Raw genomic sequence first — 52,742 nt, 5'->3', positions numbered from 1 at the left:
ATCTCCCGCACCCTGTTCTACCGCTGGCGGAAACGGTACGTGGCCTACGGCCCCGATGGCTTGCATCCCCGCCGCCAGGGGCCCCGACGCGGTCGGCCCCCCACCCTGACCGCGCAGGAGGAGCGCGCCATCCTGGCGCTCGCCCTCGCCTGGCCGACATGGGGGCCGGCCCGAGTGGCCGCCCAGCTGGCGCGACCGGAGCAGGGCGGGCTGCGGGTGGCCCCGACGACGATCTACCGCCTGCTGCGCCGCCGCGGGCTGCAAACCCGCTGGGAACGCCTGGCCGTGCTGGAGATCCACAGTGCCCAGAGTGCGGGGTTGTTGACCGACCGGACACGTCGCTGGCTGGCGCAGCAGGCCCGGCACATCGCAGCGCGCCGTCCCGGCGAAGTGGTCTGTGTCGATACGTTCTACATCGGCAAGCTCAAGGGGGTCGGCAAAGTCTGGCAGTACACCGCCTGCGATGCGGCATGCTCGTATGCCATCGCCGAGGTGTCGACCGAGTTCTCGGCCCGGGCGGCAGCCCGCTTCCTGACCAGCCGAGTGGAGCCGACCTATCGGGGCGCGGGCTGGGTCATCCAGCGGGTCCTGACCGATCAGGGCAGCGAGTACCGGGGGGCGTTCGATCAGGCCTGTCGGGCGCTGGGGATCCAGCACACGCGGACCCAACCCCGCCATGCCTGGACCAACGGCTTCGTCGAGCGCCTGCAAGGCACCATTCTGGGCGAACTGTGGCGCCTGGAGTTTCGCCGACGCTTCTTCACCCGCGTGGCGGCCATGCAGGACGCTCTGGATCGCTACCTGACGTTCTACAACTACCACCGTCCCCACCTGGGGTATCGGACTCGAGGTCGTACCCCTGGCGAGCTCTTCATGCATCGCAAGGAGGTCTCCTCATGAGCAAGGTGTCAACACCCTTCCGGAACTTGACAACCTAGACTGGCATAAGGCCGTTGGCACGGTCACGCTCGATCAGGGCCGGGTCACGCTGTGCGGGGTCGCCGTAGCCGCCTCCCCCGGGGGTCCGGATCACGAGCGTATCTCCCTCTCGGAGGGTGAATGTCCCCTTTCCGGGAAGTCTCTCCCACCGGCCGTCCTTCCTGCGTATCCAGTGCTCGCCTAACCCCCCGGGTTCCCCGCCGGCGAGACCCCACGGCGGGATCTTCGTCCGCTCCGTGAGGATGGAGACCGTGGCGGACGGGCCCAGGAGCGTCCAGGAGCGCTCGATCCCGCACCCTCCCCTCCACCGCCCCCGCCCGCCTGTGCCGGGGCGGATTTCGTAGCGCTCGAACCGCACGGGATAATACTGCTCCATGGCCTCGATGGGTGTGTTGAGGGTATTGGTCATGTTGCAGTGGATCCCGTCCACGCCGTCCTGACCAGGCCTCCCGCCCGAACCCCCGCCGATGGTCTCGTAATAGACCCAGGACCGCTGTCGCACGGGATCACGGCCTCCGGCCATGACATTGTTCATGCTTCCGTTGCTGGCGGCGGGGATGCGGTCGGGAATGGCCTGGGCGAGGGCCCGGAAGAGGACATCGGCGATGCGCTGGGATGTCTCCAGATTGCCGCCCGCCACGGGTGCCGGGCGCTGGGGGTTCACCAGCGTGCCCTCGGGTGCGGTCACCGTCACGGCCCGCAGAACCCCCTCATTCATGGGGATGGAGGGATCGAGGATGCACTTGATGACAAAGTACACCGCCGAAAGGGTGACACCGAAGACAGCGTTGAGGGGGGCCTCCACCTGGGCGGAGGTCCCCGTGAAGTCCACATGAACCCGGCCTTTCTCCACCGTAATCGAGGCGCGAATCCACGCGGGCTCGTCCCTGACGCCGATGTCCTCCAGGCAGTCTTCCGCGCGATAGATCCCGTTGGGGAGGCGACCGAGATCCCCCCTGGCCAGCCTCTCGGTGTGGGCGATGATCTCCTCCCAGGTCGCCTGCAGAACCTCCAGTCCGTACCGCCCGACGAGATCGACCACCCGGCGCGCCCCCAGGTTGTTGGCGGCGATCTGCGCGCGGAGATCCCCGAGGGTGATGTCAGGGGCCCGGACGTTGCTGCAAAGGATCGCCAGCACGTCACGGGAGAGCTCTCCTGCGCGCAGAAGCTTGACGGGCGGGACCACAACGCCCTCCTGGAACAGTTCGGCGGCGTCCCCCGTGATGCTCCCCGGCGCGCGGCCTCCCACGTCCACATGATGGGCCTTGTTGGCGGCGTAGGCCACGATCCGCCCGCCCACGAAGACAGGGGTGAGGAGGGTGAGGTCGTTCAGGTGCGTCCCCGCAAGGTGAGGGTCGTTGAGCAGGATCGCATCGCCCTCCTCCAGGGCGATCCGTTCCCTCGCCAGGTACTCCAGGGTGTTCCTCACACCCCAGGGGAGGGAGCCCAGGTGCACGGGGATGTGCTCGGCCTGGGCGATGAGCCTTCCACCCGCATCGAATAGAGCGCAGGAGTGGTCCATGCGCTCCTTGATATTGTGGGAGTAGGAACTGTTGCGCAGTGCCACCCCCATCTCCTCGGCAGCGAAGGTGAGGGCATTTCGAACGACCTCGACGGTGACGGGATCCGTGTTCATCGGAATCCTCCGAAAGGCCTCATGCCCCGCATGTCCAAAGAGGTCCCGCTCCGCGTCCCCGGCCGAGCGCGCGCCCGTCGTGGGAGGGACCTCCCTTCCGCTCTTCCCCGTAGGGAGGCCCCGCCAGAGTCGCACGGCGCATCTCCCTACATCTGCCGGCGCAGGTGGAGGTTCGACGCCTCGTCGACCGTCGCCGTGTACCCTGGAGGGATGACGGTGGTGGCGTCGTACTGCTCAACGATCGCCGGGCCCTTGACCGACTCGTGAGGGGAGAGATGCGGACGCCAGTAGACGGGGGCGGAGTGCCAACCGGAGCCCTCGAAGTATACGGGCCGCTCCCCCACCCTGGCGTCGCCCGGCGCTTGAGACCCTCGCCCGCCTGGCCGTGCCAGGGCTGGTTTCTCGACGATCCCTGTGGCCGTGAGCCTGGCGTTTACGACCTCCACCGGTTCTCTCTCCGCCGCATAGCCATAGATCTCCGCATGCCGCCTGTGAAAGGCCTCGACCACGGAGTTCAGACTCGTCCTCTCCACGGGCCGCGGGGCGTTCACGGTAATCTCGTAGGACTGCCCGAGATAGCGAAGGTCGAGCTGCCGCTGCAGAAGGATCTGCGCCTCGGGAACGCCCTCATGGCGGAGCTGCCGCACGGCCTCCCGCTCCAGATCTCGGAACGCCTGCTCCAGGGCTTCCAGGTCCACCGCCGCGGCAAGGCGCATGATGCTGCGCACATAGTCGTGCTTGAAGTCGCTCGTCACGAGGCCGAGGGCAGAAAAGAGCCCAGGGGCGGGGGGGACGATGACCTCCGGGATGCCGAGCTCCTCCGCCAGGAACGCCGCGTGCATGGGGCCCGCCCCCCCGAACGCCATGAGGACCATCGACCTGGGGTCATACCCCCGCTCCAGGGATACCAGGCGAAGGGCGCGCACCATCTGGGTATTCACGATCTGGAGGATTCCTGAAGCGGCACGCACGAGGTCCAGTCCCAGGGGATCGGCGATCTTCTTCCTCAGCGCTTCCTCCGCCAGGGCCGGCGACACCGGCATCTCGCCGCCCACAAGACCCCGCGGATTGATCCGGCCCAGGAGGAGGTTGACATCGGTGACGGTGGGGTCCTCCCCTCCCAGGCCATAGCACGCCGGTCCGGGGCGTGCGCCCGCGCTCAGGGGACCGCAGCGAAGCCCGCCCGCCGGATCCAGCCATGCGATGGTCCCGCCCCCGGCACTGACCTCGGCCAGGTCAATGAAGGGAAACCGCACGGGATACCCGCTTCCCTTCACGATGCGGCCGCTGTGGATGCGCCCCCCGACCTCGTACTCCGTGACCACCTGGGGGACGCCGCCCACAATGGCACCTGCTTTCGCTGTGGTTCCCCCCATGTCGAAGCTCAGGATGGAAGGGATCCCGAGCATCTTCCCGAGGGTGGCAGACGCCACAACCCCGGCGGCAGGACCGGACTCGATGGTGGCGGCGGGGAGGCGGCATGCCGACTCGACGGTGGCGAGCCCCCCGTTGGACTGCATGACGTACACCGGACAGGCCATTCCCTCGGCGCGGATTCTCCCCTCGAGCTCCCGGAGGTAGCTGGACACCACCGGGATCAACAACGCGTTGACGACGGTGGTGCTGGTTCGCTCATATTCCCGGTACTCCGGGTTCACGTCGGAGGAGATGACGATGGGAACGTCCGGAAGGAGCGCGGACAGAAGGCGCCTGGCGGCGGTCTCGTGGGTCGGGTTTGCGTAGGAGTGCAGGAAACAGACGGCCACGGTCTCGATCCCTTCCTCCCGCATCCCCTCCGCGATGTGCCGGATCCCCTCTTCGTCCAGAGGCACCACGACCGTACCCTGCGCATCCATCCTCTCCCGTACCGTATACCGGTGCCGCCGCTCAACCAGAGGCCTCGGGCGCTGGAAGAACAGATCATAGAGGTCAGGCCGCCGCTGCCTTCCGATCTCCAGGACATCCCGGAACCCCTCGGTGGTGACCAGCGCGCCCGTGGGGATGCGGAGGCCCTTCTGTCCCAGGAGCAGGTTCGTGCCGATGGTGGAGGCATGGATCAAGGACACGGAGGCACCACGGATCTCCCAGCGACGGCCATGGTCCCGCAGGAATCGCCGGACGGCTTCGACCACGCCGTGGGCCGGGTCCGACGGGGTGGAGGGGACCTTGATGAGGGCCGTCTCGTCCGTCTCCTCGGCAAAGGCCACCAGGTCTGTGAACGTCCCGCCAACGTCTACGCCGACCCGCACCATGACCGGATGAGCTCTTTATACACACGGAGAGACCGTCCCTCTGGACGCCGTGCCCGCGGGGGTGGGGTACGTCGGATTCTACGTGCGGCGGCCGGTCGGCGTCGTGGCGGCGATCACCCCGTTCAACTTTCCGCTCAACCTGGTGGCCCATAAGGTGGCTCCGGCCATCGCGGCCGGGAACGCCGTTGTCCTGAAACCGGCCAGCGCGACGCCGCTGACTTCGGTGAGGCTCTGCCAGATTCTGGAGGCGTGCGGGGTGCCGCCGGGCGCCATCAACCTGGTCGTGGGGCCCGGCGGCACCGTGGGCGACTGGCTCGTGACCGACCCGCGGGTCGGGAAGGTGACTTTTACCGGCAGCACGGATGTGGGGCGCCACATCGTCAGCCGCGCCGGGATCAAGAAGGTCACCCTCGAGCTGGGAAACACCTCACCGGTGGTGATCGCCGCCGACGGCGATCTGGAGGTGGCGGCCAGGCGCTGCGCCGTGGGCGCGTACTACAACTCCGGGCAGGTCTGCCTCTCGGTCCAGCGCATCTACACCGACCGGCGGGTCTTCGAGCCTTTCCTGGACAAGTTTACCCGGGCAACCGAGGAGATGGTGATCGGCGATCCCCTGGACGAGAGGGTGGACGTCGGGCCGATGATCGATGTGCGGGAGGCCGAGCGCATCGAGGAGTGGGTCAGGGAAGCGCAAGCGGACGGGGCGGAGGTGGTGACCGGTGGCCGCCGGGAGGGTGCGGTGTACTGGCCCACGGTGCTGACCGGGACCCGGCCCCCGATGAAGGTGGTGGAGAAGGAGGCTTTCGCTCCGGTGGCGGCGGTCATGGAGGCCGACAGTTTCGAGGAAGCGCTGGAGCAGGCCAACGCCACGACCTACGGGCTGCAGGCCGCCGTGTTCACCCGGGACATTGACCGGATCTTTCGGGCCATCCGCACGCTCACTTTCGGCGGCGTGATCATCAACGACGCGCCCACCTTCCGCGCCGACCACATGCCGTACGGAGGCATGCGGCAGAGCGGGATCGGGCGGGAGGGGGTGCGCTACGCCATCGAGGAGATGACCCATATCCAGATGGTGGCGATCCGGACGTCGGGCTGAGCCCCGGCTCAGGCGATGGCGATATTCAGTAGTCCCGGGACAGCAGGTGGCGGTTGCCGACCCGCACGGTGGTCAGGCCGGCGGCCCGGGCCGCGGCGACGGCGTCGTCGGCGTGGCGGACCGATGTGGGGGGCAGGTCCGGCATGAAGAAGTTCGGCGCGAACCCCAGCAGGACCAGGGGGATGTCGCGGTTGAACCCCGCGATGAACCGGGCGATCTGATGGACTTCGTCGGCGTCCACATATCCCGGCACCAGGAGCGTGCTGGCCACCACCAGGGGCGGGTCCGGCCGCTCGGCGAACCGGGCGGCGGCGCGGGCGAAGGTGGCCAGGGTCTGCCGGTTGGAGCTGCCGGTGAGGGCGAGGTGGAGGCCCTCCGAGTACGCCTTGAGGTCGAACTTGACGGTGCCGCCGGTGTGCAGGGACAGCTCCACGGCCCGGTCCAGCAGGTGGGGGTGCGCCGTGCCGGCCGTTTCCCAGCAGACGACCACGCCCCGGGAGGCCAGCAGCGCGGCCGAGGCCAGGGCGTGGGGCATCTGGGAGGCGGGGTCGCCTCCGAAGTAGCACACGCAGAAGGTGTCGGCCGTGGCGACCGCCGCCAGGTCGGCGGCGCTGATGCCCCGCCGCGCCAGGGGCGACGCTGCCGGCGATGGCGCCACCCGCTCCGCCGCGATCTCGGCGGATGTGGGCAGGAAGTCCCGGTAGTGCCAGTTCTGGCAGTACCCGCAGTTCAGCGTGCAGCTGCCGTAAAACACGGCCAGGTTGTGGCCCCGCCGCCTGCCCCGCCCGGCGCACACCTCCATGGCCACGCAGTTGGTGGGCAGCGGATCCCGGTACCAGTGGAGCAGGCCCCGGGACGGCGTCCCGGCCAGGTGCACCAGCCGTCCGTCCCGGGCGACCCGCAGGCCGCAGTAGCCGACCTCGGACGGGCCGATCACGCACTGGTGGGCGCAGAGGGTGCACCGCACTCCGCCCGGCGTGCGGGGCGGGGACTCGGGCTGGCCGAACATCCGGCGGATGCGGCGGTGGGCCGCGCGGACCAGGGGCTCCGCCCGCTCCGGATGGCGGCGGACGCAGGGACCGCAGACCCCCAGCCACGAGGCGATCAGGGGAGAGTGGGTCCCGCACAGGGCGCAGCGCTGGGCGGGCGCCGCGGGGCGCGCATCCACGGTCAGGTCCACGGCCGGCCATTCCCATGATACCGCGCCCCGGGACGGGGACCGGGTCGCCAGGACCGGGGCGGGCGGTGTACGATAGCGCCACCGACCCGGCGGGCCGGGAGGAGGCCGGCATGGGCTGGAGACATCCACAGGTCCTGGCGGTGATCCCGGCGCTTCCTGCCCTGGCGGTGCTGTACGTCACCGCCCTGCGGCGGGCGCCGGCGCGCCTGGCGGTACGCTTTCCCTCGTCCCTGCTGCAGGCGACCGCCTCCCGCGGGCGACACGCGGGGGCGGTCGCCCTGGGCGCCGCGCTGCTGACGTCGGTGGTGGCGGCCGCGGGTCCGGTAGTGCCGTGGCGGGTTCCGAAGGGGCTGCCGGTGGCGCTGGTGGTGGACGTCAGCCGCAGCATGGAGGAGGCCGACATCCTTCCCAGCCGGATCGAGGCCGCCAAGGCCGCGGCCCTGGAGTTCCTGGCCGGGCTGCCGGCCGCCACGCCGGTGGCGCTGGTGACCTTCGGCAACTACGCGGCGACGGTCGTGCCCCTGACCACCGACCGGGACCGGCTGGCTCAGGCCATCCGCACCCTGTCCACCCAGTTGCGGACCCAGCTCGGCTCGGGCCTGGTGGAGGCGGTGCGGGCGGTGGCGGGTGAGGGGCGGGCGGGGGAGGCGGCTTTGCCGACCCTCCGGGCGGTGGCGGTGCTGCTGTCGGACGGCCGGGCCAGTGACGGCGTTCCTCCCCTGGAGGCGGCGGAGGTTGCCCGCGCCCGGGGAGTGCGGGTGTATACTGTGGGGGTGGCCACCGAGACCGACCCGGCGCGCTTGCGCAGCGGCATCTGGGGAGTGCTCGACGAGCCTACCTTGCAGGCCATCGCCGACCGCACCGGTGGGACCTACTACCGGGCCTCCGACGCCCGCCGGCTGCGGGAGGTCTACCGGGACCTGTCCCGGGTGGTCGGGTGGACGGTGCGGCCGGTGGACGCCTCGCCCGCCGCGGCCGCGGCGGCGGCGGCGTTCCTGGTCGCCTCCCTGGTGGCCGGGGCGCGGCTGTACCGGATCGGCTGATGCCTGGACCGTCGCGGGAGGTGAGAGCGGATGCGTGTGCGGGACCGCGAACTCCGCCAGCGGCGCCACCGCCGTGAGCGGGTCCGCAAGCTGCTGGCACGCCTGCAGCAGGCGCGAACCGCCGAGGAGAAGCAGAAGATCCTCGAGAAGCTGGTCAAGAGGGCCCCCTGGCGCGCCGCCGAGTTCCAGCGACTTGCCGGTGAACTGGGTTGAAGGTTGAATGGTGAAGGTAAGAATCCTCACTACTCCTTCATCCTCACCTTCACCCTCCAACCTTCAACGTCGTTCAGCATACGTCGCCCCAAGGTAGGCCTCCCGCACCCGTGGGTCGGCCTGGATCTGGGCGGGAGATCCCTCGGCGATCTTCTCCCCGTAGTGCATCACCACGATGCGGTCGCACAGCCGCATCGCCACCGGCATGTTGTGCTCTACCACCAGAAAGGTCCTGCCCTCCTCGCGCAGGGCGCGGATGAGGGCCACCACGCCTTCGATCTCGCCGGCGGTGAGCCCGCCCAGCGGCTCGTCCAGCAGCAGTACTGTGGGGTCCAGGGCCAGAGCGCGGGCGACCTCCAGCCGCCGCTGCATCCCCAGGGGCAGGGCACGCGCGGGTGTGTGGGCGTGATCGGCCAGCCCGGTCCGGTCCAGGATCTCCCACGCCCGCCCCAGGACCTCCGGTTCCTCCGCCCTCCGCAGGCGCCGGCGGGGATGCGGGTATGCGCCGTGCCCCAGGGCGACGACCACGTTGGTCAGCACCGACATCCCCCCAAATGGCCGCGTGATCTGGAAGGTGCGGCCCACTCCCCGGCGGGCGATCTCCGACGGCCGCAGCCCGGTCAGCGGCCGCCCGTCCAGCAGGACCTCTCCCCCGTCGGCCGGCAGCAGGCCGCAGATGACGTTGAACAGGGTGGTCTTGCCGGCGCCATTGGGGCCGACCAGCCCCACGATCTCCCCGCGGCGCACCTGGAGGGAGACGTCCCGGACGGCCCACAGGCCGGCAAACCTCTTGCTGACCTGGCGCACCTCGATGATCGGTCCGCCGTCGGAGGCGGGGACGGCCGCCGCCGCTGCGGGGCGGGCAGGCGCGGGGACCCGCCGGAGGGGCCGGGCCAGGCGCCGGTCCAGGACGCGGCCCAGCCACGAGCCCGGCCCCAGCAGCCCTGACGGTTGGTAGCGCATCACCAGGACCAGGGTGACGCCGTACAGGAGCATCCGGTAGTTGCTGACCACCCGGAACACTTCCGGCAGGACCGTAAGCAGCACAGCCCCCGCGACGGCGCCCCGCAGGGTCCCCAGGCCTCCCACCACCACCATGCTCAGGACGGCCACCGACGCCGGAAAGCCGAAATCCCGGTACTCCACGAACTGGATGAAGTGCGCGTACAGTCCTCCGGCGAGGCCCGCCAGGGCCGTCCCCAGGACGAAGGCGACCACCTTGAACCGCCGGGTGTCCACCCCGCACGTCTCGGCGGCAATTTCGTCCTCCCGCAGGGCCGCCCACCCCATGCCCAGCCACGTGCGCCGCAGCCAGACATCCAGCCCCGCCAGGGCCACCACCACCGCCCCCACCAGGGCCAGGTAGGCCGGCTTGGAGAGTGTCGTCCCGCCCAGCGTGGGAGGCAGGACACCGCCGATGCCGAGGCTGCCGCCGAAGAAGGGCGTGTACAGGAAGATGGAGACGACCACGAAGTTGATGCCGATGGTGGTGATGGCCAAAAAGTCCTCGCGCAGGCGGATGCTGACGGTGCCCACGCCCGCGCCGATGAGGGCCGTCACCGCCGCCGACAGCGGTAGCGCCTCCCAGAACGACAGCCCCGCCCGGGTGACGAGCAGGGCCTGGGTGTAGGCGCCGATGCCCCAAAACGCCGCGTGGCCCAGGGTGGGCTGACCGGCGTAGCCGGAGATGATGTTCAGCCCGATGGCCAGGATGGCGTAGATGGCCGCCACGATGGCGACGGTGACGTGGTAGAGGCCGATCTCCATGATCCTAGCGCCGCCCCCACAGGCCCTGCGGGCGGAGGAGCAGGATGGCGATGAGGGCGATGAACGCCAGGGCGTCCCGCGGCAGCAGGCCCACCGTCCCGATGGCCACCGCCTCCACCACGCCCAGCAGCAGCGCCGCCGCCACCGCACCCGGAAACGATCCCAGGCCGCCGAGCACGATGATGGCCAGCCCCTTGTAGGCGGGGACGCTGCCCATGGTGGGCTCCACGGCGTTGAAGAACACCCCCACCAGCACGCCGGCGGCCCCCGCCAGGGCCGAGCCCAGCAGGACGTTCAGGCCCACCGCCCGCCCCACGTCCACCCCGCTGGCGGCGGCCATCGGGGCGTCGTCGGCCAGCGCCCGCCACGCCAGCCCGACCCGGGTGCGGGTGAGCACCCACCACGCCGCCACGAGCAGGGGCGCGCCTACGGCGGCCACCAGGATCTGGGCCGGCGTGATGGTGAGCCCACCTGCGGCCAGCGGCCCCACGGGCAGCCGGGCGGAAAACGCCAGGGAGTACGGCCCCGCCGCCAGGCGGAACAGGTCTTCGAGGGCGATGTATAGGCCGATGCTGGCGATCAGGGGGACGATGCGGGGCTGGGACAGCAGCGGCAGGTAGATCCACCGCTGGACCGCCCACCCGGCCACCCCGCTGCCGGCCATGGCGGCGGCAAACGCGAGGGCCAGGCTGTGGGTGCGGGCGTAGGTCACCACTCCCAGGTAGGCGCCCAGGGTGTAGATGCCGGCGTGCGCCACGTGGAGGATGCGCAGCACCCCGTAGACCAGGGTGAGGCCGGAAGCGACCACGGCGTAGATGGCGCCGACGGTCAGGCCGTTGACGATCTGCTGGACAAGCATGCCATGCGCCTCGGGCGCGCGCCCCGCGAAAGCCGCTCCGGGCGCCGGTGCGCCGGCGCCCGGAGCCCGACGACCCGTCTCCCGGGGCCCGTCAGGGCGGCGTGATGATCTCCGGGTCGGTGATCACGCCGAAGTACCGGAACTGGCCGTTGCGGACCACCTGGACCTGGATGGGCTTGATGGTCTCCCGCTGGGGGGTGAAGGACAGAACCCCGGTCACCCCGTTGAAGTTGCGGGTGGCCGCAATCGCGTCCCGCAGCCGGGCCGACTCGGTGGTGCCGGCCCGGCGCAGCCCGTCCACGATGATGCGCAGGGCGTCGTAGCTGGACGCTCCCACCATGTCGGCCTCCATCTTGTAGGCCTGGCGGTACTCCCGCAGGAACGTCTGCACCACGGCCCGCGGGTCGTCCCGGTTGAGGTTGGTGACGATGACCACGCCCTCGGCGTCCGCTCCGGCCAGCTCCAGGTACTTGGGCGAGTCAAAGCCTTCCTCGCCCAGGATCTGGGCCCGCAGGCCCAGCTGGCGGACGGTGCGCGTGATCAGCGCCGCCTCGTTGAACAGGCCGCTGACGAAGATCAGGTCCGGGTTCATGGCCCGCACCCGGGTCACGTGGGGAGCCATGTCCTTTTCGCCCAGGGGGTAGATGACCTCCCCCACGATGTTCAGGCCGGTCTTGCTGGCCCGGTCCCGGAAACCCTGGGCCAGGGCGCGGCCGAAGTCGTTGTCCATGGTGAGCATGGCTACCCGCTGGGCGTTGAAGTACAGCCGGGCCACCTCCGCGGCCCCGGCCCCTTCCACCGGGCCCAGAAAGCCCACCCGGAACACGTAGGGACCGGCGCGGGTAATCTCGGGGTGCACCGCGTAGCCCACCACGAAGGGGACGCGGTTCTGCTGGAAGATGGGCGCCGCGCCCCGGGTGGCGCCGCTGTAGGATCCGCCCACAGCCGCCACGACCCTGTCGCGCTCGATCAGCCGCTGGGCCACCGCCACGCCCTGGGGCGGGGCGGCCTGGTCGTCGTAGACCACCAGCCGGATCTGCCGGCCCAGCACGCCGCCGGCGGCGTTGATCTGCCGCACGCCCAGCTCCACGGCCTGCCGCACGCTGAGACCGTCGGGCGCTCCGAACCCGGTCAGGGGTGCGCTGAGGCCGATGGGGACCGGCTCCGCCTGGGCGCCGGCGCCCGCGGCGGCCAGGGCCACACCCACCACCACAAGCAGCACGCTGCGTCGTGCCACCGTCCGTCACCTCCGCGTGGAATCCTTTCACAGGATCCTTTCGACCTCGGGCGGGGCGAACGCCTGCCCGGACCTTCCGGTTTGAGCCCTCCCGATCCCGGATCCCTGGGTCTTGTCAGACGCGCCGGCGCATGCGGGCGGCGCGGGCGTGGCGGGGCAGGCCTTCCAGCGCGGCCAGACGCTCCACCACCGGGGCCAGGGCGGAGGCGGCGTCGGGGGTCAGCCGCAGGGAGGCGACCGGGCGCAGGAAGGTGCCCACCCACAGGCCTCCCGCAAAGCGGGCCGCGCCCCCCGTGGGCAGCACGTGGGTGGGTCCGGCGCCGTAGTCGCCGAACACCGCCGACGAGGCCGGGCCGATGAACACCGCCCCGCAGGCGTCCAGGCGGCCCAGCGCCGCATCGGGGTCGGCCAGGTGGAGCTCCACGTGCTCGGGGGCCGCCGCGTTGACGTATGCGCAGGCTTCGTCCAGGTCGGCGGCCACCGCCACCTCCCCGCGGTCCTGCCACGCCGTGCGGGCCACATCGTCCGCAGGCGCCTGGGCCAGGGCTTCGTCGATCCACCGCAGCACCGCCCGGGCCACCCGCGCGTCGGTGCTGACCAGCGCCGCCCGCGCCCGGACGTCGTGCTCGGCCTGGGCCAGCAGGTCCGCCGCCACCAGCGCGGGGTCGGCGCTGGCGTCGGCCAGGACGCACACCTCGCTGGGGCCGGCCGGCAGGTCGATCCCCACGCGGCCGTAGACCTGCCGTTTGGCCTCCACCACGAAGGCGTTGCCGGGCCCGCAGATCAGGTCCACGGGGCGCACCGACTCCGTCCCGTAGGCCAGGGCGGCGATGGCCTGGGCCCCGCCCATGCAGTAGATCTCGTGGGCGCCGGCCAGCGCCACGGCCGCCAGGGTGGCCGGGTGCACGGAGCCGTCCGGGCCCGGCGGGGCGCAGGCGGCGATGCGGGGCACGCCCGCCACGCGCGCGGGGATGATGGTCATCAGGGCGGTGGACGGCAGCGGGCGCCGGCCGCCGGGGATGTAGCACCCGGCCGACCTCACCGCCACCAGGCGGTGTCCGGCGTGTGCGCCGGGGCTGACCTCGACCGCTGCGTCCTGCAGCGCCTGCCGCTGGGCGCGGGCAAACGCCTCGATCCTCCCCGCGGCCCCCTCCAGCGCCTCCCGGTCCGCCGGATCCAGGGACGCCAGCGCCCGCCGGGCTTCGTCCCCGGAGACGACCGGCTCCCGGTCCACGCCGTCGAACCTGCGGGTGTACTCCCGCACGGCCGCATCGCCCCGCGCGCGGACGTCGGCGATGATGCGGGCGACGGCGGCCCTGACTTCCTCGTCGTCGGGTTCGAGCGGCGTCCGCGGCGCCTTCAGGATCTGCACGGCGACCTCCCGGAACGGGTCACATTCTGCCGGCGCGTCGGCACCCGCGCCGGGCGCGCCACCCCGCGCATGCCCGTCACAAGCCTACAGGCCGTGTTCTCCTATTGTAGGCGGTCACGTAGATGGCCTGGTAGCCACGCACCCCGGTCCAGGGTGGAGCGCCACGCGGCCGGATTTTCCGCCGCCACGCCGTCGGCGCCCGGCACCGTGACGCCGCCGTCCGGTCGACATCCCGCCAATCACGGCTCGTGGGTCCACGTCCCACAGGATCACGCCGGCTGGGCCGCGGCCTGCGGGTGCGCGGGGAGGTGTGCGATAATACCGGTACGCTCCGGCTGCGAGAAGGTCCACCGGGTAGGTCTGCCCGGGCCCCGCAGATCGGAGTCCCCGGAGCGGTCGGAGGCGGGGGCGGTGGGCGTTGCGGCCGCTGTGGCGCCACGTCACGGGTGGTGCCGGGGCGGATCCGCAGGACGGCGGGGGTGAAGAGGGTGTCCCGCACCTCCACCACAGCCCGTCCGCCGGGCGGTGCGGACGCGGCGGCTGACCTGCCTCCGAGGGCGATCATGCCTGTCGCCGCAGCGTCGCGGGCAAGACAGCGGACGATGGCCCGCAGAGGGCCGGTGGCCCTTCCCGCCCTGGCCGTTCTGGCCCTGACGACCGCGGCGTCTCCCGCCCGCGCCGACGGTCCGGTGCTGACTGCGCCCGACCGGCGGGGCATTCCCATGCTGGTCACCCGCGAGGGAGACGTGGTGCGGTACGGCACCGGGGTCATCGTCGGCCCCGAGACCGTGCTGACCGCCAAGCACGCAGTGTCCGGGGCGGTGCAGATCGTCCTGCCCGCAGCGACGGTGACCGGACACGTGCAGTGCCGCGCTCCGGACCGGGACACGGCCGTGATCACGGCGCGCATGCCCCGGGGCACCCCGCGGTACCGCATCGCCTGGCGTATGGTGACCGTGGGCGAGCCCGTCCGCACCGGCGGCTATCCCGGCCGGCGATGGACGGTGGCCTCGGGCCGGGTCACCCAGGTGATCCGGGTGGCCGTGCTGTCCGGCCGGCGGGTCAACACCCCCATGGTGGTCTTCCGGCCGGCCCTGCACCAGGGCGCCAGCGGCTCGCCGGTCCTGGACGCCCGGGGGTTCGTGGTGGCCATCTTCATCGCCAGCAACCCTCAGGAGAACTACAGCATCGCCCTGCCCATCGCCACCGGCCTGGGCCCCTGCCGGGTCCTGGTGCGCTGACCCTCACCCGGAGGACCGTGGATCCCTAGCGCAGCGGGTGGATGACGATCCGGTTCTCGGTGAAGACCGGGATCAGCACCCGGTTCCGCCGGCCGTCGTACCCGATGTCCGCGGGGGAGGGCACGTTGCCGACGGCTGTGGAGACCGTTCCATCGGGCTCCACGCGAAAGACCGCCGACGCGCCCCACGACGACACCAGCAGCGCGCCGCCCGGCAGGACCTCCACCCCGTCCAGGTTGCCCGCCGGGAGGCGGCGCACGTTCCGGCGTGTCCCGTCCGAGCCCACCGTGTACATCTCGCCTGCGGGGCTGAAGGTGACCACCACCAGCGTGCCGTCGGGCAGGACGGCGATGCCGTTGGGGTGGTTGAGATCGGGCGACCGGGCCACCACGCCGATCTGGCCGCCGGACAGCCGGTAGATGGCGTCGGTGCCCGAGGGGCTGAAGTCCGGCCGCACGCCGGTGTCGGTGATGTAGACGGTGCCGTCGCGGCCGGCCGCCAGATCGTTGACGAAGGTGGATCCCAGGATCACCACCGCGCCCCGGGGCTCGCCGGTGCGGCGGTCGAACATCCGCACCGTGGTGATGTCGGACACGTACAGGGTGTCGCCGGACACCGCCATGCCCTTGGGAGCGTTCAGCCGGACCTTGGGCCGGGCGCCGTCAATCCACTTCAGGTCCAGAACGCGCCCGTCGGGCGCCACCCGGGAGATGAACCCGTTGTCGTCGGCTGCGGTGGGCGAGCCGTTGATGTTGGAGACGAGGTAGACATCGGCCCGGGAATCGTACAGGATCGACTCGGGGGTGGCGAAGCCACTCACCAGGATCGGCGCCTCCGCCGGCGCCGCCCCGCCGGCGACAGCCCACCCCACCGTCAGGGCGACCGCCAGCAGCCCGCCGACCGCGCCCGACCCTCTGTTCATGGCTACCACCTCCCACCCGGGATGGAGATCACTTGTCTGCGGCGCGGAAGGATCCCTGCCCGCCGGGGAGGAGGGCGGCGGGGCCGGGAGGGTTTCCCCGGCCCCGGGCGCGTTACACGAAGATGGACCGCGGCAGGTAGGCGGACACCACCCAGTTGGGCGCGTCCACCACCTCGCTGATCCGCAGGTCCACGGCCACGCTGCACAGGGCGTAGGCCAGTTCGGGAGTCAGGCGGTACTCGCGGCCCAGCAGGTCGATCATGTCCCGGACGGCGTCCTTGCTGGCCTGCATCAGGTCCGGGCCGATGCCGGTGGTCACGTGGTAGCCGCGCTCGTCCACGTGCCGGGTGGGCGGGCCGGGAACCGAAAACCGGGGCCGGCGCAGCCCCGCCTGGGGGCGCAGGCCGAAGCGCAGGGTCACCACCATGGGCGACTCCACCGCCGTCCCGCACACCTCGCCGTCCCCCTGGGCGGCGTGAGTGTCGCCCACCGAGAACAGCGCTCCGGGCACCCGGACCGGCAGCCACAGGGTGGTCCCCCGGACCAGATCGCGGATGTCCATGTTGCCGCCGACCTCCCGCGGGGGCACCACCGAGTGCACGCCCGGTTCGGCGGGGGCAACCCCGATGGTGCCCGGGAACGGCCTTACCGGCAGGCGGATGCCGGGGGCGAACTCCACCCCCCGGGCATCGTAGGTGCTGATGTGCAGGAAGGGGGCGGGAAAGTCCTCGGCCAGCAGCCCGAAGCCCGGGATGATGGCCGTCCACCCCCACCCGCTGCCCTCCAGGTCCAGGATCTCCACCTCGAGGGCGTCTCCGGGCCGGGCGCCCTCAACGTACACCGGGCCGGTGACCGGATTCACCCGCGCGAAGTCCAGAGAGGCGACGTCGGCGACGGTGGAGGAGCGGGTCAGCTGGCCCCCGCTCGCGTCCACCACCTCGAACGCCACCACCTCCCCCGGCGCCACCCGCAGGGCGGGCTCCAGGGCGTTGTTCCAGCCGAAGTGATGCCGCTGGCGGTGCAGGGTGTGGTGCGTCATCGGACCACCCGCACCTCGTCGTAGTGCACCGGGATGTGGATGGGGTCCACCCACAGAACCTCCGGCCCGCCCATGCGGGCCGAGTGCATCGTGTAGCGCTTCTCGTGGAAGATGGGAATCCACGGCGCGTCGCCCATGATGGTCCGGTAGATCTGCCGGAAGCGCTGCTCCCGGGCGGCCGCCTGGGCGGGCTGCACCATGGCGTCGGCCTGCTCCACCTGCTTTTCCACCTGCTGGTTGCAGTACCACGCCCAGTTCCAGGTGCCGGGGGCCAGGGCCGCGCAGGACAGGATGGGCCAGTAGAAGTTGTTGGGATCGGGGTAGTCGGCGATCCACGCCATGCCGCCCGACCAGATCATCGGCGCCTGACCCTTCTGGCCTCCGGCCTCGATGACGGTGCTCTGGGCCAGGGTCTTGAGCTCCACCCGCACGCCGATGGCCGCCAGGTCCTGCTGGATGGCCTGGGCGATGCGCGGGTTGGGGTCGGTGTTGTTGGCGTACAGGACGGTGGAGAACCCGTTGGGGTACCCGGCCTCCGCCAGCAGCTTCTTCGCCTGCGCGCGGTCAAAGGGGTAGCCCGTGTACGACCGGTCGTAGCCCGGCATCAGGGGCGGGAGGACCTGGGTGGCGGGCACGGCCCGGTTGTTGATGATGCGGACGATGCGCGCCTTGTCCACCGCCATGTTCAGGGCCCGGCGCACCCGCACATCGGTGAGAGGGCTGACCTGGGTGTTGAGGGTGACGTAGCCGGTGTGGAGCTGGTCGCCCACCGCCACCAGCCGGCGCAGGGTGGGGTTGTTCATCACCTTGACGAACTCGGCGGGCGGGATGCCGTCGCCCAGAACGTCCACCTCGCCCCGCTGCAGCTTCAGAAACGCCACGTTGGGCTCCACGCCCACCTGGAAGACGATCTCGTCCAGGTAGGGCCGCCCCCGCAGGAAGTAGTCCCGGTTGCGGACGAGGACCAGCCGCTGGCCCAGCACCCACTCTTTGACCCGGAACGCGCCGGTGCCCACCGGCTTGTGGCCGAAGTCGGCGCCGGCCTTCTCGACCTCTTCCCGGGGCACCACGTGGGAGAAGTTCAGGGCCATGGTGTGCAGGAAGGCGGCGTTGGGCTTGTCCAGGGTGATGGTCAGGGTGTAGCGGTCCACCACCCGGATGCCCGAGACCTCCGCGGCCTTGCCCTCGCTGAACGCCGCCGCCCCCGCGATCCCGCCGAAGAAGCCGGCCCCGGGGCTCTGGGTCTTGGGGTTGAGGACGCGCTCCAGCGAGTACTTGAAGTCCTGGGCCGTCACCTCGCGCCCGTTGTGGAACTTCACCCCCCGGCGCAGCCGGAAGGTGTAGGTCTTGCCGTCGGCGGAGATGGTGTAGGACTCGGCCAGGTGCGGGACCAGCTTGGTGGTCCCCGGCTCGTAGTCCATCAGGCCGTCGAAGATGGATTTGATGATGGACCAGTTCTGCCAGTCGTAGCCGATGGCCGGGTCCAGGGTGCTGACGTCGTCCTTGAAGGTGACGATCATCGTATTGCCCCGGGCCTGGCCGAACCCCGGGGGCGCCAGCGTGGCCGCCGCCAGCGCCACCGCCACCGCCGTGACCGCCGCCATCCAGGCTTTGCCCATGTGCGCTCACCTCCGTGTGTGGGATGTCACCCGTACCGGATCTTGGGATCCAGCAGCGGGTACACCAGGTCTGCCAGCAGGTTGCCTGTGGTGATGGCCAGGGCCGAGACCACCACCACGCCCATGATCACGGGAATGTCCACGATCTGGATGGCCTGCCAGGCCAGCTGGCCGATGCCCGGCCAGCTGAACACCGTCTCCACCACCACCACGCCGCCCATGAAGGTGCCGATGTCCAGCCCCACCATGGACACCACCGGCAGCAGAGCGTTGCGCACCGCATGCCGGACCACCACCCGGGGTTCCGACAGGCCCTTGGCCCGGGCGGTGCGCACGTAGTCCTGGTGGATGACGTCCAGCATGGACGAGCGCATCACCCGGGCGTACCATCCGCCCCCGGCGACGCCCAGGGCGAACGCCGGCAGGATCAGGTGGGCCGGCGTCCCGTAGCCGCCCAGGGGGAACAGCCCCCAGCGGTAGGCCAGCCAGTACAGCAGGAAGAGCCCGACCACGAACTGCGGCGCAGACACGCCCACAAAGGCCGCGACCATCACCAGCTGGTCCAGCCGGGAGCGCCGGCGCAGCGCCGCCAGCATCCCCGCCGGCAGCCCGATGAGCAGCTCAAAGGCGATGCCGCCCGCCATGAGCAGGGCGGTGGCCGGGAGCCGCGACCACAGCAGGTCGGCCACCGGGATCTTCTGGGCGTAGGAGCGGCCCAGATCTCCCCGCACCAGCCGGCTGACGTAGCGGGCGTACTGCACCGGCAGCGGCTGGTCCAGGCCCAGCTCGGCGCGGATGCGCTGCACCGTCTCCACGGTGGCGCTGCGGCCGGCGATCATCCGGGCCGGATCGGCGGGGAGGGCGTACAGGAGCGCGAAGGTGATCACCGTCACCCCCACGAGGATGACCACCGACTGGACCATGCGGCGCACCAGGTAGGCGGCCATCAGCGCCCCCGCATCTGCGGGTCCAGGGCGTCCCGCAGGGCGTCGCCCACCAGGTTGAACGACAGCGACGTGAGCAGGATGGCCGCGCCCGGGAAGCCGACCAGCCAGGGGGCTTCCAGGAAGTAGGACTGGCTCTCGTTGATGGTGCCGCCCCAGCTGGGGGTGGGCGGTTGCACACCCACACCCAGGAACGACAGGGCCGCCTCGAACATCACGGTGGTGGAAATGCCCAGGGTGCCCCACACCAGCAGCGTCGGCAGCAGGTGGGGGAAGAGGTGGCGGGCGAAGATGCGTCCGGTGGGTACCCCCAGGGCCCGCGCCGCCTCGATGAACTCCCGCTGGGCGATGGACAGGACCTGGCTGTAGATCACCCGGGCGATCCACACCCAGTTGACCATGGCGATCACCAGGGCCACGATCCACAGGCTGGGGCGCAGGATGGCCGCCAGGGCGATGGCCAGGATCAGGGCCGGAAAGGCCATCATCATGTCGGTCAGGCGCATGAACGCGGTCCCCACCCACCCGCGGAAATAGCCGGCGACTGTGCCCAGCACCGTCCCGATGGCCAGCGCGGCGCCGTTGGCGGCCACCCCGATCAGCAGCGTGACCCGGGCGCCGTAGATCAGCCGCGACAGCAGGTCGCGTCCCAGAAGGTCGGTGCCCAGCCAGAACCGGCCTCCCGGCGGCAGGGGGCGGCCCTCGGGGGACAGGCCCTCGGTGAACTGCTCGGCGGGATCGTGCGGGGCCACCCAGGGCGCCAGCACCGCCAGCGCGGTCACCACCGCAATCACCGCGATGCCGAACAGCGCCGCCCGGTTGCGCGCCACCCGGCTCCACGGCGACGGCGGCACCCGGGGCCGGGGAGCGGCGACGCGGAGGGCGCGGATCACATCCGCCGGTGATGATGCCGGCAGCGGCGCTCCGGGCCGCCCGGTGGCGCCGTCGGCTGGACGAGCGTTCACGCCTGCTGTACTCCGATCCCGAGACGACGTGGCGCGTCTGATGATTGACGTTTCTGATTAGACCCGGACGCGCCGCGCTCCTTCCCCGCGCCGGCGCAGGGGCCGACCCCGCCCGCGCCTAACTGTTCCCGTGCACGAACGGCGCGACACCTTTTCACGGGAGAGACAGCCATGGATGTCCGCACGCTGGTCAGCACCGACCACCAGGTCCTGATCCACCCGCTGCACCACCCCGCCGACCACGAGGCCCCGATCCTGTTCGTGGAAGGACGGGGCGCGGTGTTGCGCGACGCCGAAGGCCGGGAGTACCTGGACGGCCTGTCCTGCCTGTGGAACGTGACCCTGGGCCACGGGCGGACCGAGCTGGCCGATGCCGCGGCGGCCCAGATGCGGCGGCTGGCCTACGCCTCCGCCTACGCCGGCTTCACCAACGAGCCGGCGGTGGAGCTGGCCCGGCGCCTGCTGGCCCGGGCCTACCCGAACCTGTCGGGCGTGTACTTCACCACCGGCGGCGCCGAGTCCAACGAGACGGCGTTCAAGATCGCCCGGTACTACTGGCGGCGTCAGGGCCGGCCCGCCAAGACCACCATCATCTCCCGGGTCCACGCCTACCACGGGGTGACCCTGGCGGCCATGAGCGCCACCGGCATTCCCTCGTTCCACACCATGTTCCAGCCCCTGGTGCCCGGGTTCGTGCACGTGCTGCCGTCGTATCCGTACCGCTACCCGGGGTCAGGCGCTCAGGAGGTGGAAGACGCCATCCGCCGGCTGGGTCCCGAGTCGGTGGCGGCGGTCATCGCCGAACCGGTCATCGGTGCCGGCGGGGTCATCCCGCCCACCCCGGACTACTTCCCGGCGCTGCGGGAGATCTGCGACCGTTACGACGTGCTGCTGATTGCCGATGAGATCATCACCGGGTTCGGACGGACCGGCCGGTGGTTCGCCCTGGAGCACTGGGGCGTCCGGCCGGACCTGGTGACCTTTGCCAAGGGGGTGACCAGCGCCTACCTGCCCCTGGGGGGCGTGATGGTGTCCCGGCGGATCCACGAGGCCATCCTCTCGGCGCCGCCCCCGGAGCGGTTCATGCACGCCGCCACCTATTCGGCCCACCCCACCTGCTGCGCCGTGGGGGTGGCGACCATGGACATCTACGAGCGGGAGAACCTCGTGGAGCGCGCGGCCACCCTGGGGGCGCGGCTGCTGGAGCGGTTGCAGGCGCTGCGCGATCTGCCCCTGGTGGGCGACGTGCGGGGGCTGGGGCTGATGGCCGGGGTGGAGCTGGTCGCCGACAAGGCGGCCCGGACGCCGGCGGTGGGCGTGGGCGGCCGGGTGGTGGCCGAAGCGCGCCGGCGGGGGCTGATCACCCGCATCCGGGTCGGCCAGACGGCCCCCCATCCCATCGGAGACACCGTCCTGCTGGCGCCGCCGTACGTCATCACCGAGGCCCAGCTGGAGCGGATGGTGGAAATCCTGCGGGAGTCCGTCCTGGCCGCAGCGTCGGCGTGAGCGGCCGGGTCGTCCTCGTCACCGGGGCGAGTTCCGGGATCGGCGCCGCCACCGCCCGGGCCTTCGGCGCCCGCGGGGACCGGGTGGTGCTGGTGGCGCGGCGGGAGGACCGCCTCCGGGAGGTGGCGGCCGCGCTGCCGGACGCCCTGGTGGTGCCGGCAGACCTGACCGACCCCGAGGTTCCCGCCCGGGTGGTGGAGGCGTCCGCCTCCCGCTACGGCCGCCTCGACGTCCTGGTCAACAACGCCGGCATCGGCCGGTACAACTGGGTGGACGAGCTGGACCCCCGGGACGTGGGGGACGAGGTGGCCACCAACCTGGTCGCGCCGATCCTGATGATCCGCGCCGCCGTCCCGGTGATGCGGCGCACCGGCGGCGTGGTGATCAACGTCTCCTCGGTGGCCGGGCTGCTGGCCGTGCCGACCACGTCGGTGTACAACGCCACCAAGTTCGGCCTGCGGGGCCTCACCGAGGCGCTGCGCCGGGAGCTCGGGCCCCAGGGGATCGCCGTCTGCGGGATCTACCCGAGCACGGTGGAGGGGACCGAATTTCGCCGCGGACGCCGGCCCCGCACCGGCTACTTGATGCCGCGCCGGCTGCGCCTGTCCACCGAGCAGGTGGCGGCGCAGATCGTGGCGCTGGCCGACCGGCCGCGGCGGATGGTGGTGATGCCGCGGATCTTCTGGGTGGCGGTCGTCCTCAACGCCCTGGCGCCCGGTCTGCTGGACCGGCTGGCCTCCCGGGCGGTCCGCCGGCTGCGGCCCGACGTGTGCGCGCGGGGAACGTTGAAACGTTGAAGCGTTGAAACGTGAAGCACGTCCCGCGGCGGGATTCCGGCAGCGTCCCGCCGTTGAAGGTGAGGTGCCCCGGCAGTTAACGGCCGGACCCCGGATCCCCGACTCCGGACCTCGGGACGTCGGCCACCATGACCTCCCGCCACGTGGCCACCACCGCCTCCACCACCCGGTCCACATCCGCCTCGGTGTGGGCCGCGGTGACGGTGACCCGCAGGCGGCTGGTGCGGGGCGGGACGGCCGGGGTCACGATGGGCGGGACGAAGACACCCCGGTCGAACAGCCGGCGGGCCATCCGCAGCGCAGCGTCGTCGGAGCCGGTGATGACCGGCACGATGGGGGTGGGATCATCGCGGACGTCCAGGCCTCCCGCGCGCAGGCCCGCCCGCAGGCGGCGGAGGTTGGCGTGCAGACGGGCCACCCGCTGGGGCTCCGCCTCCATGATGTCCAGAGCCGCCAGGGACGCCGCCGCGCTGGGCGGGGGCAGCGCCGCCGAGAAGACGAACGCCCGGGAGGCGTGCTTGAGCAGGTCTACCAGGTCGGATCCCCCCGCGATGAACCCGCCCACGGACGGGATGCTCTTGGACAGCGAGCTCATGACGATGTCCACGGCGCCGGGCAGCCCGAAGTGGCTCTGGATGCCCCGGCCGTCCGGTCCCAGCACCCCCAGCGAGTGGGACTCGTCCACCATCAGCCACGCCCCCCGCCGCCGGCACACCTCCACCAGGGCCGGCAGATCGATGACGTCGCCGTCCATGCTGAACACCGCGTCCACCACTACCAGCGTCCCCGCTCCCGGCGGCGCCTCCTGAAGCGCCCGGTCCACGGCGGCGATGTTGTTGTGGGGGACCCGCACCAGGCGCGCGCCCGACAGCAGGCAGCCGTCGATGATGCTGGCGTGGTCCAGTTTGTCGGCGACGACCAGATCGCCCCGGCCCACCAGGGTGGAGATGCAGGCCACGTTGGCCACGTACCCGCTGCTGTAGGCCACCGCGGCCTCGGCGCCCACACAGGCCGCGAGGCGCCTCTCCAGGCGGTCGTGCAGGTCGGTGTTGCCCGCCAGCAGCCGCACGCCGTGGGTGCCGGAGCCGTAGCGCCGCGCCGCCTCCCGGACGGCCGCCTCGATGGCCGGGTGGCCCAGCAGTCCCAGGTAGGAGTACGACGACCCCAGCAGCACCTGCCGCCCGCCGATGGTCACGTAGGCCCCGCCCAGGGCCTCCACCGGCTGCAGGTACAGGTAGAGGTCGCGTTCCTGCACGCGCCGCACCCGCCCGGCGAATTCCCGGACGCGGCGGGTAATGGGGTTGGCTTCGGGGGGCTGCGCCATGGGCCTTGGCAAAGCCCGTTCGCCGGGGCGGGGCGGGAAGCCTGCCGTTCCCGTCTTCGGCCCCCGTGGGGGCGGGCATACAGAGAGGGAGACCGCTGCTGAGGGGTGCCGATTCTCCGCAAGCTGCTCCAGGCCCAGCGCGCCGCGTCGGCGGCCGACCTGAACGGGACGATCGAGGGCCGGATCGGCCTGGTGACCGGCTCCGGCACGATCCTCCCCTGCGCCAACGCGCCGGTGTACCTGCTGGTCAAGCCCCTCGATCTGGAGGACGTCAAGCAGAAGGCCGTCCGGGACGGCGTGTTCAACCCTCTGCTGGCCCACATGTTCGTGGAATACGTCGTCAGCAGCCCCGAGATCCAGAACCGGCTGGCCTACGCCCGCACCCGGACCGACACCCGAGGGCGCTTCACCTTTGCCAACCTCCCCGGCGACCGGTGGTACTATGTGGTCGCCCAGGCCCTCACCGGCCAGGCCCTGGCCAGCTGGCAGGTGGCGGTGTACCTGTACCCCCGGGAGCGGGTGCAGATCTTCCTCCACAACGCCAACGCGGCCCTGCCCGTCTGCGCTCCCTCGGCGGGCGCCTCGGGGTGATCTCGGAGACGGCTCCGGGCCGAAGCCGCCGACATGCCCGCGGGGCGGCCGGACGGCTATGATGGAAAAAGATGGGCGTCGCGGGCACGCGCTACGACGTCATCGTGGTGGGGGCCGGCCACAACGGTCTGGTGGCGGCGGCCTATCTGGCCCGGGCCGGCCTGCGGGTGCTGGTTCTGGAGAAGCGTCCGCGGGTGGGCGGGGCGTGCGTCACCGAGGAGGTGTGGCCGGGCTACCGGGTCAATACGGCGGCCTACCTGTGCGGCCTCCTGCAGCCGCGGATCGTCTCCGACCTGGACCTGCCCCGCTACGGGTACGAGATCCTGCCCAAGGATCCGGCGTTCTTCAGCCCCTTCCCCGACGGCAGCCACCTCTATGTGTGGCGCGACGAGCGCCGCACGGTCGAGGAGGTAGCGCGCTTTTCAACCCGCGACGCCCGGGCGTACCCCGAGTACGAAGCATTCCTGGCGCGTGTGGCGGACCGCATGGAGCGCTGGCTGCTGAGCACCCCGCCCGACATCGTGCGCCGCCGCTGGCGGGACTTCGTGGGGCTGGGCCGGCTGGCCGCGGATGTCCTGCGGTTGCCCCCCGCCGACCTGGCCCGGGCCGTGCAGATGCTGACCCAGAGCGCCCGGGACTTCCTGGACGGGTGGTTTGAGTCCCCCCACCTGAAGGCGTCCCTGGCCACCGACGGGGTGATCGGGGCCCGGGGCGGCCCGTCCACGCCGGGGACGGCCTACGTGCTGTTCCACCACTGCATGGGACGCGCCGCCGGCAAGCGCGGCCTGTGGGGGTTCGTCCGGGGCGGGATGGGGCGGATCAGCGAGGCGCTGGCGGCCTGCTGCCTCCGCCACGGCGTGGAGATCCGCACCGGATGCGAGGTGGCGCAGGTCCTGGTGGACGGCGGCCGGGCGGCGGGCGTGGTCCTGGCCGACGGGACCGAACTGCGCTCCCGGGCGGTGGCCAGCAACGCCGATCCCAAGCGGACCTTCCTGCGCCTGGTGCCCGCGCAGGCGCTGGATCCGGAGTTCCGCCGGGATGTGGAGAGAATCCGCACCGAGGGCGTGGCCATGAAGATCAACCTGGCCACCGACGGGCTGCCCGTCTTCCCGGCTGTGGGCGGCGCGCGGACCGGGCCGGGCCCGGAGCACCGGGCCACCATCCACATCGGTCCCACCATGGAGTACATCGACCGGGCGTGGGAGGACGCCCGGCAGGGCCGCCCCTCCCAGGAGCCCTTCGCGGAGATCACCATCCCGACGGTCTACGATCCGACGCTGGCGCCGCCGGGCCGCCACGTGGTGTCCATCTTCGTGCAGTATGCTCCCTACCGGCTGGCCGAGGGGTCCTGGGACGACCTGAAGGAGCGCTACGCCGACCGGGTGCTGGAGGTCATCTCCCGCTACGCCCCCGACATCAGGAACATCGTGATCCACCGGCAGGTCCTGAGCCCGGTGGACTTGGAGAGGGAGTTCGGGCTCACCGGTGGGGACATCTTCCATGGCGAGATGACCCCCGACCGGCTGTTCTTCTTCCGGCCCGTCGTGGGGTGGGCCCAGTACCGGACGCCGGTGCGGGGGCTGTACCTGTGCGGGTCGGGCGCGCACCCCGGCGGCGGGGTGATGGGGGCGCCGGGCTACAACGCGGCCCGGGAGATCCTGCGGGACTGGAGGGGCTATCGGTGACTGCCGGGATGCGGTGTCCGGTCGCTCCCGACGTCCGGACGTTTCAGCGTTTCACCGCTTCAGCGTTTCACCGTGTCGCCGTACAGATCACGCGCGCATGAAGCTCTACCTCGTCCATCACGCGGAGGCGGTCCCTGAAGAGCGGGATCCGGCGCGTCCGCTGACCGAGCGGGGGTGGGCGCAGGCCCGGTCCGTGGCGCGCCAGGCGGTCACCCGGGCCGGAGCGCGCCCCCTGCGCATCGTCCACAGCGAAAAACTCCGGGCGGCGCAGACGGCGCAGGCGTGGCGGGAAGTCCTCCCCGAGGTGGAGGTGACCGCCGACGCCCGCCTGAACCCGTCGGCGGATCCCGGGTCCCTGGTGCCCGCCCTGGCGGAGGAGGGCCGCGACCTGGCGCTGGTGGGCCACCAGCCGTTTCTCAACCGCCTGGCGGCTCTGCTCCTGTGCGGGGATGCCGGCAGGCCGGTGCTGGCGCTGCCCGCCGCCGGGGTGGCCTGCCTGGAGCGCGGCCCGCACGGGGAGTGGACCCTGCGCTGGGCCATCGGGCCGGATCTGTCCGGCTCTTAGGCTACTCCGGTCTGCACGTCTCAACGCTCCGGCGCGTCAACGCCCTACTGCTTCCTTGCCCCACCCCTTCATCATCGCCTCGGCGGCGCGGACGAAGTTGGAGGCGCCCATCCCGCCGAAGAGGTCCCGCGCCCGCCCGGTGACTGCGGCAGCCTCGGCCCGGCGGCCGAGAACGCGCAGGGCCTCCCCGTACTTGAGCAGGGTGAGGGCCAGGTCGAACCGGTACTCCTGGTCGGGCCGGTCCAGCACCTCCAGCGCCTGCGCGAACAGCGCCAGCGCCTCCTGTGCCCTTCCTTGGGCGGCCCGGATCCGCCCCAGGGTGGCCCGGTGGGTGGCGTGGGGGACCTCGTCTTCGGGGTCCAGGCCCTCCACTGACCGCTCGCCGTACTCGGATGCCCCCGCCAGGTCTCCCCGGGCCAGGTGCAGTTCCGCCAGGGTCCGCAGCAGGGACGGCGGGTCGGCCTGGCCCTCGGCCCGCGGCGTCGGCGGCCCCAGCGCCGCGTCTCCCCGGCGCTCGACGACCTGGCTGCGGTGCTCGCGCAAGAGGGTCCGCGCGGCTTCCACCTCCCGGCCGGCCTCGTCCACCCGCCCCTGGCGCAGCAGGTGCATGGCCAGGTGGCGGCGGGTGTAGGCCTCGGCGTCCCGGTTCCCCATCTTGTGCCAGGTGGCCACCGCTTCCTGGAAGTAGCGGACGCAGGAAGCCGACTCTCCGGCCAGGTGCTCGACGATCCCCAGCCCCACCAGGCTGCGGGCCTCGCTGGTCCGCTCCCGGTGCGCCCGCGCCACAGCCAGCGCCTCGTGCAGGATCGGCCGGGCGGCGGCGATCTCCCCTGCGTCCAGGGTGGCCCTCCCCAGAAACGCGGTGGCCCGCGCCTCACCCCGGGCGTCGCCCAGGGCCCGGAACATCTCCAGGGCCGTGCGATAGGCGACCCGAGCGGTGCCCAGGCGGCCCCGCAGGGAGTGGGTGATGATGCCCAGCAGTTCGTACGCCTCCGCCTCTCCCTGCCGGTCTCCCAGGCGGCGGAAGGCGTCCCGGGCCCGCGCCAGGGCGTCCTCAGCCGCCGTCAGGCTGGCCCGGTCATACTCGGCGAAGGCGCGGTGGAGCCAGGCCCGCGCCATCAGGTCCGGCCGCGCCAGTGGACCGGCCAGGTCCAGCACCCGCGACGTCGTCTCCAGCACGCGGTCCGGAAGGGACATCCAGCGGATGGCGTCCGAGTAGTCGGTGAGCACCTCCGCGTACAGCGCGGGGTCGGCATCCAGCCCCGATGCCCGCAGGATGTCCAGAGCGCGCTCGTACCCCTCGCGAGCCTCGGGCAGGGCCCCCAGGGTGATCGCCCGCCGTGCCGCACGGCGGAGGGCGTCCACTGCGTCGCGGGCGAGATCCTCGGACGGCGCCCCCGCGTCCGCCGCATACCTCCACGCCTGCTCCCGGTGGTGCGCCAGGTCCTCCAGGTCGGCGTCACCAGGGGTGGGCGTCCTCGGCTGCAGCCACGAGGCCAGGCGGCGGTGGCGCTCGCTGCGGGTGGCCTTGGGGATGGTCCCGTAGGCCACCTCCCGGATGAGGGCGTGGGTGAAGGCAAATCCACGCTCGCCCACCAGGGCGGAGCCCGGACGCTCCTCCACCAGTTCCCGCTCCACCAGCCGCTGCAGCGTCGCGGCCACCTCGTCCTCCCCCACGTCATCGACCGCGGCGATCGCCCCCGGCCAGAAGACCCGGCCCACCACCGACGCATCCTGGAGCACGCGCTTGTCCAGGGGCGCCAGCAGGTCGAGCCGAGACAGGACCAGGCCGTGCACGGTGTCGGGGATGCGGATGTCTGGAGAGGACGACGCCCACCGCCACCGGGATCCGTCTTCGACCAGCCGGCCTTCGTCCACCAGCATCAGGAGGATCTCTCCCAGAAAGAACGGATTGCCTTCGGCCCGTGCCAGGACCGCCTGTTGCACCTCCGGGGGCAGGGCCGGCTGCCCCAGCGCCGCCTCGATCAGCCGGGCCGCCTCGTCCGCCGTCAGCGGGGACAGGGAGACGGTGGTGTGGTCCCGCACACCCAGGCCCCAGGTGGGATAGCGGTCCCGCAGCTCCGGCCGGGCCAGGCAGATGACCATCAGGGCGACGTCCGCGCTGTGGGCCGCCATGCGCTCGAGGAACTCCAGCAGGCTGCGTTCTGCCCACTGGATGTCTTCCACCACCAGAACCACAGGCGCCGTGCGGGCCAGGGATGTGGCCAGCGTCCGGAAAGCGTGCACGACGGCCTCCACCCCGGGGCCCTCCGCCGCGGCGCCGGCGGCCCGGGCGCGCCTGTCGGCGGTGCGGGTATCGACGGCGGGAGCCGGCGGGTGCAGGCTTCCCGGCCTCCCGGCGGCGGGCCGCTCCGGACCGACCAGGGCCGCCAGCGCCTCCCCCACCGCCCGGGCCTCGTCGGGACCCGCGGCTGGCGCACACGCCTGCGCGATGGCTTCCGCCAGCCTGCGGCCCGCCTCCGCGCCGCTGGCGTGGGCATCGAAGTGGTCCCGGAGCATTTCCGCCAGCGGGCGATAGGTCAGCCCCTCCCCGTAGGCGGGACAGCGGCCGCGGAGGATGTGGGGCGGGTGAGGCAGCGATCGGGCATCCAGCAGGAACTCTTCCACTAGACGGGTCTTCCCGATGCCGGCGGGCCCCACGATGGTCACCAGGTGGCCGTGGGAGCCGTCGCGGACGCGGCGGAACAGCGCCCGCAGCACGTCCAGCTCCTCCCGGCGGCCCACCATGGCCGCCTGCAGCCTCCGGGCCGGTGGCCGATCCGACAGGCCCGTGACCCGCCACGCCCGGTGGTCGCCGAACTCCGCCGGGCCCTGGGGCAGGGCCTCGCAGATCACCCGGCCGCGCAGCGCCTCCCGGGTGCGGTCGTCGATGAGGATCCCTCCCGGAGGGGCGGCGGCCTGCAGGCGCGCGGCGAAGGTCACCACATCTCCGGTCACCATGAACTGGCCCTCCGCCGCCGCGCGGGCATCCGCGACCACCTCCCCGGTGGCGATGCCGCACCGCAGCCGCAGGTCGACGCCCAGGTCCGCCCGCAGGGCCTCCATCCGCGCCTGCATCCCCACCGCCGCCCGCACCGCCCTCTCCGGATCGTCCTCGTGGGCCGCGGGCAGGCCGAAGACCGCCATCACGGCGTCGCCGATGAACTTCTCCACGGTGCCTCCGCAGCGCTCGATCTCTTCCCGCATCGCCGCGAAGAACCGGCCCAGCAGGCCGCGCGCCGCCTCCGGGTCCATCCGCCGGATCAGGGTCGTGGAGCGGGCCAGGTCGGCGAACAGGGTGGTGACCACCCGGCGCTCTGTCAGCGAGATCTCCGCCAGGGCCGTCCCGCACCGCCGGCAGAAGCGCGCCCCCGGCGGGTTGCCCGCCCCGCACGCGGGGCAGGGGGTCTGCAGCGGCGCACCGCAGGCCATGCAGAAGCGGGCTTCCGGCGGGTTGGCGGTGCCGCAGCGCTGGCAGAAAGGGGTGGAGGAGGCGGCGGAGGCGGGCATAACATCTTCCAGTCTATAGGCCCCGGCAGGGCCCGACAAGAGCGGACAGGGCAGGCTCCCCCCGGTCCGGCCAGGGGCCCGCCGGGGCGCCGGCGAAGGGCACCGGAGATCCCCGGAGGGGGGACGACAGCCGTGGACACGGTGGCGCTGCTGCGGACACTGACCGACGCCGTCGGCGTGGCCGGATTTGAGGACGAGGTGCGCGAGGCGATCCGGAGGCTGGTGGAGCCCCTGGCCGACGAGGTGCGCACCGACGTGCTGGGCAACCTGCTGGTGACGCGCCGGGGCCGTTCGGACGTCACGGTGATGCTCGACGCCCACATGGACGAGATCGGGCTGATCACCAGCCACATCGACGACAAGGGGTTCGTGCGCTTTGCCACCCTGGGAGGGTGGGACACCCGCATCCTGCCCGCGCAGATGGCGACGATCCGGACGCGCGACGGCCGGAGGGTGCGCGGGGTGATCGGCAGCCTGCCCCCGCACGTGCTCAAGCCCGAGGAGCGCGACAAGCCGATCCCTCCGGACTCCCTGGTCATCGACGTGGGGGTGTTCTCAGCGGACCAGGCCCGCGCGCTGGGCCTGGGCGTGGGGGACCCGGTGGTGCTCGGACACCCCCTGGAGGTGCTGCGGGAGGGGTGGGTTGTGGGGAGGAACTTTGACGACCGGGCCGGGTGCGCGGTCCTGGTGAAGGTTCTGGAGTCCCTGGCGGAGCGGCCCCCCGACGCCACCGTGGTGTGCGCCTTCGCCGTGAGCGAGGAGACAGGCCTGCGGGGGGCGCGGACCGCCGCCTACCAGGTCAACCCCCAGGTGGCGCTGGCGGTGGAGGCCACCGCTGCCGCCGACCTGCCGGGGGTCGCTCCCCAGCGCCAGCCCACCGCCCTGGGCGGAGGGGCGGCCATCACCGTCGCCGACCAGTCCATCGTGGTCAGCCAGAGGATGGTGCGGGCCCTGGAGGAGCTGGCCCGGAGGCACGAGGTGCGCTACCAGATCAAGCTGCCGCTTTTTGGAGGGACAGACGCCGGCGCCATCCACACGACCCGGGCGGGGGTGCTGGCCGGGGTTGTCTCAGTGCCGGTGCGCTACATCCACTCCCCGGTGGGCCTGATGGCCCTGGACGACTTCGAGCAGGTCGTCCGCCTGGTCGGCGCGTTCGTCCAGGAGGCGCGGGCCCTCCTGGGCCTGTGAGGGCTTCGCCGGGGGCCGCGGTCCTGAAGGCGGGGCAGAAAGCCGGCGAGGGCCTGTCCGCGGGCCCTCGCCGGAAAGACAGCGGATGAAGGCCGGTGCCCGGAGACTACTGGGTGGGCATCCAGCTCTCGCCTGAGGGTGTCCAGGGCGCCGAGGGCTGGGACGGCCCCGGCATCTCCATGGGTTTGGCGGCCTTCTTCCGGGCGGCGGGCTTGCGCGCCACCTTCCGGACTGCCCGGCGCGCCGGCTTCTTCTTTGCCGCCCGGGCCTTCTTGGCTGCCTTCTTTCGCGCCACGCGTCCTCCCCCCTTACTCGGTGGTCTCCCCGCGCGACCTCACCGAAGGTCTTCGCGACCCCCGGGTATGATCCTCCGCAGCGCAATTCCTCGCGGTGCGTTCAGGGTCCTGCCGGCGCCGGAGAATTTCAGGAAGGCTGGGTGAGCAGCGGAGCGATGCGCCGGTTGACGGCGTTGAGGACCGCCTTGCCCGCGGCTTCGAAAACCATGTCGTCGATGGGCGCGATCCCCAGCAGCGACTCCTCACCGGCGGGGGTCAGGAACAGGACCACGGCCCACAGCGCCTTGCCTACCTCGGGAGGAGCCTGCTGGATGTCGTGGACCACCACCCCATAGCCGGGGGGCAGGAACTCCGTAATCGCCCGGGCGGCCGCCTCGGCGGCCAGGAACAGGCGCCGTTCCTGGGCGTTGCGCCCCACGGCCCGCCCCACCACCTCCCGGTCCCCCAGGGCCATCTTGACCGTGGCGGTCGCCACCAGGCCGGAGACGTCCAGGCTCGCCCCCTTGAGCCGGATGCGTCCCGTGCCGTCCGGGGCGGGGACGGGCATGGCTGGCGGCTGCTCCGGGGCCGCGGCGGCGGGGGGTGGGGGAGGGGGCGCGGGGGATGGGGGCGCAGGAGCAGGCGCTTCCGGGACCGGGATCTCATACACCCGCGGCGGGAGTTCCTCCACGGACGGCTCCTCAGCCTCTTCTATCGGGGCGGCAGGGGCCGGGGCCTCGAATGGGGGAAACCCCGCCGCTTCCACGGGTTCCTCGGCCGGAGCTTCGTCCGGCTGCGGCGGGGTCCAGGGCTCGTACCGGGACTCGGGAGCCTCCACGGCCGCCACCGGCTCGGGGGCCGGCGCGGCGGCGGGAGCCGCGGCCTCCGGCTCGGGCACCGCCTCCTCGTGAGGCGCCTCGGGGACAGCCTCGGGGCCAGGGGGTGCGGGCGCCTCGGCCTGTGCGACCTGGCCGGTGGCTTCGGCGGTGGAAGCCGCCACCTCGGCGGAGATGATGACGGCGTCAATGACCGCGGCCGCCGCCAGGGGGTCCACGTCGGCCAGGCGGTCCACGGTGGCGATGCCGATGCGGCTGCGGGGCAGGCGGGCCCCGTCAGTGTCCAGCCCGGCCACCTCCACCTGCTGGTGGATCATGTCCACCTGGGTGCGGACCTCGTCCAGGGACCGGGTGGTCAGGATCAGGAAGGTATCCCCGCCGTGCCGGGAGAGCCGGTCCCGGTCGTCCATCAGGCGCCGCAGGCGCCGGGCGATCTGCCGGAGCACCGAATGGGCGGCCTTGTAGCCGTACACGTCCATGAGGGTGTCCAGGCCCGCCAGCTGCACCACCATCACGTGGAGGTCGGCGGTGCGGGCCAGGCGCGCGGCCTCGTCCCGCAGGGACACCGACCAGGGCAGGCCCGTGATCGGGTCTTCCGCCGGCGCCCCGGTGGGGGCGGGGGACGGATGGCGGGCGGCGTGCGCCTCCGCCGCCCTCTGGATCTCCGCGGGATCCACCCCCGAGGCGAACCGGGCGATTTCCTGATCCCCGTAGCACAGAAACAGCTGGAGAGGGGCCTCCAGCAGGTGGTAGCCCGGGGGCAGGGTGATGCCCAGGGTCCGGGCCGGCACGTGCCAGCGCACCTTGTGGAACGGGGCCTCGCCGCTCATGGAACGAATGGGTCCTCTTCTAGCATACCCAAAATGTGCAGCAAACTTCCTGCCAGGGCCATGGGACTTTGGTATCATCCCGCGGCCCGTTCGGTCCCCGGGCCCCACCCCCCCGCCGGCGAAGATCAGCGGTGCTTGATGGACGCCACCTTCGGCTGCAGGAAGTACAGCAGGTAGTCCGGCCCGCCCACCTTGGCGTCGGTGCCGCTCATGTTGAACCCCCCGAAGGGGTGCACCCCCACCAGGGCGCCGGTGCACTTGCGGTTGATGTACAGGTTGCCGCAGAAGAACTCCCGGCGGGCGCGGGCGATCTTCTCGGGGTTGCGGGTGAACACCGCGCCGGTCAGCCCGTACTCGGTGCTGTTGGCCATGGCCAGGGCGTCGGCGAAGTCTCGCGCCTTGATCACGGCCACCACGGGCCCGAAAATCTCCTCCTGGGCGATCCGGGCGGAGGGGTCCACGTCGGCGAAGACCGTGGGCTGGATGTAGTACCCGGATCCGTCCCCGGGCTCTCCGCCGGCCAGCAGGCGGCCTTCGCCCTTGCCGATCTGGATGTAGCCCAGGATCTTCTTCATGGCGGCCTCGTTGATGACCGGGCCGCTGAAGTAGTTGTCCTTGGCCGGCCCCTGCTCCAGGGAGCGGACCTTCTCCACGAACGCCTCCAGGACGTCGGCGTACACCGGGGCGGTGACCACCAGCCGGGATCCCGCCGAGCACTTCTGGCCCTGGAACCCGTAGCCGGAGACCACCGCAGCCTGTACCGCCTCCTCCAGGTCGGCCTCCTCGTCGATGATGACGGCGTTTTTGCCCCCCATCTCGGCGATGCAGCGTTTCAGCCACTTCTGACCGGGCGGGACCCGGGCCGCCTGCTCGTAGATGCGGATGCCGACCTCCTTGCTGCCGGTGAACGCCACCATCCGCACCCGGGGATGCTGGACCAGGGGGTCTCCCACCGCCGATCCGGGACCGGTGACGATGTTCAGCACGCCCGGCGGCAACCCCGCGGCCTCCATCGCCTCCAGGAAGACGTAGGCGTTGGCCGGAGAATCGGAGCTGGGCTTCATCACCACGGTGTTGCCGGCGGCGATGGCGGCCGACGCCATGCCCACCGGAATGGCCAGGGGGAAGTTCCAGGGCGGGATCACGGCCACCACGCCCAGGGGCAGGTAGACATACTCGCTCATCTCCTGGGGATGGGGGACCGTAGGCTGGCCCCGGTCGTAGCGCAGCGCCTCCCGGGCGAAGAACTCGAGGTGGTCGATGGTCTCGGCCACGTCGGCGTCGGCCTCGGCCCAGTTCTTGCCGACCTCGTAGACCTGCCAGGCGGCGGCGGTGAACTTGCGGCGGCGCAGCCAGTCGGCGGCCCGCAGCAGGATCGCGGCGCGCTCGGCCGCCGGGACCCGGGACCAGGAGGCGAAGGCCTGCTCGGCGGCGACCACCGCCGCCTCCACGTGATCGGGACCGGCTTTCTGACAGACGGCCACCACCTCGTCCTTCTGGGAGGGGTTCAGGGAGGTGAACTTCTCCCGGGTGGTCACCCGCTGGCCGCCGATGACCAGCGGGAACTCCTTGCCCAGCTGGGCGGCCACCGACCGCAGGGCCTGTTGCATCGCCGTGCGGGCGGCGTCCTGGGAGAAGTCGGTGAACGGCTCGTTGCGGAACTCCGGCAGGGCCATGCTCCACCTCCGGTCACGCGCAGGAATGTGCCGTCACGGCATCGTGCGGGTGGCTCCATTATAAACCGCCGGGGCCCTGCGCGCGGCAGCAGCGTCGGCCTACAGCGCGTCCAGGTCCGCCGTGCGCAGAAAAGTGGCCAGGTCGGCCAGGGAGCCGGCGCGGTCTGCCTCCACGGGCAGGCCCCCGGGGTTGATGAGATGGTCGGTGACCAGGAAGGTGCGCATGCCCAGCCGGCGGGCCACGGCGTCCTCGCGGGCGTCGTTGCCCGCCATCAGGCACCGCTGCGGCGGGTGGCCGATGGCCTCGCAGACCTCCAGGAAGTACTCGGGGTGGGGCTTGCAGACGTGCGCCGTCTCGTAGGTGGTGACGACAGCAAAGGGCAGGTCGTCCACCCCCGCCCACGCCATGCGCTGGCGGATGGCGACTTCGGGGAAGATGGGGTTCGTGGCCAGGACTGCCACCAGACCGCGCCCGAGAGCCGCCCGCACCGCCTCCCGGGCGGCGGGGTCCTGGCGTGTCAGCGCCCGCAGGCGGGGGTAGGTGCGCGCGTAAAACTGCGCCAGGCGCGGGGCGGCCTGCTCTTCGGTGAGGCCCACCGCCGGATAGAACGAGGCGGCGAACACCTCCCGGACAGTCCGGGAGGGATCGCGGTTGGCGAGCATCACCCGGGTGGCGTCCAGCAGGCAGGACACAAACCGCCCGGGGTCGATCAGGTCGGCAAAGTCCCGCGCCAGGAGGCGGACGTACTCTTCCACCAGCCGGCCGGTGTCGACCGGCAGCAGGGTTCCGTCCAGATCGAACAGGACGGCGGTGATCACCGGAGGCGGGGACGGGGGGGATCCGCGCCCACCGCGGAAACCGTTACCCTCCCGCCCGCAGGGCGGCCGTCACCAGCGCCAGGGCCACCAGGTAGGCCAGCCAGCCCAGGGCCACCACGGCCAGAGCGCGCCAAGTGGACGTGTAGTCCAGGGCTTGGCGTACCGCCACCACCGTGGTCACCAGCATCCACACGTTGGCGACCGGGAACGCCAGGGCCCCCAGCCCCGGCACGATCCCCAGGACCCGCAGCACCCCCGGGGCGCTGGCGAACCCCAGCACCCGCAGCATCTGCCCCACGTCGGCGTGGGTGGCCTCTCCCGGCAGAACGCGGGTCCCGATCCAGTAGGTCAGGTAGGCCCACACGTACCAGGCCAGCAGGGCGGTGACCGCCACGACCACCAGCCCCAGTATCCCTCCCCGCGCGACGCCGCCTATGCCCGCGCCCAGCGCGGACAGCAGCACCACCGTCGCCGCTTCCCGGGTGAGGCCGGGATCGGCTTCCACCTCCTCGTACAGCCGGGGGTCCAGCCTGGACGCGCGAATCATCCGCTCGGTGATTGCCACGGTCTCCCTCCTGTGCCTTCGTGATGCCGCCGGGGAATGATTCGCCTCGGCGCGAGACCTCTCCCCCGGGGTAATCGCCCTGTATCTGCGGCGGACAGCGTACGGGCGGGCGCCGCCGGAAGGCGCGGGGTCCTGACCGGATATCGGCGGCTCACGCCGTCGACCCCGAATGCGGCATGGAGGTGGAGATCGCCTCCGCCCGCCACACAGCAGAACGCGGCGGCATCAAGTATTACTTCTGTTCCGCGCACTGCCAGACCAGCTTCGAGAGGGATCCCGCCCGATACGCTCCCGCAGGCTCGTGAGATGGTGGAAGGGCGCACGGCCACCGCGGAACCGGTCGAGAAGGAAGTCGAGGCGTTGCGGGCCGTGGCGGAGGGGGTGGGATTCGAACCCACACGGGCCTGCGCGGCCCAGCGGTTTTCAAGACCGCCCGGATCGCCGGATTCCCTGCACCCCTCCGAGGTTCCAGCCCATTATACGCCTCACAGCGGCCAGAAGTGCAGGAGCAGCGGCACGGCCACGAGCGTGATCAGAAGCTCCAGCGGCAATCCCATGCGCCAGTAGTCACCGAACCGGTACCCTCCTGGCCCCATGACGAGCGTGTTGGACTGGTGGCCGACCGGTGTGAGGAAGGCGCAGGACGCACCGATGGCGACAGCCATCAGGAAGGCGTCGCTATGGACGCCGAGCCCGCGGGCGACACCCAGACCGATGGGAGCCATCAGCACGGCGGCCGCTGTGTTGTTGATGACGTCCGAGAGAAACATGGTGGCGACCAGCACCACGGTCAGCGTGGCCCAGGGAGGCAGGTGCTGGCCGACGGCGAGCAGGGCGCCCGCGATTGTCGTCGCCACTCCGGTGGTCTCCAGGGCCTGCCCGACGGGGATCATCGCCCCCAGGAGCACGAGAATTGGCCAGTCAATGCTGTCATAGGCGTCGCGCAGGGGCAGCAGTCCTGTCAGCACCATGGCGACCGCCGCGCAGACGAAGGCCACCTGGACGGGGACCACGCCCAGGGCGGCGGTGGCCAGGCCCAGGCCGAAAATCGAGACGGCCGACATAGTCCGGCGGGGCTGGCCGAGGCGCAGCTTCCGCTCGGCCAGCGGGAGGAGGCCCAGATCAGCAATAGCCTCCTGCAGGAGGTCTCCACTGCCCTGCACCAACAACACGTCCCCGGCCCGGAGCTGGAGGCGGGCCAGGCGATCCTTTACCCGCTGGCCTGCGCGGGCTACCGCCAGCAGGTTTACCCCGAAGCGCCGGCGCAGGTTCAACGTGCGGGCCGTCTTGCCGACGATGCGAGCGTTGGGCCGCACCACGGCCTCGAGCAGAACCACTTCGTCGGATCCGAGCTTCTCCGGGTCCAAAGGCCTATCTCCGACCAGCTGGAGGCCACCGGCGTCCAGGAGGGTCTTGAGGTCGGCCGGATCGGCTTTGACGATCAGGACGTCGTCCGCGCGGACGATCTCCCCGCCGGAGGGCGCGGGCATTCGGCGCTCGCTGCGGACGATGCCGACCACCGTCACCTCGGCGTCGTCCAGAGTTTCCAGCTCCTGCACTGTCCTGCCGACTACGGGCGCGCCCTTGGGGACCTCGACCTCGGCGATGTAGTCTGAGATCTCGAACAGTTCTTCGGGGGACTGGCGTCCCTGGCGCCGCGGAATTAACCGCCAGCCCAGCAAGGCGATGAAGAGGATCCCGGCGGCAGCCACCCCCGCTCCGACCGGTGTGAAGTCGAACATGCGGAAAGGAACGCCGGTCTCCTGCATCCGGTACGTGGCGATGACAACGTTGGGGGGCGTCCCGATGAGCGTGATCAGCCCGCCCAGCAGGGAGGCAAAGGCGAGCGGCATGAGCAGCGCTGAGGGAGCGATCCTGCGGCGGCGCGCCGTTTGCATCGCCACGGGCATCAGCAGGGCGAGCGCGCCCACGTTGTTCATGAAAGCCGACGCCAGCGCCGCGAGGGTGGTCAGCGCCGTCATCTGGAGGAGCGCGTGGCCCCCGATACGCCCTAGCTCCCGGGTCAGGAGGTCGACCACCCCCGAGTTCAGCAGTCCCCGGCTGACCACGAGGACAGCGGCCACGGTAATCACCGCGGGGTGGCCGAATCCGTCAAAGGCGTCTTCCGGCGCTACGTAGCCGGCGATGGTCAGGGTCAGAAGGGCGAGCAGCGCCACGAGATCGTAACGCCACCGCCCCCATGCCAACAACGCGAGGGTTGCCAGCAGGATGCCAAGGACGACGGTCTGGGATCCGCTCATGCCTCACACGCCGGTACGGAGGACCAGGTCGCGACGACCTCTCCCCGCTCTCCGCGGCCCATCGGGTACCCGCCGGATAGCCCGCCTCATCCGCGGCCGCTATCATAAAGCAGTGTTCCGCCTGGCCCTCATCACCTTCCTCTCCGCCTTAGCCACGGCCGTTGCTACGGGCATGGGCGGGGTGCCGTTCCTGTTCACCCAGGGTTTCCCGGACCGTTTCCTCGGCCTGGCGTGGGGCGTCAGCGGGGGAATGATGCTCTCCGCCTCCGTCTTCAACCTCGTCTTCGAGGGCGTCAACCGCAACGGCTACACCCCCGTGGCCGCGGGGATCGCGCTGGGGGCGGCCCTTTTCTGGCTCGCCGAGCGGCGGTTCGGCCACACCTCCTTCGACTTCTACCACCTGCACGGGGCTCCGGCGCGCCGGGTTGTCCTCTTCATCGGGACGCTGACCATCCACAGCTTCTCCGAAGGCATTGCCGTGGGGGTGGCGTTCGGCTCAGGCGAGGTCGCCCTGGCCGCCCTGGTCACCGTGGCCATCGCCATCCACAACATCCCCGAAGGGCTCGCCGCTTCCCTACCGCTCCGCAGCCAGGGGTTCTCCGGATGGGCCTGCATCGGGTGGTCCATCTTCACCAGCCTGCCGCAGCCGCTCATGGCCGTGCCGGCCGCGCTGGCCGTGGCGTTTTTTGAGCCGCTGGTGCCCGTGGGATTGGGGGTTGCGGCCGGCGCCATGGCGTTCCTGGTCTTCAGCGAGATCGTCCCAGAGGCTGAAGAGCACAGTGGGCACGGAAATGGCGCGGCGGCCGTGATCGTCGGATTCCTGGCGATGATGCTGATGCAGAACGTGCTGCAGTAACAAAGCCCGCGTCGTCCCGGGCTCTGTCCGAGACGCCCCGCAGCGGAGGTCGGTGTCGGGTACAATAGGTCCGACGCCGGCCGCGGCGTCCGCGGACGGACAGACCGCCTGCGGCCCACTCGAGCGGGAGGAACCATGGACGGCGTACAGACCATGTCGGTGCTGGAGGCCATCACCACCCGGCGCAGCATCCCCCAGTTCAAACCGGATCCCGTCCCCCGCGACCTCGTCGCGCGCCTGCTGGAGGCCGCCGTGTGGGTGCCCAACCATCGCCTCACCGAACCCTGGCGGTTCTATGTTCTGGGCGAGACCAGCAAGCGCCGCTTCGCCGAGATCCGCCGCGACTTCCGGGCGGCGCAGCTGCCCGACCCGCATGCCCCCGAGGCGCAGCCCGCCCTGCGCAAGCTGGTGGACGACACCCTGGCCACGCCGCTCATCATCGTCGTCACCTCCGCCGGCCACCCCGACCCGGAGCTGCAGGAGGAAAACCACTGGGCCACGTTCGCAGCGGCCTACGCCTTCATGCTGGCGGCCTGGAGCCAGGGCATCGGTTCCTACTTCCGCACCGGCGGCCTGCGGGACTATCCGCCCCTGCGGGAGTTCCTGGGCCTGGGCCCCGACGAGCGGGTGATCGGCGTGATCTACGCCGGCTACCCAGCCGTCGTGCCCCAAAAGCGCCGCACCCCGGCTGCCGAGAAGACCGTCTGGCTGGACTGACGGCCTACGGCCCCGCGAGGGCAGGCCTCGAGCCAGGACGCGCTCCCCGCGGCCGCGCGAGCCCGGACAGCCGAGGGAGACCCCGTTCGGCCAGTGTTCTGCCGCGCGTCGGGGGCGGGGGTGGACCTAGCGGCTGGGCAGGCTGCGCCCCGGGCGGACCGGCTATACTGGAAGCCGATGCTGGCCGTCTGCGATCCTCCGACCCTCATCGACCGCCTGGTGGACGAGATCCGGACCGTCGCCGATGGCCATCCCGTGGTGGTGGCCTTCAGCGGCGGGCTGGACAGCACCACCGTGGCGGCTCTGGCCAAGCGCGCCCTGGGCCCCGAGCGCGTCCTGCTGGTCACCGTGAACATGGGCGCGTACAACTACCGGCGCGCCAACCAGATCGTCCTGGAGATGGCCGAGCAATTGGGCCTGCGCCAGAAGTGCCTGCTGGGCCAGTTCGCCCAGCACCGGGTGCAGTCCGGCGGTCCCGCCTGCAACCGCTGCACCCGGGAGATCAAGCTGGGGATGGTCCAGGCGGTCGCCGGCGGCCGGCTGGTCCTCACCGGAGCCAACCGCTCCGACACCTGGGGTCAGCTGGGGATCAAGGTGTGCAATGGTTTCTACTCGCCGCTGCTGGACCTGGACAAGCCGCAGATCCGCGCCCTGGCCGACGCCCTGGGCCTGCGGGTGCCCCGCATCGGTGAGACCTCCGGCCTGCGGCGGGAAGGGTGCAAGCTCAAGCACCTGCTCAAGCCCCTGGTCAACCCCGACTACCACGGGCAGGCGGTGGCCGAGGCCAACGAGGTCCTGCTGGAGATGCTCCAGCGGGCCGGGTACGAGGCCGCGCTGGCCAACGTGAAGATCATCGGGCCGCTGCGCCGCAACATCGCCCTGGTGAACCTGCTGCCTCCGCCGCCTCCGGATCTGGCCGACCGCATCGCCGGCGCCCTGAGGGCCCTGGGCGTGATTGACGAGGTGCGGATGGTGGACCGCCCGCTGACCCTGGTGGTCAAGGCGGGCCCGGCGGTGGCCGGAGACCCCCACGCCCGCTACTGGATCGAGCACGGCCGTCTGCGGCCCGACTTCGCGGCTCCCATCGTGGTGGAGTGGCTGCCCAGCCGCAACGCGCGCCTGAGCACCTTCCACGTGGTGGACGCACGTCCCCGCGACGAACCGGGCGGTCAGACCGCGGATCGCATCCTCCCCTGATCCTGCGCTCATTCCTGTCCGCAGGGCGAGATCCGGGATCGGCGATTCAGCCTCGCCATCTGTGCTCCCCCGATGTCCTTCTGGTCCCTGATCCTCGGTTCCCGATCCCACAGCGACGTTCCCTCACACGAGCGTCGCCCGTCCAAGCGTCCCCCCAACCGGGGACTTGTCCTCCCGGCCGGGACGGCCTACCTGCTGAAGGCTGGGAGGGCATCCCGTGGCACTGTCCGGTGAGCAGCGCGCCTTTCTGGCACGGCTGCGCGTGTTCATCCCCCAGGCCGAAGCCGCCGGAGTTCCCGGCGCGGTGATGGTCGCCCAGGCGGTCCTGGAGAGCAACTGGGGCCGCAGCGGCCTGGCCCGGATGGGCCAGGCGCTGTTCGGCGTCAAGGCCGGGCCGGGGTGGCCCGGGGCGGTCTACTGCGGCACCACCCGGGAGTGGGTCGCCGGCCGGGGTCTGGTGGTCATCCCGGGCACGCACCGCGTCTACGCCGGCTACCCTGAGGCGGTGGCCGCCGGGTGCCCGCCCGGCGCCCTGTTCCGGGCCTACGCGAACCTGGAGGACAACATCGCCGACTACCTGGCCTTCTTCCAGCGGTCGGCCCGGTTCCGCCCGGCTCTGGACGCCTATGCCCGGACCCGCGACCCGCGCCGGTTTGCACGGGAGATCGCCCGGGCGGGCTACGCCACCGCGCCCTGGTATGGGGCCGCCCTGGTCGCGTTCATGGAGCGCCATCTCGCCGACCTGCTGCCGCCGCGGGTGGTGGTGCGCTGGAACGGCATCCCGCTGCCCGACGACGCCGTCTGGTGGCGCGACGGCCGCGTCTACGTGCGGCTGCGGGCGCTGGCCGCCCTGCGGGGGTGGCGGGTGGACTACGACCCGGCGGCCAGGACTGTCCGGGTGACGGAGGGGGGAGGGCCGTGACGATCTCGGGTGCTCTGATCGAGGCTGTGGTGAACCTCCTGCGCGGGCTGGGTCTGCTGCAGGACCCGGCCCAGGAGGTGCAGGTGCGCCGCCAGCTGGCCGACCTGGAGAAGGCCCGGGCGGACGTGTGGGTGGATTTCGTCCGGGCCACCACTCCCGACGCCGAGCGGGTCTACGTGTGGGCCAACAGCGTCATCGCTCTCGTGCGCCCCGCCATCTCGGCCCTCATCGTCATCGCCATGGTGGCCGCGCCCTCCCGCATGTTGGACCTGGTGCAGACCTTCGGGGACGCCGGGCCGGCGGGCTGGATCGTCATGGCGCCGCTGCTGTGGTGGTTTTTAGGGCGCGACGTCGCCAAGGTCCTGGCCATCCGTTCGGGCGGCCTGCTGCCCGTCGGCAGCGGCGCGGTCGTCCCGGCGGACCGGGAGGCGCTGCGGCGCGAGTCGCAGCGGCGGTGGGAAAGGATTGACCGCCTGATGGAGGAACTCTCGGACAGGATCGGCGAGCCCGACCTGCCCCCCGAGCTGGTGGGGCCCGACGACCGCTGACCCGGCGGTCCCCGAGCCGCCGGCCGGAGGAAGATGCGGACATGGCCCGGGGCCGGGTGGTCAGCCTTCAGGTCCTCCGGGAGCACGGCAAACCCTCCGACCCCGTCCCCTGGGTGAGGGCGCGGGTGGGCTGCGGGCTGGACGGAGACGTGCACGGGAAGGCGCGGCCCGGCGGCCGGCGGCAGGTGCTTCTGGTGGATGCCTCCACGCTGGCCGCTCTGGACCTGCGCCCCGGCGACCTGCGGGAGCAGATCACGGTGGACCTGCCCGGGCTGGACGCGCTTCCGCCCGGGACTCGCCTGCGCGTGGGACAGGCGGTGCTGGAGCTGACCGGCCCCTGCGAGCCCTGCACCCACATCGGCGCGCTGCTGGGCGTGCCCGACCCCCGGCGGTTCCAGCAGCGCCTGGCCGGCGTGCGAGGCCAGCTGGCGATGGTCGTGGCCGCCGACGGCGACGGCCTGATCCGGGTGGGCGATCCCGTCGCCTGCCTGTGACCTCCCGTCCGCAAGGGTCTGCGTGCCCCGCGCAGAAACGGAAGCAGGGTAGCCTCCGCAGACGTTGCAGGGAAAGGGCGGGTCCGTCGATGACGCTGCGAGAGCAGGATCCGGACGTCTACCGCATCCTGGAAGCCGAACGGCGGCGCCAGCGGGAAGGCATCGAGCTGATCCCCTCGGAGAACTACGTCTCCGAGGCGGTCCTGGAAGCCATGGGCTCCGTGTTTACCAACAAGTACTCGGAGGGCTATCCGGGCCGACGCTACTACGGCGGCAACGAGTATGTGGACGAGATCGAGCGCCTGGCCCAGGAACGGGCCAAGGCCCTGTTCGGCGTCCCCCACGCCAACGTGCAGCCGTACTCGGGCAGCCCCGCCAACCTGGCCGTCTACCTGGCCACGTGCCAGCCGGGCGATCCCATCATGGGTCAGAACCTTCCCGACGGCGGGCACCTGACCCACGGGTGGAAGGTCAGCGTCACCGGGACGTACTACCGCAGCATCCCCTATCACGTGCGCGCCGACGGGTACATCGACATGGACGAGGTGTGGGCCCTGGCCCGGGAGCACCGCCCGCGGCTCATCTGGTGCGGGGCCACCGCCTACGTGCGGGAGTTCCCGTTCGAGGAGTTCGCCGCCGTCGCCGACGAGGTGGGCGCCTACTTTGCCGCCGACATCGCCCACGTGGCGGGGCTGGTGGTGGCCGGCGTCCACCGCAGCCCGACCCCCTACGCCCACATCATCACCACCACCACCCACAAGACCCTGCGCGGCCCCCGGGGTGCCATGATCCTGGTCACCGAGAAGGGTCTGCGCAAGGATCCCGAGCTGGCCGAGAAGATCGACCGCTGGGTGTTTCCGGGCCTGCAGGGCGGTCCCCACGATCACATCACCGCGGCCATCGCGGTGGCGCTGGGGGAGGCGATGCAGCCGGCGTTCCGCGAGTACGGGCGGCAGGTGGTGGCCAACGCCCGGGCCCTGGCCGCCGGCCTGCTGCGCCGGGGGTTCCGCCTGGTGACCGGCGGGACCGACAACCACATGATCCTGGTGGATCTCACCCCCGGCGGCCCGGGGCGGGGCATCTTCCTGCAGGAGGCGCTGGACCGGGTGGGCATCACCGTCAACAAAAACACCATCCCCCGGGAGCCGTCGTCGGCGTTCTACCCGTCGGGGATCCGCCTGGGCACGCCGGCGGCCACCACCCGGGGTATGCGGGAACCCGAGATGGACCGCCTGGCCGAGTGGATCGCCGCGGTGGCCGGGGAGGTCGAGGAGTTCCACCTGCCCGAGGACCGGGACCGGCGGGCGGCGGTCTTGCGGGAGTTCCGCCGCAGCATTCAGGACAACCGCCGCCTGGCGGAGGTGCGGGAAGAGGTGCGGGAGCTGTGCCTGCGGTTTCCCGTTCCCGGAACCTAGGCGCGCCGGTTTGGCGGAGCGGGTGAGGGGTCATGCCGCTGCGCGGCAAGCGGCTGCTGGTCACCTCCGGCCCCACCCGGGTGGCGCTGGACGCGGTGCGCTATATCACCAACAAAGCGACCGGCCGGTTGGGGGCGCTCATCGCCGAGGAGGTGGTGCGCCGCGGCGCCCACGTGACCTACGTCTACGGCCGGGGCAGCCAGACGCCGGTCCTGCGCGGCCCGCGGGTGGACCACCTGCAGCTGGTGCCCGTGGAGACCGTGGACGACCTCATCGCGGTCTTCCGCCAGGAGCTGCCCGGGGGCGGTTACCACGCCGTGATCCACCCCATGGCGGTCCTGGATTTCCAGCCCGACACCGTGCGCCCCTACAAGACCGGCTCCCACGTCCAGGAGTGGGTCGTGCGGCTGGTGCCCACCCCCAAGGCCATCGCGCTGGTGAAGGAGCTGGCCCCCGATACGTTTCTGGTGGGGTTCAAGCTGGAGATCGGCAAGACGCCCGAGGAGCTGCGGCAGATCGCGCATGACTTCCTGCGCCGCAACCGATGCGATCTGGTCATCGCCAACGACCTCAGCGAGATCGAAAGCGGCCGGCACATCGGCTACTTCATCACGCCCGACGGCCGCATTGCCCAGATGCCCATCGGCAAGGAGGCCATCGCCCGGGCGCTGGCCGACTACCTGGACGAGCACCTGGTCTGACGCCACGGGCACCGCTCCGGCGAAGATGCGGCCCCGCACCACCGCCGGGTCCCCCGGCGCCGTCAGGTCCGCAGCGGTGGGCCCTCACCGAGCGCGCCCATCTTATCGCGCGGGAGCGGGCTCCCTTCCGGTTCACGGCGGATAGGTCAGCCCGCGCGGGTCAAAACCTAGCTCGAATGCCGGCGTCTCGCCGATCTGCCGGGAGCCCCGGAAGATCCACAGGGGCGGGATGAGCAGGATCACCGGTCCGGTGCCGGGCGGGACGGCCGGGAACGCCGCCGCGGTCAGCACTGTGGTGTGCGGCGGGACCCTCTGCAGGACCGGTCCGGGCCACAGATCGGGCAGGCGAGCGCGCACGGCGGGGTCCGGGTCTGGCGCGTGTTCCCGCGCGTTCACCCTCAGGCGCGCATTGAGCGCGAGGTACCCTTCCAGACGCAGCGCGCTCTGGTTGGCGACCTCGATCAAAAAAGGGTCCGGGCGGTCGCCACCTCGCGGTGACGGGCCCGCCGGGCCGGGTCGGATACCCACCGGGTGGCGTAGTGGGGATGGACGGTAAGGCCCGGCGTCACCCAGACGGCTGTGACGGCGATGAACCCTCCGCCCACCACGGCCACCCCGGAACTGCGCTCGTGGGTGACGGCCGGGTCGGAGGCCGACACGACCCCCACAAGCGCCAGCAGGCCCGCCGCGACGGAAGAGGCCACCTGCGCCAGGGGTTGAGCAGTCATCTCGGGTGGAGTTCTGCCACCCCCGGGACTGTCCCCTGCAGGAGGGGACTGTCCCCGCCAGCAGGAGGGGACTGTCCCCCGGCCCGGCAGGGGACTGTCCCCGCAGGGCCAGTCACCGGCGCCTGGCGCCGCCTGCCGCCGCATTGCCTCCACTGGCCGGACGATGACCGGCAGGTGGGGACTGTCCCCGGTGGGCAGGTGGGGACTGTCCCCGGTGGGCAGGTGGGGACTGTCCCCGCCATGTGTCGGCGCCTGGGCTCCTGAGGCAGGGGGGCGGCAGGCGCAGATGGAAACTCCTGCACAGATCTCGTGGAGGAGGCCCGCGGATATGTCCGGTCGTCTTATCCGGAGTGCGTTCTTTTTTCTTCTGGCAGGGATTCTGACGGCGGCAGTCCTACCTGCCGGGGAGCTGGGAGCCGCGCCGGCCCCGCGCCTGCGGGTGGCGGCGGTCTTTCCGGGAGTGGTCACCGACGCCGACTACAACACGCTGGGCTTTGTGGCCCTGCGGTCGGTGGCCAGCGAGCTCGGGGCCGAGGTGGCGTACTCCGAGAGCGTCCCGGTGCCCGACGTGGAGCGGGTCATGCGGGAGTACATCGACCTGCGATTTTCCGTCATCTGGACCCACGGGGGCCAGTTCATTTCCCAGACCGAGAAGCTGGCCCGGGAGTTTCCCGCGGTCACCTTCATCGGCGAAGCCGACGCGCCGCTGCAGCAGCCCCAGCCGCCCAACCTGTGGGTCATCGACCGCAACTTCCACATCGGCTTTTACCCCATCGGCGCCCTGGCGGCGATGCTCACCCAGACCGGGAAGATCGCCTACGTGGGGGGGCTGACCCTGCCGTTCTCGTACTCCGAAGTGCACGCCATTCGCCAGGCGCTGCGGGACCAGCGCCGCCAGGTGGAGTTCAAGCCGGTCTGGGTCGGAGACTTCAACGACCCCGCCAAGGCCCGCCAGGTCACCGACGCCCTGATCGCCGAGGGCCACGACGTGATCATGGGGTCCCTCAACCTGGGGATGCTGGGCGTTTTCGAGGCGGTGAAGGCGGCCCCGCGGCGGGTGTGGGTGACCGCCAAGTACACCGACAAATTGAGCTTCGCCCCCCAGCACTACGTCACGTCGGTCCTCTACGACTTTGCCGGACCCCTGCGGACCATCGTCCGGCGCATCTCCCGCGGCGAGAGGAGCGGGTACTACCCGCTGGGGTTTGACACCGGCGTGGCGCTGCAGTTCCCCCTGCGCAACGTCCCCGACTCGGTGGCCGTCGCCATGCGGCGGCTGGTGGCCGATCTGGTGGCCGGCAAGATCACCGTGGTCAAGGACGTGACGCCCGTCCGGTAGGAGCGGCCATGACCGGGCAGGCAGCCGGCGGCGGGGCGGGGGCCGCCGCGGTGGAGATGCGGGACGTCCGCAAGACCTTCGGGCCGGTGGTCGCCCTGGACGGCGCCCGCCTGGACGTCCGCGAGGGAGAGATCCACGGCCTGCTGGGCGGCAACGGTGCCGGCAAGACCACCCTGATGAACATCCTCTACGGGCTGTACCGGGCCGACGGGGGAGAGGTGCGGCTGGGTGGCCGCCCCGCGCAGATCCGGTCTCCCCGGGATGCCCTGGCGTGCGGCATCGGCATGGTCCACCAGCATTTCCTCCAGATCGACTCGTTCACCGTGGCGCAGAACATCGTCCTGGGTCTGCCGGGCCCTGCCCTCGCCCGGGCGGGCGGGGCCGACGAGCGCATCCGGGACCTGGCGGCGCGCTTCGGGCTGGATGTGGATCCCCGGGTGCGGGTCGCGGATCTGCCGGTGGGCGCCCGCCAGCGGGTGGAGATCCTCAAGGCCCTTTACCGCCAGGCGCGGGTGCTGATCCTGGACGAGCCCACCACCAATCTGACGCCGCAGGAGGTGGACTCCCTGTTCGCCTCCCTGCGGGCGATGGTGCGGGAGGGGATCAGCGTCGTGTTCATCACCCACAAGATCCGCGAAGCCCGCGCCGTCTGCGACCGCATTTCGGTGATGCGGCAGGGACGCACCGTGGCGACCCTGCCGGGGAGGGAGGCGTCCGAGGAGGCCCTGGTGCGGGCCATGGTGGGTGCGGACGTGGACGTGGCCCACAGCCTGCTGTTCGGCGGGGGGCGGGACGAGCGGGTGCCTCCGGCCGAGCAGGTGGCCCTGCGGGTGGACGGCCTGACCGTGTCCGTCGCCGGCGTGCCGGTGGTGCGGGGGTGCTCCCTGGAAGTCCGCCGGGGGGAAATTCTCGGCATCGCGGGGGTCGCCGGCAACGGCCAGCGCGAACTGGTGGAAGCGATCATGGGCGTGCGCCCTCGCGCCGCCGGCCGGCTGTGGGTGGAGGGGGAGGACCTGAGCCGCGCCACCACGGCGCAGCTGCTGGCCCGGGGTGTGACCTATATCCCTGAAGACCGCCTCCGGGACGGATTCCTGCCAGCCGCCAGCGTGGTCCACAACCTGATCCTGGGATTCCACCGCCGCCCGCCCTACAGCCGCGGGCCGTGGCTGGACTGGTCGGCGGCCCTGGCGGCGGCGCGCGGTATGATCGGGGAGTACCGGATCCAGACGCCCGGCCCCCACGCTCCTGCGGCGACCCTGTCGGGGGGTAACATCCAGCGGGTGATGCTGGCCCGGGCGTTCTCGCACCCCTGCCGGGTGCTGATTGCCCACAACCCCACCCGGGGACTGGACGTGCCGTCCACCGAGTTTGTCTACGCCCGGCTGCTGGACCTGCGTTCCCGCGGGGCGGGGATCCTGCTGCTGTCCGAGGACCTGGACGAGTTGATGCTGCTCGCCGACCGCATCGCCGTGATCTTCCGCGGGCGGATCGTGGGGGTGCTGGAGCGCGGGGCCTACGACCGCTACCGGCTCGGCCGGCTGATGAGCGGGGTGGACGTCCCTGGGTGAGCGGGCGGTGAACACCCGACGCCACCTTCCTCCGGCGGGAGATGCGGTGCCCTATCTGGCGGCAGTGGCGGTCGCCTTCGGGGCGGCGGGCATCTTCCTGGCGGCCCTGGGTTTTGACGTCGTCCGGGCCTACAGTACGATCCTGCTCACATCCTTCCGCACCGCCAACGGCGTCATCCAGACCCTGCTGAAGTTCGTCCCGGTCCTGCTGCTGGCGCTGGCGTTCACGGTGCCGCTGGCCGCCTGGAAGTTCAACATCGGCGGGGAGGGGCAGCTCATCGCCGGCGCTGTCGGGTCCGCGGCGGCGGGGATCCTGCTGGCCGGCCTGCCGGCGGCGGCGATCCTCCCGGCGGTGGTGGTGGCCGGGGTGGGAGCGGGAGCGCTGTGGGCCGCCCTGCCGGCCTGGCTGCTGTACCGGTTCGGGGTCAGCGAGATCCTCACCACCGTGCTGATGAACTTCGTGTCCTTCGGCGTGATGGACTACGTCGCCACCGAAGGGTGGCCGGACACGGCCGCCGGCCATCCCACCACAATCCCGATTGCCCCCGCCGCCCGGCTCCCGCTGCTGGTGGCCAGCCCGCCCCTGCACGCCGGGATTCTCCTGGCCCTGGGCGCTGCGGGCGCGGTCGCGGTGTTCGTGTACCGCACCGCGGCTGGCTACGAGCTGCGGGCCACCGGCGCCAATGCCCGAGCCGCGATGCTGCACGGGATCCCCGTAGGCCGCATCGCGCCTCTGGCGCTGGTCCTGGGAGGCGCCCTGGCCGGCCTGGCGGGCGCCATCGAGGTCGCAGGGGTGCACCACCGGCTGATCGAGGGAGTGCAGTCCAACTACCTCCTGCTCAGCATCCTGGTGGGACTGCTGGCCCGGGGCAACCTGGTGGCCGTGCCGCCGGTGGCGTTCGCCATCGCGGTCCTGGACGTGGGGGCCCGGGCCATGCAGCGCACCATGATGATCCCGGTCGAAGTCGTGTTCGTGGTGGAGGGGCTGGTGCTGGTCTTCGTGCTGCTGTCTGACGTCGTGCGCAGGAGGTGAGCCGACCACGGACGCGGTGGTGACCTTCATCCGCCTGGTGATGCTGACCCTGGTGCCCTACGTCCTGGCCGGCCAGGGGACCATGCTGGCCGGCCGCGCGGGCGTGTTCAACGTCGCCCAGGAGGGCATCATGCTGACCGGCGCGTCGGTGGGTTTTCTGGGCGCCTATCTGTCGGGGGGCAACCTGCTGGATGGGATGCTGCTGGCGATGGTGGTGGGCGGGCTGTTCGGGCTGGTCCTGGCCGCCTTCACCACCACGTTGAAGATGGACCAGTTCGTGGTGGGGCTGAGCCTGTTCTTCATCGGCCTGGCCCTGTCCACGCTCCTGTACCGGCTGGCGGTCGGCGTCACCCTGACCCCGCCGCTGATCCCGACCCTGAGGGACATCCCGGTGCCCGGGTTGAGCCGCCTGCCGGTGCTGGGGGAGGTCTTCTTCCGCCACAACGCGCTGGTGTACGCGGCGGTGGTGCTGTCGGCGGTCCTGTACCTGTTGCTGTACCACACGGCGCCGGGGCTGGCGCTGCAGGCGGTTGGAGAAAATCCCATGGCTGCCGACAGTCTGGGCATCAACGTGGCGGTGATGCGCTACGCCACCACCGTGGCGGGGTCGATGCTGATCGGGCTGGCCGGCGCGTATCTCCCGATGGTGTACACGGCCACCTTCACCGATGGCATCGTGCGGGGGCGGGGATGGCTGTCCATCGCCCTGACGTTCTTTGGGGGGTGGAGTCCCCACCTGATCCTGCTGGGGGCGCTGTTCTTCGCCGCGGTGGAGGTGCTGGCATTCCGGGTGCAGGTCACCGGGGTGGGCGTGCCCTACCAGCTGATCCTCATGCTGCCGTATCTGGCCACCATGGCGGTGATGATGCCCACCTTCCGCCGGCTGCGCGTGCCGGCGTTTCTGGGCCGCAACTACGACCGCGAGCGCCGGCTCCAGGTGTGAGGCCAGGATACGCCAGTACGCCTGGGTCAGGAGGACGTGAAGAGATGAAGGTGGCCGTGGTGGTCAAGCCCCGCTCTCGGGACGAGAAAGTCGTGCAGACGGCCGGGGGGTATGTCGTCTACGTGCGAGAGCCGCCGGTGGGAAACCGGGCCAACGACGCGGTGGTCCGGGTGCTCGCCGCTCACCTGGGCGTCTCACGAGCGCAGGTCCGCGTGGTGGGGGGATGGCGGGGGAGAAGGAAGCTCGTGGAGATCGGCCTGAAAATCAGCCGGTGAGGTCGCCCCAGGAGCGTCTCCGAGCCCGGCGGGCGTGCACGGACCGGCAGCTGAGACGTGTATCCCATGCCCACCGACGAACGGTCACGCGCGGGGGCAGTCTGTCCGGTGCCCAGTGCGACCAGGCGTGTGCGCCTGCTCGCTCCGGCCGAGTCCGTCATGACTCGCGCGGTTGACCGACTCAGGAACGCGGACGCCGGCATATGCCCCCTCAGGCGGTCTCCCTGATGCGGGCGCTCGTGGTTGCAGAACCGCGGGTCCCTGGTCTTCGAGCGGGCCGGGCTCGCTGGATCCCACGGAGGAAGATGCGGGCTGTGACCGGGCCAATGCCCGGAAATTCCAGGAGGCGGCGCCGGAGGTCGGCCTCGCCCGAGGCCTGCGCGAGGAGGTTGGCCAGGCTTCCGTAGCGGTCCCGCAGCATCTGGCAGATGGTCAGGAGCTTGGTGGCGGTAGAGAAGTCATACCGGACGTAGTGGCCGCGGTCGAGCACCTCGACCAGGCGGTCCCACCCCGCGTGGAGGATGGCCTCGGGCGTCGTCAGACCTTCCCGGACGAACTCCTGGTAGGCGCGGCGGGCGACGGTCTGCTGGATGGGCTTGCCGAACAGCAGGCAGGCGAGAAACCACTTGAAGTGCTCGCCTTCGCCTCCGGAAGCGAGGTCGATCCCCAGGTCGGCTGGCCCGAGATTCCTGCGCCGTGGTGCCGCCATTCTGTGCCCTCGCCCGCCGACCGCCGCCGGGGCGTTCGGCGTGACGGTCGGTGGAGGACTAGGGTCCCCTTTACCTTGCTCCGCCTGCGTCCCTGCTGGACAGGGACGTGAGGTCAGGCGGAGGAATCCTTTCTATGCCATTGTGTCCAGGTGCAGTTAAGCCGCGTCCCCGCTGGTGAGCTTCCCTCCCCTCACGGTGGCGCCAAGGACGATCCCTGCGCTGATCAGAACGACGTTCTTGATGATGTACTGGCCCTCGAGTGTAGGGGCGTACGGGATTCTCGTGAAGACTTCGCCCGGGAAGAGGAATAACGGTGTGATTGTCCCCAGCATCTGCAGCCACAGGAGCAGCAAGGTCGCTCGCATGAAAATGCCCAGAATCAACCCGAGGCCAATCAGGCATTCCCAGGTAGCGAGGGTCAGAATCGAAAGATCAGGAGAGAGCCGACCGAACGTGAGGACAGAGATGGTTCGGGTCGCTAGATCCTGCGCGGGGCTAAGTCCACGGAAGAACTTGAGGAAGCCAAACCAGAAGAAGACGA

48 protein-coding genes, 1 tRNA gene and 1 pseudogene are annotated in these 52,742 nt (G+C 71.5%); 25 read left to right on the top strand and 25 right to left on the bottom strand.

The window, feature by feature from the left end; translation table 11 throughout:
* On the top strand, positions 1-900 hold a 900-nt coding region (locus RB150_07860), incomplete at its 5' end, for a helix-turn-helix domain-containing protein (GenBank protein MDQ7820449.1).
* 34 nt (positions 901-934) lie between these two features.
* Here the strand turns inward: RB150_07860 and RB150_07855 are convergent.
* Together RB150_07855 and RB150_07850 are read right to left on the bottom strand one after the other, a co-directional pair.
* Positions 935-2,575: a hydantoinase B/oxoprolinase family protein gene (locus RB150_07855; GenBank protein MDQ7820448.1), complete on the bottom strand. Its 1,641-nt coding sequence runs from the start codon at positions 2,573-2,575 to the stop codon at positions 935-937.
* 146 nt (positions 2,576-2,721) lie between these two features.
* Positions 2,722-4,827, bottom strand: a complete 2,106-nt coding sequence (locus tag RB150_07850; protein MDQ7820447.1) for a hydantoinase/oxoprolinase family protein — start codon at positions 4,825-4,827, stop codon at positions 2,722-2,724.
* 37 nt (positions 4,828-4,864) lie between these two features.
* On the opposite strand from RB150_07850, the pseudogene RB150_07845 reads away from it, so the two are divergent.
* Positions 4,865-5,926: pseudogene (locus RB150_07845) on the top strand (aldehyde dehydrogenase family protein).
* A 25-nt stretch (positions 5,927-5,951) separates the two neighbouring features.
* On the opposite strand, the gene RB150_07840 reads toward RB150_07845, so the two are convergent.
* Positions 5,952-7,106, bottom strand: a complete 1,155-nt coding sequence (locus RB150_07840; protein ID MDQ7820446.1) for a radical SAM protein — start codon at positions 7,104-7,106, stop codon at positions 5,952-5,954.
* Between the two features lie 110 nt (positions 7,107-7,216).
* Here RB150_07840 and RB150_07835 point away from each other — a divergent pair, with 110 nt between their 5' ends.
* On the top strand, positions 7,217-8,149 hold the full coding sequence (locus RB150_07835) for a VWA domain-containing protein (protein ID MDQ7820445.1): 933 nt from the start codon (positions 7,217-7,219) through the stop codon (positions 8,147-8,149).
* 30 nt (positions 8,150-8,179) lie between these two features.
* Positions 8,180-8,362 carry a hypothetical protein gene (locus RB150_07830; protein MDQ7820444.1) on the top strand — a complete coding sequence of 61 codons (183 nt, stop codon included), beginning with the start codon at positions 8,180-8,182 and terminating at the stop codon, positions 8,360-8,362.
* Positions 8,363-8,425: 63 nt separating this feature from the next.
* Here RB150_07830 and RB150_07825 read toward each other — a convergent pair whose 3' ends face one another.
* From RB150_07825 to hisD, 4 genes are all read right to left on the bottom strand, one after another.
* Entirely contained in the window at positions 8,426-10,129 is a 1,704-nt protein-coding gene (locus tag RB150_07825) for a branched-chain amino acid ABC transporter ATP-binding protein/permease (GenBank protein MDQ7820443.1), read from the bottom strand.
* Between the two features lie 4 nt (positions 10,130-10,133).
* On the bottom strand, positions 10,134-10,988 hold the full coding sequence (locus tag RB150_07820) for a branched-chain amino acid ABC transporter permease (protein ID MDQ7820442.1): 855 nt from the start codon (positions 10,986-10,988) through the stop codon (positions 10,134-10,136).
* A 91-nt stretch (positions 10,989-11,079) separates the two neighbouring features.
* Complete coding sequence (locus RB150_07815; protein ID MDQ7820441.1) at positions 11,080-12,225, bottom strand: ABC transporter substrate-binding protein; 1,146 nt, start codon at positions 12,223-12,225, stop codon at positions 11,080-11,082.
* A gap of 115 nt (positions 12,226-12,340) precedes the next feature.
* The gene (gene hisD / locus RB150_07810) at positions 12,341-13,597 is read right to left on the bottom strand and encodes a histidinol dehydrogenase (GenBank protein ID MDQ7820440.1); all 1,257 of its coding nucleotides are present in this window, start codon (positions 13,595-13,597) and stop codon (positions 12,341-12,343) included.
* Between the two features lie 602 nt (positions 13,598-14,199).
* On the opposite strand from hisD, the gene RB150_07805 reads away from it, so the two are divergent.
* Positions 14,200-14,838: a serine protease gene (locus RB150_07805; protein ID MDQ7820439.1), complete on the top strand. Its 639-nt coding sequence runs from the start codon at positions 14,200-14,202 to the stop codon at positions 14,836-14,838.
* Positions 14,839-14,863: 25 nt separating this feature from the next.
* Here the strand turns inward: RB150_07805 and RB150_07800 are convergent, their stop codons facing one another.
* The 5 genes from RB150_07800 to RB150_07780 all read right to left on the bottom strand — a co-directional run bounded on the left by RB150_07800 (position 14,864) and on the right by RB150_07780 (position 20,216).
* Positions 14,864-15,760 (bottom strand): SMP-30/gluconolactonase/LRE family protein, encoded by an 897-nt coding sequence (locus RB150_07800; GenBank protein ID MDQ7820438.1) that lies wholly within the window; start codon positions 15,758-15,760, stop codon positions 14,864-14,866.
* A 112-nt stretch (positions 15,761-15,872) separates the two neighbouring features.
* Positions 15,873-16,799: an acetamidase/formamidase family protein gene (locus RB150_07795; GenBank protein ID MDQ7820437.1), complete on the bottom strand. Its 927-nt coding sequence runs from the start codon at positions 16,797-16,799 to the stop codon at positions 15,873-15,875.
* Complete coding sequence (locus tag RB150_07790) at positions 16,796-18,418, bottom strand: ABC transporter substrate-binding protein (GenBank protein MDQ7820436.1); 1,623 nt, start codon at positions 18,416-18,418, stop codon at positions 16,796-16,798. The genes RB150_07795 and RB150_07790 overlap by 4 nt, the downstream gene beginning before the upstream one ends.
* A 26-nt stretch (positions 18,419-18,444) precedes the next feature.
* A complete protein-coding gene (locus RB150_07785; GenBank protein MDQ7820435.1) occupies positions 18,445-19,365 on the bottom strand; it encodes an ABC transporter permease in 921 nt (306 codons plus the stop codon).
* Positions 19,365-20,216 (bottom strand): ABC transporter permease, encoded by an 852-nt coding sequence (locus RB150_07780; protein ID MDQ7820434.1) that lies wholly within the window; start codon positions 20,214-20,216, stop codon positions 19,365-19,367. Before RB150_07780 ends, RB150_07785 begins: the two co-directional genes overlap by 1 nt.
* A 282-nt stretch (positions 20,217-20,498) precedes the next feature.
* On the opposite strand from RB150_07780, the gene RB150_07775 reads away from it, so the two are divergent.
* Positions 20,499-21,833: an aspartate aminotransferase family protein gene (locus RB150_07775; protein ID MDQ7820433.1), complete on the top strand. Its 1,335-nt coding sequence runs from the start codon at positions 20,499-20,501 to the stop codon at positions 21,831-21,833.
* Positions 21,830-22,630, top strand: coding sequence for an SDR family NAD(P)-dependent oxidoreductase (locus RB150_07770; protein MDQ7820432.1), 801 nt, complete (start codon positions 21,830-21,832; stop codon positions 22,628-22,630). Before RB150_07775 ends, RB150_07770 begins: the two co-directional genes overlap by 4 nt.
* 76 nt (positions 22,631-22,706) lie before the next feature.
* On the opposite strand, the gene RB150_07765 is transcribed toward RB150_07770, so the two are convergent.
* Positions 22,707-23,954 (bottom strand): aminotransferase class I/II-fold pyridoxal phosphate-dependent enzyme, encoded by a 1,248-nt coding sequence (locus RB150_07765; GenBank protein ID MDQ7820431.1) that lies wholly within the window; start codon positions 23,952-23,954, stop codon positions 22,707-22,709.
* A gap of 105 nt (positions 23,955-24,059) precedes the next feature.
* Between RB150_07765 and RB150_07760 the strand changes: the two genes are divergently transcribed.
* The 3 genes from RB150_07760 (at position 24,060) to sixA (ending at position 26,795) form a co-directional block, all read left to right on the top strand.
* The gene (locus tag RB150_07760) at positions 24,060-24,545 is read left to right on the top strand and encodes a hypothetical protein (protein MDQ7820430.1); all 486 of its coding nucleotides are present in this window, start codon (positions 24,060-24,062) and stop codon (positions 24,543-24,545) included.
* Between the two features lie 71 nt (positions 24,546-24,616).
* Positions 24,617-26,230 carry an NAD(P)/FAD-dependent oxidoreductase gene (locus tag RB150_07755; protein ID MDQ7820429.1) on the top strand — a complete coding sequence of 538 codons (1,614 nt, stop codon included), beginning with the start codon at positions 24,617-24,619 and terminating at the stop codon, positions 26,228-26,230.
* Positions 26,231-26,327: 97 nt separating this feature from the next.
* Positions 26,328-26,795: a phosphohistidine phosphatase SixA gene (sixA, locus tag RB150_07750; protein MDQ7820428.1), complete on the top strand. Its 468-nt coding sequence runs from the start codon at positions 26,328-26,330 to the stop codon at positions 26,793-26,795.
* A 36-nt stretch (positions 26,796-26,831) separates the two neighbouring features.
* Here sixA and RB150_07745 read toward each other — a convergent pair whose 3' ends face one another.
* Positions 26,832-30,305 (bottom strand): AAA family ATPase, encoded by a 3,474-nt coding sequence (locus RB150_07745; GenBank protein MDQ7820427.1) that lies wholly within the window; start codon positions 30,303-30,305, stop codon positions 26,832-26,834.
* A gap of 132 nt (positions 30,306-30,437) precedes the next feature.
* Between RB150_07745 and RB150_07740 the strand changes: the two genes are divergently transcribed.
* On the top strand, positions 30,438-31,493 hold the full coding sequence (locus RB150_07740; GenBank protein ID MDQ7820426.1) for a M42 family metallopeptidase: 1,056 nt from the start codon (positions 30,438-30,440) through the stop codon (positions 31,491-31,493).
* Positions 31,494-31,599: 106 nt separating this feature from the next.
* Here the strand turns inward: RB150_07740 and RB150_07735 are convergent, their stop codons facing one another.
* The 5 genes from RB150_07735 to RB150_07715 all read right to left on the bottom strand — a co-directional run bounded on the left by RB150_07735 (position 31,600) and on the right by RB150_07715 (position 36,494).
* Positions 31,600-31,788 carry a hypothetical protein gene (locus RB150_07735; protein MDQ7820425.1) on the bottom strand — a complete coding sequence of 63 codons (189 nt, stop codon included), beginning with the start codon at positions 31,786-31,788 and terminating at the stop codon, positions 31,600-31,602.
* A 128-nt stretch (positions 31,789-31,916) separates the two neighbouring features.
* Positions 31,917-33,434, bottom strand: a complete 1,518-nt coding sequence (locus RB150_07730) for a GGDEF domain-containing protein (protein MDQ7820424.1) — start codon at positions 33,432-33,434, stop codon at positions 31,917-31,919.
* 125 nt (positions 33,435-33,559) lie between these two features.
* Positions 33,560-35,110: an L-glutamate gamma-semialdehyde dehydrogenase gene (gene pruA / locus RB150_07725; GenBank protein MDQ7820423.1), complete on the bottom strand. Its 1,551-nt coding sequence runs from the start codon at positions 35,108-35,110 to the stop codon at positions 33,560-33,562.
* Between the two features lie 99 nt (positions 35,111-35,209).
* A complete protein-coding gene (locus tag RB150_07720; GenBank protein MDQ7820422.1) occupies positions 35,210-35,929 on the bottom strand; it encodes an HAD family hydrolase in 720 nt (239 codons plus the stop codon).
* A 43-nt stretch (positions 35,930-35,972) separates the two neighbouring features.
* Positions 35,973-36,494, bottom strand: a complete 522-nt coding sequence (locus tag RB150_07715) for a YIP1 family protein (protein ID MDQ7820421.1) — start codon at positions 36,492-36,494, stop codon at positions 35,973-35,975.
* An 83-nt stretch (positions 36,495-36,577) separates the two neighbouring features.
* Here RB150_07715 and RB150_07710 point away from each other — a divergent pair, with 83 nt between their 5' ends.
* Positions 36,578-36,799, top strand: coding sequence for a YHS domain-containing protein (locus RB150_07710; GenBank protein ID MDQ7820420.1), 222 nt, complete (start codon positions 36,578-36,580; stop codon positions 36,797-36,799).
* Positions 36,800-36,864: 65 nt separating this feature from the next.
* On the opposite strand, the gene RB150_07705 is transcribed toward RB150_07710, so the two are convergent.
* Both RB150_07705 and RB150_07700 read right to left on the bottom strand, forming a co-directional pair.
* Positions 36,865-36,956: transfer RNA gene (locus RB150_07705), tRNA-Ser, on the bottom strand.
* A 23-nt stretch (positions 36,957-36,979) separates the two neighbouring features.
* Positions 36,980-38,755, bottom strand: a complete 1,776-nt coding sequence (locus RB150_07700) for an SLC13 family permease (protein ID MDQ7820419.1) — start codon at positions 38,753-38,755, stop codon at positions 36,980-36,982.
* Positions 38,756-38,867: 112 nt separating this feature from the next.
* Here RB150_07700 and RB150_07695 point away from each other — a divergent pair, with 112 nt between their 5' ends.
* The 8 genes from RB150_07695 (at position 38,868) to RB150_07660 (ending at position 45,605) form a co-directional block, all read left to right on the top strand.
* Positions 38,868-39,611, top strand: a complete 744-nt coding sequence (locus RB150_07695; GenBank protein MDQ7820418.1) for a ZIP family metal transporter — start codon at positions 38,868-38,870, stop codon at positions 39,609-39,611.
* Between the two features lie 135 nt (positions 39,612-39,746).
* Entirely contained in the window at positions 39,747-40,328 is a 582-nt protein-coding gene (locus RB150_07690) for a nitroreductase (GenBank protein MDQ7820417.1), read from the top strand.
* Between the two features lie 120 nt (positions 40,329-40,448).
* Positions 40,449-41,525: a 7-cyano-7-deazaguanine synthase gene (locus RB150_07685; protein ID MDQ7820416.1), complete on the top strand. Its 1,077-nt coding sequence runs from the start codon at positions 40,449-40,451 to the stop codon at positions 41,523-41,525.
* A gap of 217 nt (positions 41,526-41,742) precedes the next feature.
* Complete coding sequence (locus tag RB150_07680; GenBank protein MDQ7820415.1) at positions 41,743-42,447, top strand: glucosaminidase domain-containing protein; 705 nt, start codon at positions 41,743-41,745, stop codon at positions 42,445-42,447.
* Complete coding sequence (locus tag RB150_07675) at positions 42,444-42,995, top strand: hypothetical protein (protein ID MDQ7820414.1); 552 nt, start codon at positions 42,444-42,446, stop codon at positions 42,993-42,995. Before RB150_07680 ends, RB150_07675 begins: the two co-directional genes overlap by 4 nt.
* A gap of 41 nt (positions 42,996-43,036) precedes the next feature.
* Positions 43,037-43,489, top strand: a complete 453-nt coding sequence (locus RB150_07670; protein MDQ7820413.1) for an MOSC domain-containing protein — start codon at positions 43,037-43,039, stop codon at positions 43,487-43,489.
* An 89-nt stretch (positions 43,490-43,578) separates the two neighbouring features.
* Positions 43,579-44,904, top strand: coding sequence for a serine hydroxymethyltransferase (gene glyA / locus RB150_07665; protein ID MDQ7820412.1), 1,326 nt, complete (start codon positions 43,579-43,581; stop codon positions 44,902-44,904).
* Between the two features lie 32 nt (positions 44,905-44,936).
* Positions 44,937-45,605: a phosphopantothenoylcysteine decarboxylase gene (locus tag RB150_07660; GenBank protein MDQ7820411.1), complete on the top strand. Its 669-nt coding sequence runs from the start codon at positions 44,937-44,939 to the stop codon at positions 45,603-45,605.
* A gap of 132 nt (positions 45,606-45,737) precedes the next feature.
* On the opposite strand, the gene RB150_07655 is transcribed toward RB150_07660, so the two are convergent.
* Together RB150_07655 and RB150_07650 are read right to left on the bottom strand one after the other, a co-directional pair.
* Entirely contained in the window at positions 45,738-46,070 is a 333-nt protein-coding gene (locus tag RB150_07655; protein ID MDQ7820410.1) for a hypothetical protein, read from the bottom strand.
* Positions 46,067-46,333, bottom strand: a complete 267-nt coding sequence (locus RB150_07650; protein MDQ7820409.1) for a hypothetical protein — start codon at positions 46,331-46,333, stop codon at positions 46,067-46,069. Before RB150_07650 ends, RB150_07655 begins: the two co-directional genes overlap by 4 nt.
* A gap of 328 nt (positions 46,334-46,661) precedes the next feature.
* Between RB150_07650 and RB150_07645 the strand changes: the two genes are divergently transcribed.
* Genes RB150_07645 through RB150_07625 form a run of 5 tightly spaced genes read left to right on the top strand, consistent with a single transcriptional unit; the run spans position 46,662 to position 51,491 of the window.
* Positions 46,662-47,672 (top strand): BMP family protein, encoded by a 1,011-nt coding sequence (locus tag RB150_07645; protein ID MDQ7820408.1) that lies wholly within the window; start codon positions 46,662-46,664, stop codon positions 47,670-47,672.
* A gap of 8 nt (positions 47,673-47,680) precedes the next feature.
* Positions 47,681-49,240, top strand: coding sequence for an ABC transporter ATP-binding protein (locus RB150_07640; GenBank protein MDQ7820407.1), 1,560 nt, complete (start codon positions 47,681-47,683; stop codon positions 49,238-49,240).
* A 7-nt stretch (positions 49,241-49,247) separates the two neighbouring features.
* Positions 49,248-50,273, top strand: a complete 1,026-nt coding sequence (locus RB150_07635) for an ABC transporter permease (GenBank protein MDQ7820406.1) — start codon at positions 49,248-49,250, stop codon at positions 50,271-50,273.
* Positions 50,274-50,292: 19 nt separating this feature from the next.
* Positions 50,293-51,216, top strand: a complete 924-nt coding sequence (locus tag RB150_07630) for an ABC transporter permease (GenBank protein MDQ7820405.1) — start codon at positions 50,293-50,295, stop codon at positions 51,214-51,216.
* A gap of 44 nt (positions 51,217-51,260) precedes the next feature.
* On the top strand, positions 51,261-51,491 hold the full coding sequence (locus RB150_07625) for a DUF167 domain-containing protein (protein MDQ7820404.1): 231 nt from the start codon (positions 51,261-51,263) through the stop codon (positions 51,489-51,491).
* Positions 51,492-51,702: 211 nt separating this feature from the next.
* Here the strand turns inward: RB150_07625 and RB150_07620 are convergent, their stop codons facing one another.
* Complete coding sequence (locus RB150_07620; GenBank protein MDQ7820403.1) at positions 51,703-52,200, bottom strand: DNA methylase; 498 nt, start codon at positions 52,198-52,200, stop codon at positions 51,703-51,705.
* A gap of 156 nt (positions 52,201-52,356) precedes the next feature.
* Positions 52,357-52,742, bottom strand: a 386-nt coding sequence (locus RB150_07615) for a hypothetical protein (GenBank protein ID MDQ7820402.1), incomplete at its 5' end; no start/stop codon positions are given.

It is taken from the genome of Armatimonadota bacterium, assembly GCA_031081675.1.
GTDB classification, from domain to species: Bacteria; Sysuimicrobiota; Sysuimicrobiia; order Sysuimicrobiales; family Kaftiobacteriaceae; genus Calidihabitans; species Calidihabitans tengchongensis.
This window is presented reverse-complemented; position numbering and strand designations above follow the sequence as displayed.

Bases quoted from the DNA above. Each gene is read 5' to 3' on its own strand.
- RB150_07625 (MDQ7820404.1), top strand. From the start codon at position 51,261: ATGAAGGTGGCCGTGGTGGTCAAGCCCCGCTCTCGGGACGAGAAAGTC.
- RB150_07730 (MDQ7820424.1), bottom strand. From the start codon at position 33,434: ATGAGCGGCGAGGCCCCGTTCCACAAGGTGCGCTGGCACGTGCCGGCC.
- RB150_07850 (MDQ7820447.1), bottom strand. From the start codon at position 4,827: ATGGTGCGGGTCGGCGTAGACGTTGGCGGGACGTTCACAGACCTGGTG.
- RB150_07855 (MDQ7820448.1), bottom strand. From the start codon at position 2,575: ATGAACACGGATCCCGTCACCGTCGAGGTCGTTCGAAATGCCCTCACC.
- glyA (MDQ7820412.1), top strand. From the start codon at position 43,579: ATGACGCTGCGAGAGCAGGATCCGGACGTCTACCGCATCCTGGAAGCC.
- sixA (MDQ7820428.1), top strand. From the start codon at position 26,328: ATGAAGCTCTACCTCGTCCATCACGCGGAGGCGGTCCCTGAAGAGCGG.
- RB150_07790 (MDQ7820436.1), bottom strand. From the start codon at position 18,418: ATGGGCAAAGCCTGGATGGCGGCGGTCACGGCGGTGGCGGTGGCGCTG.
- RB150_07700 (MDQ7820419.1), bottom strand. From the start codon at position 38,755: ATGAGCGGATCCCAGACCGTCGTCCTTGGCATCCTGCTGGCAACCCTC.
- RB150_07620 (MDQ7820403.1), bottom strand. From the start codon at position 52,200: ATGGCGGCACCACGGCGCAGGAATCTCGGGCCAGCCGACCTGGGGATC.
- pruA (MDQ7820423.1), bottom strand. From the start codon at position 35,110: ATGGCCCTGCCGGAGTTCCGCAACGAGCCGTTCACCGACTTCTCCCAG.
- RB150_07775 (MDQ7820433.1), top strand. From the start codon at position 20,499: ATGGATGTCCGCACGCTGGTCAGCACCGACCACCAGGTCCTGATCCAC.
- RB150_07755 (MDQ7820429.1), top strand. From the start codon at position 24,617: ATGGGCGTCGCGGGCACGCGCTACGACGTCATCGTGGTGGGGGCCGGC.
- RB150_07805 (MDQ7820439.1), top strand. From the start codon at position 14,200: ATGGCCCGCAGAGGGCCGGTGGCCCTTCCCGCCCTGGCCGTTCTGGCC.
- RB150_07660 (MDQ7820411.1), top strand. From the start codon at position 44,937: ATGCCGCTGCGCGGCAAGCGGCTGCTGGTCACCTCCGGCCCCACCCGG.
- RB150_07670 (MDQ7820413.1), top strand. From the start codon at position 43,037: ATGGCCCGGGGCCGGGTGGTCAGCCTTCAGGTCCTCCGGGAGCACGGC.
- RB150_07765 (MDQ7820431.1), bottom strand. From the start codon at position 23,954: ATGGCGCAGCCCCCCGAAGCCAACCCCATTACCCGCCGCGTCCGGGAA.
- RB150_07690 (MDQ7820417.1), top strand. From the start codon at position 39,747: ATGGACGGCGTACAGACCATGTCGGTGCTGGAGGCCATCACCACCCGG.
- RB150_07825 (MDQ7820443.1), bottom strand. From the start codon at position 10,129: ATGGAGATCGGCCTCTACCACGTCACCGTCGCCATCGTGGCGGCCATC.
- RB150_07830 (MDQ7820444.1), top strand. From the start codon at position 8,180: ATGCGTGTGCGGGACCGCGAACTCCGCCAGCGGCGCCACCGCCGTGAG.
- RB150_07820 (MDQ7820442.1), bottom strand. From the start codon at position 10,988: ATGCTTGTCCAGCAGATCGTCAACGGCCTGACCGTCGGCGCCATCTAC.
- RB150_07835 (MDQ7820445.1), top strand. From the start codon at position 7,217: ATGGGCTGGAGACATCCACAGGTCCTGGCGGTGATCCCGGCGCTTCCT.
- RB150_07640 (MDQ7820407.1), top strand. From the start codon at position 47,681: ATGACCGGGCAGGCAGCCGGCGGCGGGGCGGGGGCCGCCGCGGTGGAG.
- RB150_07745 (MDQ7820427.1), bottom strand. From the start codon at position 30,305: ATGCCCGCCTCCGCCGCCTCCTCCACCCCTTTCTGCCAGCGCTGCGGC.
- RB150_07785 (MDQ7820435.1), bottom strand. From the start codon at position 19,365: ATGGCCGCCTACCTGGTGCGCCGCATGGTCCAGTCGGTGGTCATCCTC.
- RB150_07645 (MDQ7820408.1), top strand. From the start codon at position 46,662: ATGTCCGGTCGTCTTATCCGGAGTGCGTTCTTTTTTCTTCTGGCAGGG.
- RB150_07650 (MDQ7820409.1), bottom strand. From the start codon at position 46,333: ATGACTGCTCAACCCCTGGCGCAGGTGGCCTCTTCCGTCGCGGCGGGC.
- RB150_07800 (MDQ7820438.1), bottom strand. From the start codon at position 15,760: ATGAACAGAGGGTCGGGCGCGGTCGGCGGGCTGCTGGCGGTCGCCCTG.
- RB150_07795 (MDQ7820437.1), bottom strand. From the start codon at position 16,799: ATGACGCACCACACCCTGCACCGCCAGCGGCATCACTTCGGCTGGAAC.